Origin of the sequence: Streptomyces sp. NPDC017993 (assembly GCF_044328065.1) — a bacterium.
Lineage (GTDB): Bacteria > Actinomycetota > Actinomycetes > Streptomycetales > Streptomycetaceae > Streptomyces.
This window is the reverse complement of the sequence record NZ_JBIRGO010000013.1, coordinates 112,943-169,672: the sequence shown is the minus strand read 5'-3', so window position 1 is coordinate 169,672 and position 56,730 is coordinate 112,943. Positions and strand designations below refer to the sequence as shown.

Annotated in this window: 50 protein-coding genes (2 of these 50 only partly in view); 26 read left to right on the top strand and 24 right to left on the bottom strand. The window is 72.3% G+C overall.

Annotation, left to right across the window (positions count from 1 at the left end):
* On the bottom strand, window positions 1–366 hold the 5' portion of the coding sequence (locus ACH4FH_RS24335; RefSeq protein WP_398557992.1) for an N-acetylmuramoyl-L-alanine amidase. Its footprint begins 225 nt before the window's first position; 366 of the gene's 591 nt are visible here — the first part of the coding sequence; it begins with the start codon at window positions 364–366; its stop codon lies off the left edge, out of view.
* 199 nt (window positions 367–565) lie between these two features.
* On the bottom strand, window positions 566–802 hold the full coding sequence (locus tag ACH4FH_RS24330; RefSeq protein ID WP_398557991.1) for a hypothetical protein: 237 nt from the start codon (window positions 800–802) through the stop codon (window positions 566–568).
* A 173-nt stretch (window positions 803–975) separates the two neighbouring features.
* On the opposite strand from ACH4FH_RS24330, the gene ACH4FH_RS24325 reads away from it, so the two are divergent.
* From ACH4FH_RS24325 to ACH4FH_RS24315, 3 genes are all read left to right on the top strand, one after another.
* Complete coding sequence (locus ACH4FH_RS24325; RefSeq protein WP_398558058.1) at window positions 976–1,713, top strand: helix-turn-helix domain-containing protein; 738 nt, start codon at window positions 976–978, stop codon at window positions 1,711–1,713.
* Between the two features lie 10 nt (window positions 1,714–1,723).
* Window positions 1,724–2,641, top strand: coding sequence for a glutaminase (locus tag ACH4FH_RS24320; RefSeq protein WP_398557990.1), 918 nt, complete (start codon window positions 1,724–1,726; stop codon window positions 2,639–2,641).
* A gap of 77 nt (window positions 2,642–2,718) precedes the next feature.
* Complete coding sequence (locus tag ACH4FH_RS24315) at window positions 2,719–2,940, top strand: hypothetical protein (protein WP_398557989.1); 222 nt, start codon at window positions 2,719–2,721, stop codon at window positions 2,938–2,940.
* A gap of 129 nt (window positions 2,941–3,069) precedes the next feature.
* Here ACH4FH_RS24315 and ACH4FH_RS24310 read toward each other — a convergent pair whose 3' ends face one another.
* The 4 genes from ACH4FH_RS24310 to ACH4FH_RS24295 form a co-directional block, all read right to left on the bottom strand.
* The gene (locus ACH4FH_RS24310; RefSeq protein ID WP_398557988.1) at window positions 3,070–3,474 is read right to left on the bottom strand and encodes a VOC family protein; all 405 of its coding nucleotides are present in this window, start codon (window positions 3,472–3,474) and stop codon (window positions 3,070–3,072) included.
* 86 nt (window positions 3,475–3,560) lie between these two features.
* Window positions 3,561–4,499: a beta-ketoacyl-ACP synthase III gene (locus ACH4FH_RS24305; protein ID WP_398557987.1), complete on the bottom strand. Its 939-nt coding sequence runs from the start codon at window positions 4,497–4,499 to the stop codon at window positions 3,561–3,563.
* Between the two features lie 250 nt (window positions 4,500–4,749).
* Window positions 4,750–7,071, bottom strand: a complete 2,322-nt coding sequence (locus ACH4FH_RS24300; protein WP_398557986.1) for a heavy metal translocating P-type ATPase — start codon at window positions 7,069–7,071, stop codon at window positions 4,750–4,752.
* The gene (locus tag ACH4FH_RS24295; RefSeq protein ID WP_398557985.1) at window positions 7,068–7,268 is read right to left on the bottom strand and encodes a hypothetical protein; all 201 of its coding nucleotides are present in this window, start codon (window positions 7,266–7,268) and stop codon (window positions 7,068–7,070) included. The genes ACH4FH_RS24300 and ACH4FH_RS24295 overlap by 4 nt, the downstream gene beginning before the upstream one ends.
* A 298-nt stretch (window positions 7,269–7,566) precedes the next feature.
* Between ACH4FH_RS24295 and ACH4FH_RS24290 the strand changes: the two genes are divergently transcribed.
* Together ACH4FH_RS24290 and ACH4FH_RS24285 are read left to right on the top strand one after the other, a co-directional pair.
* Window positions 7,567–8,652, top strand: coding sequence for a magnesium and cobalt transport protein CorA (locus tag ACH4FH_RS24290; RefSeq protein WP_398558057.1), 1,086 nt, complete (start codon window positions 7,567–7,569; stop codon window positions 8,650–8,652).
* A gap of 155 nt (window positions 8,653–8,807) precedes the next feature.
* The gene (locus tag ACH4FH_RS24285; protein ID WP_398557984.1) at window positions 8,808–9,347 is read left to right on the top strand and encodes a hypothetical protein; all 540 of its coding nucleotides are present in this window, start codon (window positions 8,808–8,810) and stop codon (window positions 9,345–9,347) included.
* Between the two features lie 192 nt (window positions 9,348–9,539).
* Here the strand turns inward: ACH4FH_RS24285 and snpA are convergent, their stop codons facing one another.
* Window positions 9,540–10,205 (bottom strand): snapalysin, encoded by a 666-nt coding sequence (snpA, locus tag ACH4FH_RS24280; protein WP_398557983.1) that lies wholly within the window; start codon window positions 10,203–10,205, stop codon window positions 9,540–9,542.
* Window positions 10,206–10,435: 230 nt separating this feature from the next.
* On the opposite strand from snpA, the gene ACH4FH_RS24275 reads away from it, so the two are divergent.
* Complete coding sequence (locus ACH4FH_RS24275) at window positions 10,436–11,383, top strand: LysR substrate-binding domain-containing protein (RefSeq protein WP_398557982.1); 948 nt, start codon at window positions 10,436–10,438, stop codon at window positions 11,381–11,383.
* Between the two features lie 219 nt (window positions 11,384–11,602).
* Here the strand turns inward: ACH4FH_RS24275 and ACH4FH_RS24270 are convergent, their stop codons facing one another.
* Window positions 11,603–12,661, bottom strand: a complete 1,059-nt coding sequence (locus ACH4FH_RS24270; protein ID WP_398557981.1) for a glycosyltransferase family 2 protein — start codon at window positions 12,659–12,661, stop codon at window positions 11,603–11,605.
* 99 nt (window positions 12,662–12,760) lie between these two features.
* Between ACH4FH_RS24270 and ACH4FH_RS24265 the strand changes: the two genes are divergently transcribed.
* Window positions 12,761–13,228: a GtrA family protein gene (locus ACH4FH_RS24265; RefSeq protein WP_398557980.1), complete on the top strand. Its 468-nt coding sequence runs from the start codon at window positions 12,761–12,763 to the stop codon at window positions 13,226–13,228.
* A 57-nt stretch (window positions 13,229–13,285) separates the two neighbouring features.
* A complete protein-coding gene (locus ACH4FH_RS24260; protein ID WP_398557979.1) occupies window positions 13,286–14,704 on the top strand; it encodes a hypothetical protein in 1,419 nt (472 codons plus the stop codon).
* Between the two features lie 157 nt (window positions 14,705–14,861).
* On the opposite strand, the gene sodN is transcribed toward ACH4FH_RS24260, so the two are convergent.
* Window positions 14,862–15,257, bottom strand: coding sequence for a superoxide dismutase, Ni (gene sodN / locus ACH4FH_RS24255; protein ID WP_398557978.1), 396 nt, complete (start codon window positions 15,255–15,257; stop codon window positions 14,862–14,864).
* A gap of 156 nt (window positions 15,258–15,413) precedes the next feature.
* Between sodN and sodX the strand changes: the two genes are divergently transcribed.
* Complete coding sequence (sodX, locus tag ACH4FH_RS24250) at window positions 15,414–15,890, top strand: nickel-type superoxide dismutase maturation protease (protein ID WP_398558056.1); 477 nt, start codon at window positions 15,414–15,416, stop codon at window positions 15,888–15,890.
* On the opposite strand, the gene ACH4FH_RS24245 is transcribed toward sodX, so the two are convergent.
* Window positions 15,794–16,423 (bottom strand): CGNR zinc finger domain-containing protein, encoded by a 630-nt coding sequence (locus ACH4FH_RS24245; protein ID WP_398557977.1) that lies wholly within the window; start codon window positions 16,421–16,423, stop codon window positions 15,794–15,796. The genes sodX and ACH4FH_RS24245 overlap by 97 nt on opposite strands.
* 93 nt (window positions 16,424–16,516) lie before the next feature.
* On the opposite strand from ACH4FH_RS24245, the gene ACH4FH_RS24240 reads away from it, so the two are divergent.
* Window positions 16,517–17,278: a class I SAM-dependent methyltransferase gene (locus tag ACH4FH_RS24240; protein ID WP_398557976.1), complete on the top strand. Its 762-nt coding sequence runs from the start codon at window positions 16,517–16,519 to the stop codon at window positions 17,276–17,278.
* Between the two features lie 117 nt (window positions 17,279–17,395).
* Here ACH4FH_RS24240 and ACH4FH_RS24235 read toward each other — a convergent pair whose 3' ends face one another.
* The 3 genes from ACH4FH_RS24235 to ACH4FH_RS24225 form a co-directional block, all read right to left on the bottom strand.
* Entirely contained in the window at window positions 17,396–18,148 is a 753-nt protein-coding gene (locus ACH4FH_RS24235) for an amino acid ABC transporter ATP-binding protein (protein WP_398558055.1), read from the bottom strand.
* Window positions 18,149–18,195: 47 nt separating this feature from the next.
* Window positions 18,196–19,140, bottom strand: a complete 945-nt coding sequence (locus tag ACH4FH_RS24230; RefSeq protein WP_398557975.1) for an amino acid ABC transporter permease — start codon at window positions 19,138–19,140, stop codon at window positions 18,196–18,198.
* 64 nt (window positions 19,141–19,204) lie between these two features.
* Entirely contained in the window at window positions 19,205–20,179 is a 975-nt protein-coding gene (locus ACH4FH_RS24225) for an ABC transporter substrate-binding protein (RefSeq protein ID WP_398557974.1), read from the bottom strand.
* Between the two features lie 526 nt (window positions 20,180–20,705).
* Here ACH4FH_RS24225 and ACH4FH_RS24220 point away from each other — a divergent pair.
* The 3 genes from ACH4FH_RS24220 (at window position 20,706) to ACH4FH_RS24210 (ending at window position 23,759) form a co-directional block, all read left to right on the top strand.
* On the top strand, window positions 20,706–21,929 hold the full coding sequence (locus ACH4FH_RS24220; protein WP_398557973.1) for an NADP-dependent malic enzyme: 1,224 nt from the start codon (window positions 20,706–20,708) through the stop codon (window positions 21,927–21,929).
* 144 nt (window positions 21,930–22,073) lie between these two features.
* Complete coding sequence (locus tag ACH4FH_RS24215) at window positions 22,074–23,036, top strand: zinc-binding dehydrogenase (RefSeq protein WP_398557972.1); 963 nt, start codon at window positions 22,074–22,076, stop codon at window positions 23,034–23,036.
* 63 nt (window positions 23,037–23,099) lie between these two features.
* Window positions 23,100–23,759 carry a HutD family protein gene (locus tag ACH4FH_RS24210; RefSeq protein WP_398557971.1) on the top strand — a complete coding sequence of 220 codons (660 nt, stop codon included), beginning with the start codon at window positions 23,100–23,102 and terminating at the stop codon, window positions 23,757–23,759.
* A 147-nt stretch (window positions 23,760–23,906) separates the two neighbouring features.
* Here the strand turns inward: ACH4FH_RS24210 and ACH4FH_RS24205 are convergent, their stop codons facing one another.
* The 4 genes from ACH4FH_RS24205 to ACH4FH_RS24190 all read right to left on the bottom strand — a co-directional run bounded on the left by ACH4FH_RS24205 (window position 23,907) and on the right by ACH4FH_RS24190 (window position 28,042).
* The gene (locus ACH4FH_RS24205; RefSeq protein WP_398557970.1) at window positions 23,907–24,788 is read right to left on the bottom strand and encodes a hypothetical protein; all 882 of its coding nucleotides are present in this window, start codon (window positions 24,786–24,788) and stop codon (window positions 23,907–23,909) included.
* 903 nt (window positions 24,789–25,691) lie between these two features.
* Window positions 25,692–26,777: a helix-turn-helix transcriptional regulator gene (locus ACH4FH_RS24200; RefSeq protein WP_398557969.1), complete on the bottom strand. Its 1,086-nt coding sequence runs from the start codon at window positions 26,775–26,777 to the stop codon at window positions 25,692–25,694.
* Window positions 26,778–26,779: 2 nt separating this feature from the next.
* On the bottom strand, window positions 26,780–27,697 hold the full coding sequence (locus tag ACH4FH_RS24195) for a DUF4097 family beta strand repeat-containing protein (protein ID WP_398557968.1): 918 nt from the start codon (window positions 27,695–27,697) through the stop codon (window positions 26,780–26,782).
* Between the two features lie 165 nt (window positions 27,698–27,862).
* Complete coding sequence (locus ACH4FH_RS24190; RefSeq protein WP_398557967.1) at window positions 27,863–28,042, bottom strand: DUF6104 family protein; 180 nt, start codon at window positions 28,040–28,042, stop codon at window positions 27,863–27,865.
* A gap of 130 nt (window positions 28,043–28,172) precedes the next feature.
* On the opposite strand from ACH4FH_RS24190, the gene ACH4FH_RS24185 reads away from it, so the two are divergent.
* From ACH4FH_RS24185 to ACH4FH_RS24150, 8 genes are all read left to right on the top strand, one after another.
* Window positions 28,173–28,610: a CU044_2847 family protein gene (locus tag ACH4FH_RS24185; protein ID WP_398557966.1), complete on the top strand. Its 438-nt coding sequence runs from the start codon at window positions 28,173–28,175 to the stop codon at window positions 28,608–28,610.
* Window positions 28,610–30,772: a trypsin-like peptidase domain-containing protein gene (locus ACH4FH_RS24180; protein WP_398557965.1), complete on the top strand. Its 2,163-nt coding sequence runs from the start codon at window positions 28,610–28,612 to the stop codon at window positions 30,770–30,772. Before ACH4FH_RS24185 ends, ACH4FH_RS24180 begins: the two co-directional genes overlap by 1 nt.
* Before the next feature lie 559 nt (window positions 30,773–31,331).
* The gene (locus ACH4FH_RS24175) at window positions 31,332–32,399 is read left to right on the top strand and encodes an AAA family ATPase (protein ID WP_398557964.1); all 1,068 of its coding nucleotides are present in this window, start codon (window positions 31,332–31,334) and stop codon (window positions 32,397–32,399) included.
* Entirely contained in the window at window positions 32,396–35,857 is a 3,462-nt protein-coding gene (locus ACH4FH_RS24170; RefSeq protein WP_398557963.1) for an SAV_2336 N-terminal domain-related protein, read from the top strand. Before ACH4FH_RS24175 ends, ACH4FH_RS24170 begins: the two co-directional genes overlap by 4 nt.
* A gap of 106 nt (window positions 35,858–35,963) precedes the next feature.
* On the top strand, window positions 35,964–36,173 hold the full coding sequence (locus ACH4FH_RS24165; protein ID WP_398557962.1) for a YxD-tail cyclophane-containing RiPP peptide: 210 nt from the start codon (window positions 35,964–35,966) through the stop codon (window positions 36,171–36,173).
* A gap of 150 nt (window positions 36,174–36,323) precedes the next feature.
* The gene (locus ACH4FH_RS24160) at window positions 36,324–37,478 is read left to right on the top strand and encodes an FxsB family cyclophane-forming radical SAM/SPASM peptide maturase (protein ID WP_398557961.1); all 1,155 of its coding nucleotides are present in this window, start codon (window positions 36,324–36,326) and stop codon (window positions 37,476–37,478) included.
* Window positions 37,479–37,611: 133 nt separating this feature from the next.
* Window positions 37,612–40,620 carry an FxSxx-COOH system tetratricopeptide repeat protein gene (gene fxsT, locus ACH4FH_RS24155; protein ID WP_398557960.1) on the top strand — a complete coding sequence of 1,003 codons (3,009 nt, stop codon included), beginning with the start codon at window positions 37,612–37,614 and terminating at the stop codon, window positions 40,618–40,620.
* Between the two features lie 35 nt (window positions 40,621–40,655).
* Window positions 40,656–40,874 carry a YxD-tail cyclophane-containing RiPP peptide gene (locus tag ACH4FH_RS24150; protein WP_398557959.1) on the top strand — a complete coding sequence of 73 codons (219 nt, stop codon included), beginning with the start codon at window positions 40,656–40,658 and terminating at the stop codon, window positions 40,872–40,874.
* Window positions 40,875–40,990: 116 nt separating this feature from the next.
* Here the strand turns inward: ACH4FH_RS24150 and ACH4FH_RS24145 are convergent, their stop codons facing one another.
* The 4 genes from ACH4FH_RS24145 to ACH4FH_RS24130 form a co-directional block, all read right to left on the bottom strand.
* The gene (locus ACH4FH_RS24145) at window positions 40,991–44,812 is read right to left on the bottom strand and encodes a multifunctional oxoglutarate decarboxylase/oxoglutarate dehydrogenase thiamine pyrophosphate-binding subunit/dihydrolipoyllysine-residue succinyltransferase subunit (RefSeq protein WP_398557958.1); all 3,822 of its coding nucleotides are present in this window, start codon (window positions 44,810–44,812) and stop codon (window positions 40,991–40,993) included.
* 237 nt (window positions 44,813–45,049) lie between these two features.
* A complete protein-coding gene (locus ACH4FH_RS24140; protein WP_398557957.1) occupies window positions 45,050–46,183 on the bottom strand; it encodes a sensor histidine kinase in 1,134 nt (377 codons plus the stop codon).
* The gene (locus tag ACH4FH_RS24135) at window positions 46,180–46,920 is read right to left on the bottom strand and encodes a response regulator transcription factor (RefSeq protein ID WP_393896589.1); all 741 of its coding nucleotides are present in this window, start codon (window positions 46,918–46,920) and stop codon (window positions 46,180–46,182) included. The genes ACH4FH_RS24140 and ACH4FH_RS24135 overlap by 4 nt, the downstream gene beginning before the upstream one ends.
* 74 nt (window positions 46,921–46,994) lie before the next feature.
* Window positions 46,995–47,741, bottom strand: coding sequence for a spermidine synthase (locus ACH4FH_RS24130; protein WP_398557956.1), 747 nt, complete (start codon window positions 47,739–47,741; stop codon window positions 46,995–46,997).
* A gap of 334 nt (window positions 47,742–48,075) precedes the next feature.
* Here ACH4FH_RS24130 and ACH4FH_RS24125 point away from each other — a divergent pair, with 334 nt between their 5' ends.
* A complete protein-coding gene (locus ACH4FH_RS24125; protein ID WP_398558054.1) occupies window positions 48,076–48,996 on the top strand; it encodes a rhomboid-like protein in 921 nt (306 codons plus the stop codon).
* Between the two features lie 18 nt (window positions 48,997–49,014).
* Here the strand turns inward: ACH4FH_RS24125 and ACH4FH_RS24120 are convergent, their stop codons facing one another.
* Window positions 49,015–49,518, bottom strand: coding sequence for a YfbM family protein (locus tag ACH4FH_RS24120; protein ID WP_398557955.1), 504 nt, complete (start codon window positions 49,516–49,518; stop codon window positions 49,015–49,017).
* 208 nt (window positions 49,519–49,726) lie between these two features.
* Between ACH4FH_RS24120 and ACH4FH_RS24115 the strand changes: the two genes are divergently transcribed.
* Window positions 49,727–50,560: a pentapeptide repeat-containing protein gene (locus tag ACH4FH_RS24115; RefSeq protein WP_398557954.1), complete on the top strand. Its 834-nt coding sequence runs from the start codon at window positions 49,727–49,729 to the stop codon at window positions 50,558–50,560.
* A gap of 270 nt (window positions 50,561–50,830) precedes the next feature.
* Window positions 50,831–53,239, top strand: coding sequence for an endopeptidase La (gene lon, locus ACH4FH_RS24110; RefSeq protein ID WP_398557953.1), 2,409 nt, complete (start codon window positions 50,831–50,833; stop codon window positions 53,237–53,239).
* Between the two features lie 96 nt (window positions 53,240–53,335).
* Here lon and ACH4FH_RS24105 read toward each other — a convergent pair whose 3' ends face one another.
* Window positions 53,336–54,205 (bottom strand): lysozyme, encoded by an 870-nt coding sequence (locus ACH4FH_RS24105; protein WP_398557952.1) that lies wholly within the window; start codon window positions 54,203–54,205, stop codon window positions 53,336–53,338.
* Between the two features lie 314 nt (window positions 54,206–54,519).
* On the opposite strand from ACH4FH_RS24105, the gene ACH4FH_RS24100 reads away from it, so the two are divergent.
* Window positions 54,520–55,014 (top strand): MarR family winged helix-turn-helix transcriptional regulator, encoded by a 495-nt coding sequence (locus ACH4FH_RS24100; protein ID WP_398557951.1) that lies wholly within the window; start codon window positions 54,520–54,522, stop codon window positions 55,012–55,014.
* 57 nt (window positions 55,015–55,071) lie between these two features.
* Here ACH4FH_RS24100 and ACH4FH_RS24095 read toward each other — a convergent pair whose 3' ends face one another.
* Window positions 55,072–55,917 carry a hypothetical protein gene (locus tag ACH4FH_RS24095; RefSeq protein ID WP_398557950.1) on the bottom strand — a complete coding sequence of 282 codons (846 nt, stop codon included), beginning with the start codon at window positions 55,915–55,917 and terminating at the stop codon, window positions 55,072–55,074.
* A 483-nt stretch (window positions 55,918–56,400) separates the two neighbouring features.
* Between ACH4FH_RS24095 and ACH4FH_RS24090 the strand changes: the two genes are divergently transcribed.
* A protein-coding gene (locus ACH4FH_RS24090) for a nitrate- and nitrite sensing domain-containing protein (RefSeq protein ID WP_398558053.1) crosses the window boundary here: on the top strand, window positions 56,401–56,730 show its 5' end (the start). Its footprint extends 2,748 nt past the window's final position; only the first 330 of its 3,078 coding nucleotides appear in the window; the start codon lies at window positions 56,401–56,403; its stop codon lies off the right edge, out of view.

Sequence of the window (56,730 nt, the reverse complement as noted above, 5' to 3'; positions counted from 1 at the left end):
GTTGCCGTCGGTGTCGGCCTCGTTGTCCGGGGGCAGTCGCTTCTCGGCGATCACCGCGCGCAGGACGTCGCCGTCGCCGAGGCCCGCGTGGTTGGCGCGGCCGCCGCCGACGAGATGCACCGTGCCGTCCTTGGTGATCACGCCGTGGCACAGCGGACCGGGCAGGTCGGGACGGCCGTCGTAACAGAGCCGGACGGTGCTTTCTGCGCCGGATGTGGCGGTGTGATGCACCATCACGCCGTGCACCGTGCCCCAGGGGCCTTTGTGGTTGCGGTGGTGTGTCTGCCAGTCGTCGACCTCGACGACCCGCAATCCCTCTTCCTTGAGGACGTCGAGGAAGCGCGCGGCGGACAGGGGTGCGGGCATGCCGACTCCGATCGGTGCGCGGCGGCCGCGGACCGCGCACCGCCTCATGCCTCGCTTGTACGGGACGGGCCGCTGCCAGGGGAGCGGAACGCCATAAAAAGGACCAGGCGTTCGGCCCCTGTACGAGCGGTTCCGGCCGCCCGGAGCGGCCGGGGTGGCCGGGGTGCGTCCGCCCCGCCGCGGCGGGCCCGTCGCGCTGCTACGAGCCGTGCAGGAACGCGTCCCCATGGGTGGCGATGTGGGCCTCCACGGCCCGCAGCGCGTTCTGGGTCGCGTCCGGCGTGCCGCTGCCGTTGCGCTCGGCGTAATACGCGGCGCCCAGCTTCTTCAGCAGATCGCTGCCGGCCCTCTGCTGCTGTACCTCGTCGACCTTCTGCTTGCCCTGCGCCAGCCCGCGCTGTGCCTGCTCCTTGGCGCGGTCGAGAAACCCTGCCATGTGCTGCCTCCGTGAAGGTCGGTGTCGTAAGGGATCAACGGCGCGGACGGCCGAAGGGTTCCCGTGCCAGGCTGGAGTACGTGAGCGACAAGCGCGACACGGGTGAGCCGCACGGCGCAGTGGGCGCACCGGGCAGGAACGACGCGACGGGCGCGAGGGACGCCGCCGGGCCGGTGCCCGACCCCGGCGCGGAGCTGTCCGGCGGGTACCGCGAGCGGGCGTCCCGGCTGCCGGGTGCGGTGCTGTGGACGGCCACCACACCGCCCTCACCCGGCCCCGTGCTCCCCGACGGCTGCACGGACCTGATCTGGGGCGAGGGACGCCTGCTGGTGGCCGGTCCTGACACCGGCCCGCACCTCCTGGACGACGTGGCGCCCGGCGCCCGCTACGTGGGGCTGCGCTTCGCCCCGGGCCAGGGCCCGGCGATCTTCGGCGTACCGGCGCATGAACTGCGCGACCAGCGGTTGCCGTTGGCTGACCTCTGGCCGGCGGACCGGGTGCGCGAGCTGGCCGAGCGGGTGGGCGCGGCGGCCGCGCCGGGCCGTGTCCTGGAGGAGGCCGCCGCGGCCCGGCTGCGGGAGCCGGCCGGTCCGGTCGTCCGGTCCTTGCGCCCCGCCCGGACCGCCGCGATCGCCGCGGGGCTGGCCCGGGGCCTGCCGGTTGCCGAGGTCGCCCGCTCCGTGGCCCTGAGCGAGCGCCAGCTCCACCGCAGGAGTCTGGACGCGTTCGGGTATGGCCCGCAGACGCTGGCGCGGGTGCTGCGGCTGGTGCGCGCCCTCGGCCTGGCGCGCTCCGGGGTGCCGTACGCGCAGGTCGCGGCCCGTGCCGGATACGCGGATCAGGCGCACCTCGCGCGCGAGGTGAAGTCCCTGGCGGGGGCTCCGTTGGGGGTGCTCCTCGGGCCGGGTTAGCGTGTCCGGCATGGACTACCAGGCCGTTCTCGAGGAGGTGGCCGCCTTCGCCCGGCCGTTCGTGGGGAAGGGCCAGGTCGCCGATTACATTCCGGCGCTGGAGCGGGTGGATCCCGGCCGGTTCGGGATCGCGGTGGCGGACATCAACGGCGAGGTGTACGGCGTCGGCGACTGGGAGGTCCCGTTCTCCGTGCAGTCCATTTCCAAGACCTTCTCGCTGGCGCTGGTGATGGCCGGCTCCCAGGACACCGAGGACATCTGGAAGCGGGTCGGGCGGGAGCCGTCCGGTACGCCGTTCAACTCGCTGGTCCAGCTGGAGTGGGAGAACGGCATCCCGCGCAACCCGTTCATCAACGCGGGCGCGCTCGTGGTCACCGACCAGCTGCAGACCCTCACCGGCGACGCCAGCACCACGATGCTGCACTTCCTGCGGGAGGAGAGCGGCAACCAGGATCTCGCCTTCGACCAGGGCGTCGCCGACTCCGAGGCCGACCACGGCGACCGCAACGCGGCGCTGGCCCACTTCATGGCGTCCTTCGGCAATCTGGAGAATCCGGTCCCCAGCGTCATAGAGCACTACTTCTGGCAGTGCTCGATCGAGATGAGCTGCCGCGATCTGGCCGTCGCCGGCGGTTTCCTGGCCCGCCACGGGCTGCGCGCCGACGGCAGCAGGCTGCTGGGGGCGCGCCAGGCCAAGCGGATCAACGCGGTGATGCTGACCTGCGGGACGTACGACGCGGCGGGGGAGTTCGCCTACCGCGTGGGGCTGCCCGCCAAGAGCGGCGTGGGCGGCGGCATCGTCGCCGTGGTCCCCGGCCGCTGCACGCTGTGCGTATGGAGCCCGGGGCTGGACGCCCGCGGCAACTCCGTCGCGGGCGCCGCGGCCCTGGACCAGTTCACGACGCTGACCGGCTGGTCGGTGTTCTGACCGGCCCGCGGCCGTCCCGTTGCCGTTGTGGGCACCCGCCGGTCGGCGCATCGTGGGGCGTAGGGAGGTGCACCGCCATGGAGCACGAGATGCGCGCGGAGTACGAGGAAGGCGTCCTGCCCCGGGCGGACGTCCCGGTCAAGATCTGGCACATGGTCCGGCTGGAGGGGACATCGGCGATGTGCGGACGCGAGCTGGCACCGGCCTCCGCCACCCAAACGGCCGACGCCTGGGGCACGCCCGAGGCGGAGCCGTTCTGCCACACCTGCGGGGCCATGTATCTGCGTGAGGTGCCTTAGCGGGCTCCGAAAGGCTCCGAAGGGCTCCGAAGGGCTCTGGAGGGCCGGAAGGCTGCAGGGCCTTGGGGGACGGCACCGTCCACAGGGCACCGTCCCGTGGTCACCGCCCTGTGGTCACCGGTCCTGTGATCACTGTTCCTGTGGTGCGAAGAGGTCCACGCCGTGGCCGTCCGGGTCGCGTACGACGGCGTAGCGCTGTCCCCAGAACGCGTCCCAGGGGGCCTTGTCGCCCTGGTAGCCGGCGTCGGTGAGTGCGGCGTAGACCTTGTCGACCTCGGCGGGGTCGGCGCAGGCGAAGGCGAGCCCGGTGGGCGCGCCGGCCTCTGGCGGAGTCCAGTCCGGGTCGATGGCACGGGCGGTCTCGTGGGTGTCCCACATCAGCCGCAGACCGCCGGGGAGCGGGGCCTCGGCGTGCGGGGCGGTGTCCGCGTCGGCGGGGATGTCCAGGCCGAGGCGGCGGTAGAAGGCGAGGGAGGCGGCCATGTCGGCGACGGTCATGCCGATGGTCGCGAAACGCGGAGTCGACGTATTCATGCGGCGAGCGTAGAGCGCGGCGCCGGCTGTGGTCTTGAACGCATCGGACATGGCGCCGGGCGGTGCGTGCCGCGGCCTGCCGGGGCTCACGGGCAGCGGATGACCTGGCCCGCGTAGGAGAGGTTGCCGCCGAAGGCGAACAGCAGCACCGGGTCGCCGGAGGCGATCTCGCGTCGCTCGACCATCTTGGACAGGGCGAGCGGCACGGAGGCGGCCGAGGTGTTCCCGGAGTCGACGACGTCCCGGGCGACGACTGCGTTGACCGCGCCGATGCGCTCCGCGACCGGCTCGATGATGCGCAGATTGGCCTGGTGCAGCACGACTCCCGCCAGGTCCTCGGGCCGGACGCCGGAGCGTTCGCACACCTTGCGGGCGATGGCGGGCAGCTGGGTGGTGGCCCAGCGGTAGACGGTCTGGCCCTCCTGGGAGAACCGCGAGGGGTCGCCCTCGATGCGCACCGCGCCGCCCATCTGCGGGACGGAGCCCCACAGCACCGGCCCGATCTGCGGATCCTGCGCGGTGGTGACCACCGCGGCGCCCGCTCCGTCGCCGACCAGGACGCAGGTCGAACGGTCCGTCCAGTCGACCACGGAGGTGAACTTCTCCGCGCCGATGACCAGGGCGTTCCTGGCGGCGCCGGCCTGGATGGCGTGGTCGGCGGTGGCCAGCGCGTGGGTGAAGCCGGAGCAGACGACGTTGATGTCCATCGTGGCCGGGGCCGGCAGGCCGAGCGTGGCCGCGACGCGGGCGGCGGTGTTGGGGCTGCGGTCGACGGCGGTGCAGGTGGCGACCAGGACCAGGTCGATGTCGTCCGGGGCCAGGCCGCTCGTGGCGAGCGCCTTGGCGGCCGCGGCGGACGCCATCGCGTCGACGGTCTCGTCCGCCGCCGCGACATGGCGGGTGCGGATACCGACCCGGCTGCGGATCCAGGCGTCATCCGTCTCGACGATCTTGGCGAGATCGTCGTTGGTGAGCACGGCGGAGGGCTGGTAATGGCCGAGAGCCAGGATGCGTGACCCCGTCATGAGTTCCCCCTGAGCGTGGGCGGGCGGTATTCGACCAGTCTCGCCGGTCCGGGCCGCCCGGCGGTTGCGTGATCCGCCAAGGTTCCGCCGTCAGAACTGGAGACATCCGACCGGCGTACGGCCCTGATGGGCGCCGCGCAGCGTGTATGGGGCACGGCGGCCCAGCCGCCCCGGGGAAGGGGCGGCGGAAGCGGGCGGGCCCCGGCGGTGATCACCGCCGGGGCCCGCCCGTTTTCCCTTTCGTCCCTGGTCAGGACCGGGTGCGGGCTGCGGCCGGGGCCGGCGCCAGGGCCCGGAAGCGGCGCAGTCGCAGGCTGTTGCCGACGACGAAGACCGAGGAGAAGGCCATCGCGGCACCGGCGATCATCGGGTTGAGGAGTCCGGCGGCGGCAAGGGGGATGGCCGCGACGTTGTAGCCGAACGCCCAGAAGAGGTTGGCGCGGATGGTGTTGAGGGTGGCGCGGGCGAGGCGGATGGCGTCGGCCGCGGTGCGGAGGTCGCCGCGGACGAGGGTGAGGTCGCCGGCTTCGATGGCGGCGTCGGTCCCGGTGCCCATGGCGAGGCCGAGATCGGCGGTGGCGAGGGCGGCGGCGTCGTTGACGCCGTCGCCGACCATGGCGACGGTGCGGCCCTCCTCCCGGAGGCGGGTGATGACGGCGACCTTGTCCTCGGGGAGGACATCGGCGATGACGTCGTCGATGCCGACCTCGGCTGCGACGGCGCGGGCGACGGCCTCGTTGTCGCCGGTGAGCAGCACGGGGGTCAGGCCCAGGGCGCGCAGGCTACGGACGGCCTCGGCGCTGGTCGGCTTGACCGCGTCCGAGACCACCAGCACCGCACGGGCCCGGCCGTCCCATCCGACGGCGACCGCGGTGCGGCCGGCCGCGGCCGCCTCGGACGTGGCGGCCGCCAGCTCGGGCGGCAGCTCCGGACCCCACTCCCGGAGCAGCCGCTCGCGGCCGACCAGGACGGTGTGCCCGTCGACGACGCCCCGTACCCCGAGGCCGGGGAGGTTCGCGAAGTCCTCGGGGACCGGCAGCGCGCCGCCCTTGGCCGTCTCGGTCTCCGCCGCCGTGGCGATGGCACGGGCGATCGGGTGCTCCGAGGCGTGCTCCAGCGCGCCCGCCAGGCGCAGTGTCTCCTGCCGGGTCTCGCCGTCGGCGAGGTGCACGCCGGTCAGGGTCATCACTCCGGTGGTGACCGTGCCGGTCTTGTCCAGCACGATCGTGTCCACCCGCCGCGTCGACTCCAGGACCTCGGGGCCCTTGAGCAGGATGCCCAGCTGCGCGCCCCGGCCGGCGCCGACCATCAGCGCGGTGGGTGTGGCGAGGCCGAGGGCGCACGGGCAGGCGATGATCAGGACCGCCACGGCCGCGGTGAAGGCGGCCACCGCACCGGCGCCGCTGCCGAGCCAGAAGCCCAGAGTGCCGACGGCGAGTGCGATGACGACGGGGACGAAGACCGCGGAGATCCGGTCGGCGAGGCGCTGGGCCGCCGCCTTGCCGTTCTGCGCGTCCTCCACCAGGCGCGCCATCCGGGCGAGCTGGGTGTCGGAGCCGACGCGGGTGGCCTCGACGACGAGCCGGCCGCCCGCGTTGACGGTGGCGCCGGTGACGGTGTCGCCGGGGGAGACCTCGACGGGGACGGATTCACCGGTGAGCATCGAGGCGTCCACGGCGGAGGCGCCGTCCACGACCCGGCCGTCGGTGGCGATGGTCTCCCCGGGGCGTACGACGATGTGGTCGCCGACGGACAGTTCGGCCACCGGGACGCGCACCTCGCGGCCGTCCCGCAGGACGGCGGCGTCCTTGGCGCCCAGCTCCATCAGTGCCCGCAGGGCCGCGCCGGCCTTCCGCTTCGAGCGGGCCTCGAAGTACCGGCCCGCCAGGATGAAGGTGGTGACGCCGGCCGCCGCCTCCAGATAGATGCTGCCGCTGCCGTCGGTACGGGCGATGGTCAGCTCGAAGGGGTGGGTCATGCCCGGCATCCCCGCGGTGCCGAAGAACAGCGCCCACAGCGACCAGCCGAGCGCCGCGAGGGTGCCCATCGAGATGAGGGTGTCCATGGTGGCCGCGCCGTGCCGCAGGTTCGTCCAGGCGGCCCGGTGGAACGGCAGCGCACCGTAGGCGACGACCGGGGCGGCCAGGGTCAGCGAGAGCCACTGCCAGTTGGTGAACTGCAAGGCCGGCACCATCGCCATCAAGATCACCGGAAGGGTGAGGGTGAGGGAGACGAGGAGGCGTTGACGCAGTCCGGCGAGGGAGTCGGCCTCCTGGGGTGCGGCCTGCGGGCCGGACGCGTCGCCGGATTCGTCCACCGGGGGCCGGGCGGGGGCCGGCGGTGCGGGCAGCTCGGCGGTGTAGCCGGTCTTCTCGACGGTGGCGATCAGGTCCGCGGTCTCGATGCCGCTGCCCGCGGCCACGGCCACCTTCGCCTTCTCGGTGGCGTAGTTGACACTGGCGGTGACGCCCTCCATGCGGTTGAGCTTCTTCTCGACACGGGCCGCGCACGACGCGCAGGTCATCCCGCCGATCGCCAGCTCGACGCGCTGCTCGCCGATCGCGGTGGTCATGACTGCTCCTCCGTCTGCTGCGGGTGCCGCCCGTGCTCGGTGGCCGGGGCCGGCGTGGCCGGCTGGTGCCGTGCGGGGACCTGCCGGTCGTCCCCATCGTCGCCGATCGCGCGGCCGAGGCCGAAACCGCCGGCGAGGACGACGAGCAGGATCAGTGCGTAGCCGCCGAGCTTGGCCGGGGTGGTCAGGGCCCTCATGGCGTACTCCTCATCGCGAGCCTCCCGAATACCGAGGACGACGGCGGCGGCCGGCGTCCACTGTGGAGAACGATATACCCCCTAGGGGTATTCCGCGAGCGACCGGCCACCGGTCGGACATGCCGCCCCGTGAGGGAGTGGTGGGTCTCGCGCTCGGCCCGCGGGGCGCCGTCACGTGGGCCGGCGGGAGGCCGTTCTTCGATCTCTATATCCGCTCATGTCGGGATTCCCGGGCGCAAAAACCGGGGCTCCGCCGTACCGCGGACGAGCCCCGGCGCGCCATACTGGCGGGGTGTCGATGATCAGCAACCTCCGCAAGGCCGTCCGGCTGCCGCAGCCGCGCAGCCATGGAGTCGACCTCAGCCACCCGGCCCGCTCGCCGTTGGGTACCGCCGTCGTGAACTGCGCGGTCTACGTCTCCGGCATACGGCAGAGCGGCGACCACCCGGCCGACGACGCGATCCGCCGGGTCCGCAAGTCCGGCGACGGATTCGTGTGGATCGGCCTGCACGAGCCCACCGAGAAGGAGTTCGCCGGGATCGTCGAGCTGTTCGGGCTGCACCCGCTCGCCGTCGAGGACGCGGTCGACGCCCACCAGCGGCCCAAGCTGGAGCGCTACGACCAGTCGCTGTTCACGGTCTTCAAGACCGTCCGCTATGTGGAACACGACCAGCTCACCGACACCAGCGAAGTGGTGGACACTGGCGAGATCATGGTCTTCACCGGTGCCGACTTCGTGATCACGGTGCGGCATGGCGGGCACGGCTCGCTCGGCCCGCTCCGTGAGCAACTGGAGAGCGTCCCCGAGCAGTTGGCCCTCGGCCCGTCCGCCGTCCTGCATGCCATCGCCGACCTGGTCGTGGACGACTATCTGGATGTCACGGCCGCCGTGCAGGACGACATCGACGACGTCGAGAGCGAGGTCTTCTCGGTCCGGGGCGGCGGCGGAGCCGGCCGGATCTACCAGCTCAAGCGCGAACTGCTCGAACTGAAGCGGGCGGTGGCCCCGCTGGACCGGCCGATGCAGACGCTGGCCACCCAGCCGATGTCGCCGGTCGACCCGCGGATCCAGACCTACTTCCGGGATGTCGCCGACCACCTCGACCGGGTCACCGAACAGATCACCGCCTTCGACGAGCTGCTCAACTCCATACTCCAGGCGCATCTCGCCCAGGTCACCGTCGCCCAGAACGAGGACATGCGCCGGATCAGTGCCTGGGTGGCCATCCTGGCCGTACCGACCATGGTCTGCGGCGTCTACGGCATGAATTTCGACCATATGCCGGAAAAGCACTGGACGTTCGGCTATCCGCTGGTGATGACGGTGATCGTGACCGCGTGCTGGGTGATCCACCGCGGCTTCAAGCGCAACGGCTGGCTGTAGGCAGGTCGTTACCGGGGGTGCCGCTCGGACCGGCGCCGGCAACGACCGGCCCGGAGATCACCCGGCCGCGTAAGCTTCGACACGTCTCCGGCACGGCCGCGCCACGGGTTGCGCGGCACGGACGGAGGATGCTGACCGGTAGAACGGGAGGGCCCATGGCAGAGGTGTTCCTACGGCGGCTGACCAGGTGGCAGGCGGAGACCCAACGGGAGTCCGTCGCCGATCTGTACGCCGCGGCCCACCCCGATCCGGTGTCCGGCGAGAGCCCCGGGCGCGAGGAGTTCCTGCGCCGGTTCGCCGAGCACGACGTCCAGCGCCCCGGCTTCGAGATGGTCATCGGCAGCGACCCCGCGCTCGCCGGATGCTGCTACGGCTATCCCCTCGACCGCGCGGACGACTGGTGCCGCGACCTCGCCGGCGACGTGCCGGACGCGCTGCGCGAACAGGGCGCGGCGGGACGGCTGTTCCTCGTCGCCGAACTGCTGGTGCTGCCCGCTCACCGGCGCACCCGCGTGGCCACCCGCCTCCAGGAGACGCTGCTGATGCGCAGCAGCGCCGCGCGTGCGGTCGCCTTCCTCGCCTCGGACAACGCCCCGGCCGGGGCCGCGTTCCGTTCGTGGGGCTGGGAGCCGGTGGACCGGCCGGGGCGGCCCGCCGAGGCCGCCCGTGAGGTGTGGAGCCGGGCCCTGCGGTAGCGCCTCGGTGCCGCCCGGCCCGCCGGGCGGCACGGCGCGCGGACACACGCGAGCGGCGGGGCCCGGGAAGGGCCCCGCCGCATGCGGGTTGGAGAGGGCCGGCCGCCAGGTACCGGCCCTCGTCAGCCACCGGCCGTCAGCGTGTCCTGACCGTGGTCGCTAGGTCAGGGCGGCGCGGGCGGTCGCCGTTTCTCAGGCGGCCTTGCCGAAGCGCAGGCCCGCCAGTCCGTTGGCCCACAGCTGGTTCACCTGGGCGCGCTCGTTGGCGTCCGGCTGGGCGTTCTGGCACGAGGTGCCGGGGCCGCCACCGGACATCAGCTCGCTGCAGGGGCCCTCGTAGTGGTCCGGCAGACCCAGCACGTGCCCGGTCTCGTGGGCGGTCACGCGGGTGGAGTTGTACTCCTGGTTCTGCTGGTAGTCCAGGAACACGTAGCCCCGGCCGTGGCCGTCGGTGCTGGCGTAGGAACCGCGCGGGTCGTTGCCCTCGCGGTACTGGAAGTCGCCGCCGCTGCCTGCCTGCAGCTTCACGTTCGACACGGCGCTGTTCCAGATCGACGCGCTCTGCGATATCTGGTTGGCGAAGGTCGGGGCGGCGCTTGCGTCGTAGGTCACGGTCACCGAGGCCGCGTCCGGGTGCGCCTTCATCTTGGCCTTGGCCGACTTCATCACGGCCTCGAAGAACGCCCTGGTGTCGGCCTTCTCGGCGGCCGAGCCGGTGTACGCGGCGATCGAGGCCCGCGTGCTGTGGGAGGAGGAGGGGGAGGAGGGGGAGGCTGCCGAAACCGGTGCCGCTGCTGCGAGCGCGGCAACGAGGCCCAGGCCGAGCGCCGCCGACAGCGCCGTCTTGGGAGATCTCATGTGGGGGCTCCTTTGTTTCCGAGAGCCGTACGGTCGCCGTGTGGGGCGGCGACCGGGGCCCTGCGGATTCCTTGGTGCCCCGAGTCTGGGGGGAGTTCACCCGTCAGGCGGAGATACCAGATGGTGATAGGACGAGCCAATACCCCTGAGGGAAAATGACACTTGGCGCAGGTGGAAGAGTCTGGTGTGACGTATGCCCACGTCGTTATGCTCCCGATGTGGAGCTTGAGGTGAGGCATCTTCGCGCAGTGTGCGCCATCGCCGACTCCGGCAGCGTACGCAAGGCGGCCCGGCAGCTGGGCATGACCCAGCCCTCCTTGACGACCCAGCTCCACCGCATCGAGAAGGCCCTCGGCGGCCAGCTGTTCTTCCGCGAGTCGAGCGGTAGCCGCCCCACCCCGCTGGGGTACTCGGTGCTCTGCCGGGCCCGGCCGATAGTGGCGGAGATGCGGGCGCTGGTCGAGGAGATCGCCACGGTCTCGGTGCGCGAGAAGGGGGCGCGGCTGCACATCGGCAGCACCAACAGCCGCGCTGTCGCGGGCTGGTTGCGCAGGCTGCGGGTGCGGCTCCCGGAGACCGACACCACGATAAGGACCGATGTATCCGCCAATGCGCTGCTCCAGATGGTGGCGATGGGACAGCTCGATGTGGCGTTCGTGCACGAGGTCGAGGGGGCGCCGCTACGGGTCCCCGAGGGACTGGTGGAGCATGAACTCATCGCCAGGGAACCGCAGTTCATCGCGATGTCCGACAGCCACCCCGCGGCGGCGCGGACCGTGGTGCGGGTCGATGACCTGGCCGACGACCAGTGGATGGTCGACCCGACGGTGGACGGCGAGTGGGCCGGGCTGCGCCGCGTCTGGGCCGCCGCGGGCGTCAAGCCGCGGGTGGTGCACGGCGATTACCTCACCGCCGTGGATCTCGTCACCGCCGGCGAGGTGATCACCCCCTGCCAGCCGACCGCGCGGCCCCGGCAGGGCATGGCCATCCGCCCGCTGCACGGCGACCCGCTGGCGGTGCGGCTCTTCATGGCCTGCCGTCCCGACGGCAGCCCGGCCGCTCCCGCCGATGCCCTCTTCGCCGACCTGACCTCGTCCTACATGGAGATCGCCTGGTCGAGCGCGGCGTACCGCGACTGGCTCGTCCGGCATGACGGGCCGCTGCCGGTCGGCACCTAGGTTGTGTCCGCAGAGTCCCTTCTGGCTCGCGGCGCCTGGCACGCACCCTCGCTGCGTTGTCGGGATCTTCCCGGTACGCCCAGTACCGGGAAGACCCTCCGCCTTGCGAGGGCACGCACCAGACACCGCGAGCCCCGCCCTCCGGGCGGACGGAGGGACTTTGCGGACACAACCTAGGGCGTGTCCCGGGGCGCCTTCCTCCGGCCGCGGGCGGCACGGTCATGACGTGCCGGAGATCTCCGGGGTCGGGACGGGGCCGCCGTCGGCGTCGGGGCCGGGGGCGGCAGCGGGGGCGGGGGCAGGGGAGACGGGCGCGGGAGAGACGGGCGCGGGGCCCGGTTCGGTGCGGCGCGGTGAACGCTCCGGTGCCGGATAGGCGAGATGCACCAGCCGCGACTGCTCCTGACGCATGTACATAACCGATTCGAGGATGTACCCGACGAGCAGGACCAGCGCCGCGGTGCTCATGATCGCGGCCGCGAGGATCGCGGTGGGGAAGCGCGGCACGGTGCCCGTGCCGATGTAGTCGAGGATCACCGGGATGCCGAGAATGATCGCCAGCAGGGCGAGCAGACCCGCGACCGCGGTGTGCACCAGCGAAGGCCGCTCGCGCCGCGCCAGGTTGAGGATGACGCGCAGGATGCGCCAGCCGTCCCGGTAGGTGCGCAGTTTGCTCTCGCTGCCGGCCGGCCGGTCCTTGAAGTCGACGGGGATCTCGGCCGTGGGGAGCCGCAGGATGAGCGCGTGGACCGTCATCTCGGTCTCGGTCTCGAACTGGCGGGAGAGTGCCGGGAAGGACTTGACGAAGCGTCGGGAGAAGACCCGGTATCCGCTCAGCATGTCGGTCACGTCATTGCCGAAGAGGGACCGTACCGCCCCGGTGAGCAGCTTGTTTCCGACGGCGTGGCCCGTCCGGTAGGCACCGTCGACCGTCTCGCGGCGGACGCCGAGGACCTGGTCGTAGGGCCCCTCGAACAGCAGGTCCACCATCTCGCGTGCCCGGGACGCGTCGTAGGTGTCGTCCCCGTCGATGATGAGCAGGGCGTCGGCGTCGACATCGGCGAAGGCGCGCCGGATGACGTTGCCTTTCCCCTTGCGGCGCTCCTCGCGGATGATGGCGCCCGCCGCACGGGCGACCTCCACCGTCCGGTCGGTGGAGGCGTTGTCGTAGACGTAGATCTCCGCCTCGGGGAGCGCGGCCCGCAGATCGCGCACCACCTTGCCGATGGCCGCCTCTTCGTTGTGGCACGGCACGACGCAGGCGATCGTGGGGCTCACAGTCTCTCCTCGGATGAATCGACACCGGCCGTAATGGTCAAAATATGGCATAGCGCCGCATAGTCGGCGAGGGGAGCGTGTGCTGTTACCGTCTGTTCCGTGTCGTTTCCCGGGTCCTTGACGCTGCGTATGGGGGACGCCCTCCGGGGCATCTGGCGCGAGGCCGCCAAGTTCGGGGTCGTCGGAGCGCTCGCCTTCGTGCTGGACAACGGGGGTTACAACCTGCTGGTCTTCGGCCTTCCCGGGGGCGGTGGCGGGCCGATGGCGTCAGGGCCCGTCCAGGCGTCCGTTCTTGCGACGGGTGCCGCGACGATTTTCAGCTGGGTCGGCAACCGCTACTGGACCTACCGCCGACAGCGTCGGGAAAAGATCTCCCAGGAGCTGACGCTGTTTCTCATCGTGAACATCATCGGCCTCGTCATCACCGCGGGCACCGTCTTCCTGTCCCGGCACCTGCTCGGGCTCGACTCGGCCCTCGCCGACAACGTCGCCCGTGTCTTCGGCTGGGTCCTCGCCACGCTGTTCCGCTTCGTCACCTACCGGCGCTACGTCTTCGTCGCGCCCTGATCCGGCCGGGCGGGCACGCCGGGCGCGGTCCGGCAGCCGCTGTTAGCATCCCGGCATATGGGACATCTGCGATGGATTCGGCGTGAACGGCGCTGGTCCTGGGCTCTGGCGCTCATCGCCACGGCCTGTTGCCTGGTCACCACCGCCACGTTCTCCCCCGGGTTCGTGAGCGCGGACACCCTTTCCCAGCTCCGGCAGGCCCTGGGCCGGGAGCCGCTGAGCGACTGGCATCCGCCCGTCATGAGCCTGGTGTGGCAGGGGCTCATCGCGGTGACGGGCCTCCCCGCGGCCTTGGCCATCGTGCAGTCCGTCCTCTTCTGGGCGGCACTCGGGACGATCGCCTGGTGCGTCTGGGAGGCGACCGCGAGCCGGCCGAAGTCCCTCGCCGTGCTCGGCCTCGGGCTGACTCCCCAGGTCCTGACGTTCGTCGGTGTGGTGTGGAAGGACGTCCACATGGCGATCGCGCTCCTCGCCACCTGCGCGGTCGCGTTGGTCGGGCGGCGTCTGCCGGCCGGCCGCCCCGCCCTGCGGTGGACCCTGCTGGGGCTCGGCGTGCTCTTCCTCGTCTACGCGATCCTGGTGCGCAAGAACGCCGTCTTCGCGGCGATTCCGGTCTTCCTGCTGCTCGTCCTCGCGCTGTGGGGCCGCCCCGGACGCCGGACGTGGCTGGTGTCCACGGCGGCCCTCGTCGTCGCCCTCGTGGTGCCCAGCGTGGCCGTCTCGGCCTTCGCGCGGCCGGTGCAGTTGAGCCAGGGCTCGCAGATCCTGCTGGACGATCTCATCCACGTCGTGCCCGTGCGCGAGCTGCGGACGGCGGATGTGTCGCCGGAGCTCCGGGGCCGTCTGGTGGCCGCGGCGGAGGAGTGCCACCGCATCAAGTCCCTCTCCAACTCCTACTTCACCTGCTACGACCCCGGCCCGAACGGGCTCGCCGCGGACGCGGACCAGCTGATGTCCTTGTGGGTCAGCAAGATGACCGGCGACGTGCCCCTGTATGTCCAGTACCGCCTGCAGGTCTTCTCGGAGCTGCTCTTCAAGGGCCGCTACGAGTACCAGAACGGGGTCATGCCGAACGAGCTGGGGCTGCGGGTGACGAACCCCCGGCTGGAGGCCACACTCCAGAACTACATCGACGCCGCGGTCCGGGACCTGTCGTTCCTGTTCGCGGGGTGGTTCTGGCTCGGCGTCGGATTGGTGCTCGTGTTCCGTCCGGGCCGGGGGAAGTTCTCGATGCCCGTCCGGGCGCTGGCATTCAGCTCGGTGGCCTATGTGGTCGGATACCTGCCGATCATGCCGGCGACGGACTTCCGCTACGTCTACTGGCCGGCGATCGCGGGCACGCTCGGCCTGCTGCTCGTCTGGGCCGGTCGCGGCACGCCACCGCCCGCGTCCCACGCCGACTCGCGGGCCGGCAGCGACCGGCAGGCGCAGCCGGCCCGGCCGGCGGACCCCGAGAACGAGCCGCTGCCCAACTGACCCGCCCACGGGTGCGGCCGTAAAACGGCCGTAAAACGGCCGCACCCGGACCGTCACGGACTCCCTGTGGGGCGTCCGGCGGGCCGGGTGCGGACAGTCCGAACCCTGCGAAACCCTGCGAAGAAGGTAACCGCAGGTCAGATCGCCTGATGAAGGATCAGGCCTTCTTGGTCTCCCAGAAGATCTTGTCGAGCTGGGCGATGTAGTCCAGCGCCTTCTGGCCGGTGGCCGGGTCGTTCGAGCCCTTGGCGGCGCTGAGCGCCTTGAGGGTGTCGTTGACCAGCTGGTGCAGCTCCGGGTACTTCTCGAAGTGCGGCGGCTTGAAGTAGTCGCTCCACAGCACCGAGACGTGGTGCTTGGCCAGCTCGGCGCGCTGCTCCTTGATCAGGACGGCGCGGGTGCGGAAGTCCGCATCCTCGTTGCCCTGGTACTTCTCCTGGACGGCCTTGACCGACTCGGCCTCGATACGGGCCTGGGCGGGGTCGTACACGCCGCAGGGAAGGTCGCAGTGGGCGCTGACCTTGACCTTGGGGGCGAACAGGCGGGAGAGCATGTTCAGTCCTTCCTCGTGATCGTCTTCTCAGGTGCGAGATTACTCGGTGGGGGAAGCCTTTTCGCGGGTGCCCCGTAGGTCTTAGGGCAAAAGTCCAGTGCCAAGGTGGGGCGGATGGAGGATGGACCGGTGAGCGGGTCGGACCGGAGGGACGGGATGCCGGAGCGGGTGGAAGAGCGCGGACCGGAGCGGGAGCGCGGCGAGGATGCGGGGCCGGCCGGCGGACGGGGCGGGCCGCTGAGCGCGTTCGGGCTGGCCGAGGTCTACAACCCCTCGATGGTGCCGACGCTCCAGCCGGGCGATCAGCTGGTGGTGCAGTACGGGGCGCCGGTGCGGCCCGGCGACGTGGTGGTGCTGCGGCATCCGTTCCGTCAGGACCTGCTGATCGTCAAGCGCGCCGTCCGGCGGCAGGACGGCGGCTGGTGGGTGCAGGGCGACAATCCGTACGTCCGGAACGACAGCCGGGAATTCGGTGCCGTTCCGGACGATCTGGTCATCGCCCGCGCCTGGGTCCGGGTCCGGCCGCCGCGCGGGATTCAGCGGTCGCCGAGGGCGCTGCTCTCCTGGGCCCTCTCGGCGGTCCGGCCGGTGCGGGCGGACCGGTCGCTCTCCAGGCGCTTGCGGGCCCGGTAGGCGGCGACGTTGGCGCGGGTCGCGCAGCGGTCGGAGCAGTAGCGCCGGGAGCGGTTGGTGGAGGTGTCGAGGTAGGCGTTGCGGCACGGCCGCGCCTCGCAGATGCCCAGCCGGTCGACGCCCAGCTCGGTGAGGTGGAAGGCCAGGCCCATGCAGGCGGTCGCGGTGTAGCCGGCGGTGGCGTTGGCGGCGTGGTCGGCGATGTGCAGGTGCCACTTGGGGCGGCCGTTGTCGTCGCGGAACTCGTGGCCGGAGATCTGCGGGCTGACCGGGAACTCCATCATCAGCGCGTTGAGCAGATCGACGGCGAGCACCTCGTCGCCCTCGTCGGCGGCCTCGAAGACGGCGCGCAGCCGGGCGCGGACCGCCCGAAGCCGGGTGACGTCGCTGTCCGTCGCGCGCCTGGCGGCCTGCTGTGCCGGGCCGAAGAGTTCGCGTACGGCCTCGACCGAGGTGAGGCTGTCGCCACCGCGCTCGGGCTGCTCGGTGTTGACCAGCCGCACGGCAAAGTCCGAGTAATAGGCCAGTTCCACTTGTAGTCCTTACCAGGGGCGGTCTATGGTGCGGAGTGCGTGTTCGTAATGGGTGGTTTAGCTACGAGGGTATTACGGGCTGAAGGGGATGCGATGACCGAGACCATTGTCGGCGCCGACTGGCAGGCGTGGCAGAACAGTTGGGACCGGCAGCAGGAGTGGTACATGCCCGACCGCGAGGAGCGGTTCCGGGTGATGCTCGACATGGTCGAGGCGCTGGTGGGCCCCGAGCCCCGGATTCTGGATCTCGCGTGCGGTACGGGCAGTATCTCCGACCGCCTCCTCAAGCGGTTCCCGAAGGCGGAAAGTGTGGGCGTCGATCTGGATCCGGCGCTGCTGGCCATCGCGGAAGGCTACTTCGAGGGCGAGCCGCGGGTCCGTTTCGTACGGGCCGACCTGAAGGACCCGGAGTGGACGTCCCGGCTGCCGCACGACTCCTACGACGCGGTGCTCACCGCCACCGCACTGCACTGGCTGCACACCGAGGACCTGCGCGCGCTGTACGGGCAGCTCGGCGGACTGGTGCGGGACGGCGGCGTCTTCATGAACGCCGACCACATGCCGGAGGAGGCAACCCCGCGGATCAACGCCGCCGACCGGGCCCTGCGGCACGCGCGGATGGACCGGGCCAAGGAGGCCGGCGCGGTCGACTGGGCCGCGTGGTGGCAGCTCGCCGCCGCCGACCCGAGGCTGGCGGGCCCGACCGCGGAACGCTTCGAGATCTACGGCGAGCACGCCGACGGCGACACCCCCTCCGCGCAGTGGCACGCCCAGGTGCTGCGGGACTCCGGTTTCGCCGAGGCGCGGGCGGTGTGGCGCTCCCCGTCGGACGCGCTGGTGCTGGGCCTGAAGTGACGTCGGGCCGCCCGGGCACGGCGTCAGCCGGCCGGGCGGCGAAGGACAGAAGGCGGTACGCGGACCCTTCCGGGGCGCGTACCGCCTTCGTCTTGTCGTGCGCCGGGCGCCCGGCGCTCAGAGCACCTTGGACAGGAACGACTTGGTGCGTTCGTGCTGGGGGTTGCCGAGCACGTCGCGCGGGTGGCCGGACTCCACGACCACGCCGTCGTCCATGAAGACCAGCGAATCGCCGACCTCGCGGGCGAAGCCCATCTCATGGGTGACGACGATCATCGTCATGCCGTCCGCGGCCAGGTCCTTCATGACGTCCAGGACGTCACCGACCAGCTCCGGGTCGAGCGCCGAGGTCGGCTCGTCGAAGAGCATCAGCTTCGGCTCCATCGCCAGCGCACGGGCGATGGCGACCCGCTGCTGCTGACCGCCGGAGAGCTGCGAGGGGTAGTTGCCGGCCTTGTCGGCGAGGCCGACGCGGTCCAGGAGCTTGGTCGCACGCTGCCGGGCCGCGGACCGGGACTCGCCCTTGACCTGGACCGGAGCCTCCATGATGTTCTCCACCGCGGTCATGTGCGGGAAGAGGTTGAAGCGCTGGAAGACCATGCCGATGTCGCGGCGGCGCGCGGCGACCTCGCGGTCGCGCAGCTCGTGGAGCTTGCCGTTGTGCTCGCGGTAGCCCACCAGCTCGCCGTCGACGGACAGCCGGCCGGCGTTGACCTTCTCCAGGTGGTTGATGCAGCGCAGGAACGTCGACTTGCCGGAGCCGGACGGACCGATCAGGCAGAAGACCTCCTTGGGCGCCACTTCGAGGTCGATGCCCTTGAGGATGTGGGCCGCGCCGAAGGACTTGTGGACGCCCTCGGCCCTGACCATCGGGACGCCGGGCTTGCCGGCCGTCTTGCTGAGGCTGTTCTTGCTGGTCATCCGGCACCTCCGGCGGAGCGGTTGAAGCCGCCGGACAGCTGCGCCCTGGCGCGCTGGAGCGGGGTGAGGGGGAGCTGGCGGCTGGAGCCGCGGGCGTAGTAGCGCTCCAGGTAGTACTGGCCGATGCTCAGGACGGTGGTGGCGATGAGGTACCAGGCGGCGGCGAGGATCAGCATCTCGACGACGACGCCGGAGTCACGCCCGACATTCTGCGCGGCCTGCAGCAAATCGTAGTACTGGACGGCGATGACCAGTGAGGAGGTCTTCAGCATGTTGATGACCTCGTTGCCGGTGGGCGGCACGATCACCCGCATCGCCTGGGGCACGATGATCCGGCGCAGCGTCTTGCCCTGGCTCATGCCCAGCGCGTGTGCCGCCTCGGTCTGGCCCTCGTCGACGGCGTTCAGGCCGGCCCGGCAGATCTCCGCCATGTACGCCGCCTCGTTGAGCCCGAGGCCCAGCAGCGCGCACAGGAACGGGGTCATGAAGTCCGACCACTCGTCCTTGTAGATCGGCATGACGTCGATGTACCGGAAGACCAGGCCGAGGTTGAACCACAGGAACAGCTGGACGTAGACCGGCGTGCCGCGGAAGAACCAGACGTAGAACCACGCGACCGTCGAGGTCACCGGGTTCTTGGACTGGCGCATCACGGCCAGGATCACACCCCCGACGATGCCTATGATCATCGAGAGCACGGTGATCAGCAGGGTGTTGCGCAGGCCCTTGAGGATGTCCCCGTTGAACAGGTACTGGGGAATGGCATCCCAGTTGACGTTCCCGGAGGCGAAGGCCCGGCCCAGCAGCGCGAGCACCGCGAGCACGGCGACCGCGGCCACCCAGCGCCCGTAGTGGCGGACGGGTATCGCTTTGATGGGCTCGGGCTGGGGCGGCGGAGCGTCCGCCGGCGGCTGTGCCGACTTGTCGACGTCAACTGACACGGGTGTTGCCTTTCAGCGTTCGGCGGGAGTTGCGCGGTGAGCGGGGAGCGGGACTCGTGACGGCTCAGGAGCCGCCGTTGAGCTTCACTTCCTTGACCCCGGCGTCCTTGACGTCCCACTTCTTGAGGACCTTGGCGTACGAGCCGTTCTTGATCGCGTTCTCCAGGGCCGCGCTGAGCGCGTCGCGCAGCTGGTCCTTGCCCTTGGGCACCGCGATGCCGTACGGCGCCGCCTTGAGCGGTGCGCCGCCGACCATCTGGAAGTCGTTGCCGTTGCCGGAGACCTTCACCGCGTACGCGGCGACCGGGTAGTCACTGGAGACGGCGTCCACGCCGCCGGTCCGCAGCCGGGTCTGGGCCTCGGAGTCGTTGTCGAAGGCCTCGATGCCGATGGCCGGCTCGCCGTTCGACCCGCACTTCTTCGACTTGTCCTTGGCCAGGTCGTGCGAGACGGTGCCGCGCTGCACCGCGAGCTTCTTGCCGCAGAGGGCTTCCCAGCTGTCGATGCCCTGGGTCTTGCCCTTCTGCGTGTAGAGGGAGACGCCGACGTTGAGGTAGTCGACGAAGTCGACGCCCTCGCCGATCTTGTTGCCGGTGCTGCTGTCCACGCCTTGCTGGCGTTCCTTGGTGTCCGTCATCGCGGACATGGCTATGTCGTAGCGCTTGGACTTCAGGCCGCCCATGAGGGTGTCGAAGGTGGCGTTGTTGAAGTTGAGCTTGATGCCCAGCTCCTTGCTCATCGCCTCCGCCAGATCCGGGTCGATGCCCACGACCGCGCCGTTCCTGCGGAACTCCACCGGCTTGTACGTGATGTCCGAACCGACCTGGAGCATGGCCTTCTCCTGGACGTCCTTGGGGAGCATCTTGAAGAGCGGCGCATGCGTGTTGCGGTTCTTGTGCGCCTCGCGTTTGGCGATGGCCGCATCCGTCTGGTCGCCGCAGGCGCTGAGCAGCATCAGCGAGGCGGCGACCGCGGTCGCCGCGGCCACGGCTGAACGAGACCTGCCGGCGGCCGAGCGACGGGTGGAGCGTGCGGTCATGCTGATCCTCCAGCGGATGGGAGTAGCCGACGGGCAGGGGCCGGGCACACCCCATTGAGCGTCGCGACCTCGGTTGGTTACGGAATCTTGCCATCCGTCATCCGGAATGCGGACTGGTCAAGAGGTCAAAATCGGATAACGGACGCGCAGGGTCCTGTCTGGGCCATATGGCGCAAGGGTCCGGGCCCCGCGGAGGGGGCCGATAGGGCGCCAGGAGCGCCTCTGGTGTCTCGGAATCCGGACAACGGAGGGCGACTCCTCTGCGTTTTTGTGCATTTCGCCGTTATTGTCAGAGCTCTGAACCGGAGGGTAATGAATCTGACTCGTCGAGCCCCGCGCCCGTCCGGTAGAAAGGTTCGTTACACCCCTCATCCGGGGCTCAGGGCGCGTGTGCGGCGCGCCCGGCGTCCGTACCTCCCCCCGCGCGGCGGCTATCCGCCTCGCAGGGCGCGGACGCGGTGCCCGCCCACCCCTTAACCAGGGAGTGGTCACCCTCAACTGATTTACGATTAAAGGGGTTGGACAAGTGGCAGCGGAGATCGTCAATCCTCGCAGCGACAGCAATACGGGCGCGGGCTCGGTCAGTGCTCCCGACGAGTACTTCGACCCGGCCTTCGCGCTGCATCGCGGCGGCAAGATGGCCATCCAGGCGACCGTTCCGGTGCGCGACAAGGACGACCTGTCCCTCGCGTACACACCGGGCGTCGCCAAGGTGTGCAGTGCCATCGCCGACCAGCCGGACCTCGTGCACGACTACACCTGGAAGTCTCAGGTCGTCGCCGTGGTCACGGACGGCACAGCGGTGCTGGGCCTGGGCGACATCGGCCCGGAAGCCTCCCTCCCGGTGATGGAGGGCAAGGCCATTCTCTTCAAGCAGTTCGGCGGCGTGGACGCGGTGCCGATCGCGCTCGGTACGACCGACGCCGACGAGATCGTCGAGACCGTCGTGCGGATGGCGCCGTCCTTCGGCGGCATCAACCTGGAGGACATCTCCGCTCCCCGGTGCTTCGAGATCGAGCGCAAGCTCAAGGAGCGGCTGGACATTCCGGTCTTCCACGACGACCAGCACGGCACCGCCGTGGTCACCCTGGCCGCCCTGCGCAACGCCGCCAAGCTCACCAACCGTTCGCTCGGCCAGCTGCGCGCGGTCATCTCGGGTGCCGGCGCGGCCGGCGTCGCCATCGCCAAGATCCTCGTCGAGGCGGGCATCGGCGACGTCGCGGTCTGCGACCGCAAGGGCGTCGTCTCCGCGGACCGCAATGACCTCACGGACGTCAAGCGCGAGGTGACCGGCTTCACAAACAAGGCGAATCTGACCGGTTCGCTGGAGGTCGCGCTGGACGGCGCCGATGTGTTCATCGGGGTCTCCGGTGGCACGGTCCCGGAGTCCGCGGTGGCCACCATGGCGAAGGACTCGATGATCTTCGCGATGGCCAACCCGAACCCGGAGATCCACCCGGACGTCGCGCACAAGTACGCGGCCGTGGTCGCCACCGGGCGCAGCGACTACCCGAACCAGATCAACAACGTGCTCGCCTTCCCCGGCATCTTCGCCGGTGCGCTCCAGGTGCGGGCCTCGCAGATCTCGGAGGGCATGAAGCTCGCCGCGGCCGAGGCGCTGGCCGCCGTCGTCGCCGACGAGCTCAGCGCCGAGTGCGTCATCCCCTCGCCGTTCGACGAGCGCGTCGCGCCGGCGGTGACCGCCGCCGTGGCGGCTGCCGCCCGCGCCGAGGGCATCGCCCGCCGCTGACCGCGGCACAGCACCAACGGGCCGGGCCCGCACCTCTCACAGGTGCGGGCCCGGCCCGCTGTGTGCCAAGGGCCCGCCGGGGCGCGGCGCGTGTCACACCCGTGCGTGGTACCGCAGCACGCGGCCGCGGCCTACTTTGGGATCATGTTTGCTGCCTACGCCGCCCGCATCGATCGCGACCAGCCGCTCAGCGGCCTCGAACTGGGGGAGCGCCCCGCCCCCGAGGAGCGCCCCGGCTGGACGACCGTCAACGTCAAAGCCGCCTCCCTGAACCACCACGACCTGTGGTCGCTGCGCGGGGTGGGGATCGGCGAGGAGTCGCTGCCGATGATCCTCGGTTGCGACGCCGCCGGAACCGACGCGGACGGCAACGAGGTCGTCCTGCACTCCGTCATCGGGCAGACCGGCCACGGCGTCGGCCCCAAGGAGAAGCCCTCCATCCTCACCGAGCGCTACCAGGGCACCTTCGCCGAGCAGGTCACCGTCCCCACCTGGAACGTGCTGCCCAAGCCCAAGGAACTGTCCTTCGCCGAGGCGGCCTGTCTGCCCACTGCCTGGCTGACGGCGTACCGGATGCTGTTCACCAACGCCGGGGTACGGCCGGGCGACAGCGTGCTGGTGCAGGGCGCGGGCGGCGGCGTGGCCACCGCCGCCATCGTGCTGGGCGCCGCGGCCGGACTGCGGGTCTTCGCCACCAGCCGGGACGAGGCCAAGCGCAAGCGCGCCGAAGAGCTGGGCGCGGAAGCCGCCTTCCCGAGCGGCGAGCGGCTGCCGCAGCGGGTGGACGCGGTGATCGAGACGGTGGGCGCGGCCACCTGGTCACACTCCGTCAAGTCGCTGCGCCCCGGCGGCAGCCTCGTCATCTCGGGCGCCACCAGCGGCTACCACCCCGAGCGCACCGAACTCAACCGGATCTTCTTCCTGGAGCTGAAGGTCGTGGGCTCCACGATGGGCAGCAAGGAGGAGCTGGCGTCGCTGCTCAGCTTCTGCGCGGCCAAGGGCATCCGGCCGGTCATCGACTCGACGCTGCCGCTGGACCGGGCGCGCGAGGGCTTCGAGAAAATGGCCGAGGGCGATCTGTTCGGCAAGATCGTGCTGACGGTCTGAGTCCGACGGTCGGACGGTCGGACGGGTCGCGGCGACGAAGGGGACGGATGGCGGGTGGTGGGCATGGGTGAGACGCGGACGGGTCCGCCGCGGATCCTGCGGGCGGCCGAGCGGACCGCCGCGCCGTGGAGCAACGGCGGCGGGGTGACCCGCGAGGTCGCCGTCCACCCGCCGGGGTCCGGCTGGGACGCCTTCGACTGGCGGGTCAGTCTCGCCGAGGTGACCCGGGACGGGCCCTACTCGCCGCTGTCCGGTGTCCAGCGGATCCTCACCGTCGTCGAAGGCGCCGGCACGGAGCTGACGGTGGACGGCCGTACCCACCTGCTCACCGGCCGCTTCCGCCCCTTCACCCTTCCCGGCGACGCGGTCACCGAGGGCCGACTTCCGGCCGGCCCGATCGTCAACCTCAATGTAATGCTCCGGGACGGGCGTGCGGCGGCGACGGTGGAGATGGTGCGAGGGAGGCGGTCGGTGCCGGCCGTGCCAGGGAACGGACCGGATGTCGGAGGCGGCCTCGTCGGTCTCGTCATCCTCGTTGTCGCGCTGGAGGGCGGCACGCGGCTCGTCGGCGCCGCGGAGCCGGTCCGACTGGAGCGGTTCGACGCGGCCCTGCTCACCGGCGAGGGCGCGGACGGCAGCGGTCCGCATCCGGCCCCGCAGTGGGAACTCCACACGGACGGGGTCGCGGCGCTGATCACGATGGCTCCGGCCGGACAGCTCTGACGCGGCGTCGGCAGCGCTGACGGTTTGGAGACGGGCGCGTGACCCGGTCTCTCCCGGTGCGGTGGCGTGGCCGGTTCGTGTCCCGCCCAGGCCCGCCCCTCACCGGACCGCAGCCCGAACCCTCCCGCCCCGCCGGTACGGCGCTCCCTACGGATAGCCGACCTTCACCGCCCCGATCCCCAGCGTGCTGTGCCGCGGCAGATAACCGGCCTCGAAGACCGCGCCCAGGACGGGCTGGAGCAACTGCGCCAGACGCTCGGCGCGGGAGTGGCCCAGGGCCCGCCAGGGCCCTGCCGCCAGACGGTCCGTCATGCGCTCGATCTCCTCGCGTTCCTTGTGGGCGCGTTCGGTCGCGCTGCCGTCCGGGGCGATCCAGCCGCGGGCGGCCAGGCGGTGCCGGGCGTCGCTCCACTCCTGCGCGCTCCAGCCGCGCCCGGCGAAGCCGGCGCCCGGGGCGGCGCCGATCGCGGCGAACGACACCAGCGCCTCGCACGGATCCAGACCGCAGGTCAGGAGCGCCGCCAGATGGCCGTCGCCGCGGTGCTCGCGCAGGACCGTCGCCGCCTGCCAGAGCACCAGGTGGGGCGAGTCCGACCAGGGCAGATCGCGGTTGGCGGCCGCCAACGGCCGGGCCGCGGTCCCGGCGTTCTCGGCGGCCTGGCGTGCCAGCCGGGCCGCCTCGGTCAGCTGCGCGGTGGTCAGCCGGTCACCTATGAGGGTGGTCAGGGTGCGGTCCACCGCCAGCAGCCGTGCGTCGAGCACCTTGGCCGGTTCTGCGGTGGTCCAGATCCGCGGCACGTACCGGGCGATCATCCGCGGGCTGAAGCTGTAGAACGTCGCGGCCACCAGCTCGGGCCCGGCGGCGCCCAGCGGCGCGGTACGCCAGGCGAAATAGCTCGGCCACCGGGAGGACACGTCGAAGCCGAGGTCCGACGCGACCTGCCGGGCCTCGGGGGCGAAGTAGAGAGCGGCGTGCAGGGGTTCGAGCTGGTGCCACATCCGACGGGCGACCGGCGGGTAATCCGACATCGCTGCTACCTCATGGCCTTCACGATGTGTGCAGACAGGGAGAGTTGACCGTAGACCGGAACGCGGCCGTCGGTGGGCGGAATCGGGTGGCCGAGGGCCCCGGCTCCCGGTCCCGGACGAAGAACCGTGCGAAGAACTGAATTCCCCGATTACGGGCGGTGAATCTCGGACCGCTATGCGTAACTCTGGGTAAGGGAAACCGGGTTGGGGGTTCCGCCTCCGGGGGGCTGCTGCGCGGGAGTGGGGGTGGCTGCCGGGCGCGGGCCCCCGAAAGTCGCGCGAGCGGTGCCCATCGGCGCGCGATCCTGCGCCACCGACGGCTCGGGGGTGCCGTTGTGCGTGCGGGCGTCACCTCGTGAACTCAGCCGGTGCCCCGCTGGCCGAACGCGCCCTGCGCTGAGCGGAGTTGGCCGCCGGTGGTGAGCCGGTAGTGGGCCGGTGATCCGGCCCCGGAGGAGCGGCGCCCGCTCCGGTGACCCGGTGCGGCGTACGAGGTCACGCGCACGCCTTCGGCTCCCTCGTGGCGAAGCGATCCGGGGTGGCCCCGGCCATGCCCCGCGCGCACCCCCGCGACCGTGCGAAGCTTCGCCAGTGGTGGCGGTGCGGACAGTCAACTGCCTGTTGGCGAGGGTGAGTTCGTATCGGTTTCGGCGGGCCGGCCAACGGCCCGGCCGTCGCCCGGAAGCGGTCCAGCAGCCGGTCGAAGTCGCGGGCCGGGTCGCCGCTCGCCGGCTCGCCCGCCCACTCCGGGGCCGGTGGTGCCGCTGCCCGCGTCCGTCTCCTTCGTCGGGCCGGGAGGTCCGGCTGCGCCCCGTCGGCGCTGCCCTGTGCCTGTGCGGACCCGTCCTGCTCGGCGCCACGGGCCGGACCGCGACCGGCCAACTGCCCGGCCGTCGCCGCTTCCTACGGGGTGCCGTCCGGGTCCGTCAGGGACGTGTGCCGCTCCGGGTCGCGCAGCAGGGCGCCGATGTGCGCGGCGGTGGTCGACAGTCGTCGCCGGGACTCCTTGAGCTGCTCCGCCGTGACGCCGTGGTCGCGCGCCGCGTCCCGCAGGTCGTCGCGGAAGCGGTCCAGCAGCCGGTCGAAGTCGCGGGCCGGGTCGTCGCTCGGCGGCTCACCCGCCCACTCCGGGGCCGGTGGCGCCGCTGCCCGCGCCGTCTCCTCCGCCGGGCCGGGAGGTCCGGCCTGCGCCCCGCCGACGCCGCCCTGTGCGGCCCCGTCCTGCTCGGCGCCACGGGCCGGACCGGCACCCGCGGCGAAGCGGCCCACCTCGCGGGAGACCTCGGACAGCGCTTCGCGCACCGCCCCCGACCAGTCGCCGGACCGCACGTGCCCCTGGGTCTGCTCCTGGACGCGCTGGATGACCCGCTGGACCTCCTCGCGGGCGGACGTCTGCGCGTCCTTGGCCTGCTTACGGGCCCGCTGGGCGTCCTGCCGTGCGCGGCGGCTCTCCTCCTTCGCCCGCCGAGCCTGTTCCTTCCACTCGTCCTTCGCGCGCCGGAACTCCTCCTTGGCCTGCCACCAGGACTCCTTGTCGCCGAGCGAGCCGTCGAAGGGGCCCGCGGCGTCCGGGCCCTGCCGCCGCGCGCCACCGGCCTCCGTGCGGGCCTGCTGCGCGGCCTCCCGGATCTCCCGGCGCAGCTCGCTCGCGGAGCCGCTGACGTCCGCCCGGATGTCCGAGGCCAGTGCGGCGACCGACTCGCGGATCTCCAGCTCCAGGTCCGCCAACTCCCCGCTGCGGTCGGCCAGTTCGCGCCGCCCTGCCTCGGTGAGGGAGTAGACCTTGCGGCCGCCCTCGGTGGCGTGCGTGACCAGGCCCTCGGCCTCCAGCTTGGCCAGTCGCGGATAGACCGTGCCGGCGGAGGGGGCGTAGAGCCCCTGGAAGCGCTCCTCCAGGAGGCGGATGACCTCGTAGCCGTGACGCGGGGCCTCGTCCAGCAGCTTGAGGAGGTAGAGACGGAGGCGGCCGTGGGCGAAGACGGGGGGCATGCTCAGAGCACCTTCTTCTCTGCGGGGGTGTCGGCGGGGGCGGCGCCCCGGGGGGTGGAGTCCGGGCGGGCGCCGCCGTCCGAGGCGCCCCTGGCGCCTTCGAAGGACGGGCGGCGCAGCAGCGTCAGTCCGCCCGAGACGGTGGTGACCTTGAGGGTGCCGGTGCCCGCGCCGAGCGCGCCGGTGATCCTCTTGGCGCCCCACTGGCCGCTGACGCGCAGGTCGTCGAAGGCGTTGGCGACCGCGCCACTGGTGGTGTTGGCGTCGACCCTGGCGTCGGCCGGGTCGGGGAGCCGGATGGCGACCTCCCCGGAGACCGTCGTCAGGCGGACGTCCGCGCCCTTGGCGGTGTGGTCCAGGTCGAGCACCATGTCGCCGCTGACCGATTCGGCGTGCACCGCGCCGCCGGCGCCGTCGATGACCGTGAGGTCCCCCGAGACGGAGTGGAACCGCAGGTCGCCGGTGACGGCCTGGGCCTCGACCTTGCCCGAGACGGTGTCGGCCCGTACCGCGCCGGTCAGCCCGACCAGCGTGCTGTCGCCGCTCACACCGCGCAGGTCCGTACGCCCGGAGATGCCGGAGATCACCGCGTGCGCGCCGACGACGCCCACCTCGACGCGGGTGGTGGCCGGCACGGTCACCGAGACCACCGCGCTGCGATGCCACCGCTTGCGTTCGCGGAACGCCAGCAGGCCCTTCCAGGGAAGGTCCTGGTAGGCGAGGGAGAGGGTGCCGTCGTGGCACTCGACGGTGAGCGGCGGGCCGTGCACCTCGCTGATCTCCAGTCGGGCCGGGCTTCCGTCGGAGGTGCCGACGACGTTGACGGTGCCGCCGACAAGGCGGACGTTCAGCGTGCTGATGGGCTCTTCGATCTCCAGCGTGCGCGGTGCGGAGATCGACCACTCGGTCCGGGCTGACATCGCCGGCCTCCCTGGATCGGCGCCACCCCGGACAGGCAGGCAACGCAACATATCGTGTCTTCGAGAACACGATATATCGCGGATTGGAGAAGTCAAGATGGAGCCGGGCGCCACGCCCGGACGGTGCCGGACGGCGCGCCCGCTCATGGCCCCTTCCGGGCGCCCCTACTCGTCCTCCTCGTCGTCCAGCCGGGCCAGCCAGGTGGCCAGCCGCTCCACCGGGACCTCGAAGTCCGGGTTGAGGTCGACGAACGTCCGCAGCTGCTCGGCCACCCACCCGAGGGTGACGTCCTCCTCGCCGCGCCGGTTCTCCAGCTCCTCGATACCTCGGTCAGTGAAATACACGCGCTCTCCACCAGGGGTCATGGGTCATTCCCGGCCAGGATAGGCAGGCTCACGGACCTCTCGCGCCACAGGCACCCGAGGGCTAACCTGATCACCTGTCAACGGTCCTGCGGCGATGCATGGTTGCCGCATGGGGGAGCAGGAGGCCGTGATGCAAGATCGCGCGCAGCGCATCGCACTGCCCGACGGCACGGAGGTCTGGGCCCGGGTCTCCCGGCTGGACGTCGCCGACCCCGACGACCCCGCCGACCCGGACGCCGGGGACTTCGAGGACGTCGGCGCCTGGGACGCGCTCGGCGCCCGGGTCGAAGGGCTCCGCGAGGTGATCGGCGGGGTCGCCGCCAGCGTCCGCCAGGCCACCGAGCGGGTGGCACCGCACGAGACCAGCGTGACCTTCGGCGTGGAGGTGTCGGCCAAGCCCGGCAAGGCGGTCGCGCTGCTCGCGGACGGCGAGGCGAAGGCGAACCTCTCGGTGACCCTCACCTGGCGGCGCGAGGACGGGCCGCCCGCACCGGAGGTGCCCCCTCGGCCGGCCGACGGCCGGGAGCCTGCTGACGCGGGCCGCTGATGGCGACCCCCGCGGGACCGGCCCAGGGGCGCGGTGACCGGGCCACCGCCGCACAGCTCCTCGACCACGCCGGGCGCACCACCGTCGGCTTGCGCGCCGCGCCCGGCGCGGCGGACACCCGGCTGTGGGGGAGCGGTGTGCTGATCGCCCCCGGCTGGGTGCTGACCTGCGCCCATGTGCTCGCCGCGAGCGACGGGCGGCGCCGCGATCTCGGGCCGGACGGCGTCCTCGGAGTCGTCATCGACGGGCGGGTGGCGGCCGCCCGGCCGGCGTACGACCTGAGCAGGCCCGACCCGGCGGCGGGATCGGGCGCCGCCCGCGTGGACCTGGCGCTGTGCCGGCTCCTCGACCCGGAGACCCCACATCACTGCGCCTGGCTCAGCGATCAGCCGGCGACGCTCCTGGAGGACGCGTACATCTTCCGCGGGCACGACCGGCCCGCCGCGCCCGCGGAACGCGTAGTACGCGACATCGGCGAGCCGGGTGCCGTGCGCGCCGCGCGCGCGCCGAGCGGATCGGACGGCCGTCCGGAGGCGGACGGGGCGCGCGCCGCGCGCGCCGCCGCGGTGGACCCCTTCATCGCGGTCCGCTTCGGGGCCCGGGACGCCAGGGGCCTGCAGTTCGGCAGCGACGTCCGGGTCACGCCCGGCGCGTCCGGCGGTCCGCTGCTCGACTGCGACCGCGGCGAAGTGGTGGGCATCGTCAAGGGACGCCATCAGCAGGACCACGTCGGGCTCGCGGTGCCGGTCACGGCGCTGCGCGGCCTGGGGCCCGAGCACCTCGTGGCGGGCGCCCAGGGCCTGGGCCCCGACCCGTACCACGCGTTGATGAGCCTGCACGACCGCTGGCACTGGAGCGGGCAGGACCTCGGCAGGACCGGCGGCCCCACCTGGTTCGACGCGCAGCACGCGATCATGGCGGGGCGCGGCCGGCTGTGGGGCGTGCAGGAGCGGTTGCAGGCGCTCGATCTGCTCGCCCGGCTGCCCGCACCACGTGACCCCCTGGTCGTGGAGGCGGCGGTCGGCGAGGTGCTGGACCGCGGCGATCGCCCCGCGGTCTGGTCACTGCGCACCTGGCGGGACGGCCACGGCGCGCTCTACCAGGGCAGCGACCCGTACACCGAACTGTGTGCCTTTGTGCACTACCTGCGGATCGTGGCCCAGGTGACCGCCGACGAGGCACGCGACGCCCCCGGCGAGGACGCCGCGCAGGTCCGCGAAGAGATCGCGAGGCTGGCGGAGTTCGTGCAGGCCAAGGCCGTGGTGCTGCAGCCGCAGGACCGCCGCAGGATCGGGCCCGTACGGCGCAGGCCACGCTCCGTGCTCGTCGAGTTCGAGCCGCTGTTCTACGACGAGGGCGGCCACGAGCTGTTCAACTGGTCGGTCAGCGAGGGGTACGGCCAGGGGCGCTGGCTGCGCGTCGACGTCCAGGAGTCGGACGGCGGGGTGCCCTTCGCGCAGGCGCGGGCGCAGGTGCTGCGGCGGCTCGGCGCGCGCCTGCTGCGCGCCGACAGCAATGCCGGGCCGGGTGCCCGGGTGCGGCTGGAGGTAGCCGTCCCCGAAGGCCACTGGCACACACCGGCCGATCGCTGGGAGGTCGCGGCCTCCACCCGGCGCACCTCCCGGACGCGGCCGGTCGGCCCGGGGCGCCCGGTGATCCTGCGCGACCAGGGGCGACGCGAGGAGATCGACCCGGCCTGGCTGCGCCGCTGGCACGCCCTCACCGCCGCGCCCGAGCTGCACGCGCTGCGCGTCGCGCCGCACGGGCACCAGGACTCGGGCGCGGCCGACGCGGTCTGGCGGCTGCTGGAGTCGGCGGATGCGGGCGCGCTGCCCGCGCTCTGCCACTCGGTCGCCGACGGGTCCGGACGGGACGCGGTCGGCGCCGCCCTGGATGTCGGCTTCCCCGCCGGGCTCTGGCCGGCCGGCGGCCACGGCGAGCGGTCGTGTGACGCCGAGTGCGAGGAATTCCACCGGGGGGTGCGGGAGTTGCTGCGTGGATCCGGCGGCCCGGCCCGGCTCCCGGAGCTGGTCAGGGAGGTCCGCGCGAAGGCGGCGGAGGAGGGCACCCACTGGGCCCGGGATCTGGTGCTCCTCTACGACGACCCCGAGGACCCGATCCCACGGCTCTTCGCGGACCGGCCGCAGGTCTCACCCCGGTGAGGCGGTACGGGCCGCGCGGCCCCGGAGCGCGGAGACCGACCCGGCGGCTACGGCGCTCGGGGCCCGCCGGAGTTCCGTCCGGTTGGCTGGGCCGGCCGCGCGGAGCGCTGCTGCGCAGAGACCGCCCGCGCGGAGTCCGGCTGTGGAGAGACCGCCCGTGCGCAGACCCCGCGCGCCGCGCCTTCGCGGCGTTCTCCGCGTCAGCTCCTGGGCCACGCCCGGCCGCGCCTGCGCGCGCCGTCGTCCGCGCCCGGCGTGGGCCGGTTCCACTGGCGGGTATCCGGCACGCGCCCGGCGCCCGCCCCTGGGCCCTGCGCCCCGTGTGCGGCAAGTCACGCCCGGACCACGGCACTTGGCGCCCCGACATGCACCGGGGGAGACCGGAAACCACCCCCGTTACCTTCCGTACGAATGGGTACTGTCATAGCGTCGTGGGAGATACTTCGTGGGGGTTCGTGGCGGACGCGGTGGAGACCGGGGCGGAAGCCGACGGCCTCCGGGCGGCCCTCCGCGGCCTTCGCTCCTGCCCGATGCCTGTCCGGCGACGAGGAGTTCCGACGTGAGCGACTGGCTCATCTACCGTGGCGCGGGGGCACCGCACGACGGAATTGAGCACCTTCCGCCACCGCCACCCTGGCGCGATTTCGACGGCGAACCGCTCGTGGCGCCGCCGGCCGCCCTCGACCCCGCCTCCGAGCGCAGGCTCGGCGTGCTGCGCAGGGAGGCCAGCCACCACCGGCCCGGCGAGACCGAGCGCGAACTGGTCAACGCCGCCCTCTACCTGCGCAGGCCGCTGCTGGTGACGGGCGCACCGGGGAGCGGCAAGAGCACCCTCGCGCACTCCGTCGCGTACGAACTCGGGCTCGGCCGGGTGCTCGGCTGGCCGGTCGTCAGCCGCAGCACCCTCCGCGACGGGCTCTACGCCTACGACGCCATCGGCCGCCTCCAGGACCTCCAGATCGCCCGCGCCGCCCCTCAGCACCGGGCAGCCGGACAGGACGCCGCGCCGGAGGCCGGCGCGGACGCCACCGACGAGCCCGGCGGCGGCATCGGACGCTACATCCGCCTCGGCCCGCTCGGCACGGCACTGTTGCCCGCCGCCAAGCCCCGTGTGCTGCTCGTCGACGAGCTGGACAAGAGCGACATCGACCTGCCCAACGATCTCCTCAACGTCCTGGAGGAGGGCGAGTTCCGGATCCCGGAACTGGAGCGGCTGGCCGGTTCCGCCTCCGAGGTGCAGGTGCTCAGCGACGACGGTGCGCGGGTGACGGTGCGCGACGGCCGGGTGCGCTGCCGTGCCTTCCCCTTCATCGTGCTGACCAGCAACGGCGAGCGGGACTTCCCGGCGCCCCTGCTGCGGCGCTGCATCCATCTGCACATCCCCGTCCCGGACAAGGAGCGGCTCGCCGCCATGGTGCGGGCGCACTTCGGTGAGGGCGCGGCCGAGCGCTACGAACCGGTGATCGACCGGTTCCTGGACCGCGAGCCCGGCGATGTGCGCGCGGTCGACCAGCTGTTCAACGCCATCCACCTCACCCAGAAGGCCGGATGGACGGACGAGGACGAGGAGGAGACCCGACGGCGCCTGACGGCCGAGCTCATGCGGCCTCTTGATCGGACGAGGTGAGCGCGGTGCCCCTCGGGGAGCCGTCCCCCGGTCCCCTCGACGAACTCGTCGCCCGGCTGACCGCGGCGGGACTGCCCGCCGATGCCCGGGGGATGGCCGACGCCCTCTGGCTCGCCCAGTGGATCACCCCCGACGCGTCGCGCACGTCCGCATCCGACGCCGCCGGCGGCGATCCGGACGGCCCGGACCGCAGCGATCCGGCCACTTTCTCCATCGGGCCGGCCGGGCCGGCGGACACGGCGGAGGCCGGCAGCGCGGAGCCGTCGGCCTCCGCCGTGTCCGGCGGGCCGGGAGCCCTCCAGGAGCGGGACGCGGAACTGCTGCCGTCCCTGGAGACAGGGGGCACCGGGGACATGGGAGAGACTCCTGCCTCCGGGCAGGCGGGGCGGGTGCCCGACCCGGACCGGCACCGCCTCGGTGAGATCGCCGTTCCGATCGCCTCCGCCTTCCCCGGGCTGCTGCCGCTCCAACGCGCCCTGCGCCCCATCCAGCGCTATCACCCACCGGTCGCCCCGGTCCGCCGGGAGCTGGACGAGCCGGCCACCGCCGAACTGTCCGCCCACGCCGAATTGATCATCCCGGTGCTGCGGGGCGTGCACCGCCGCGAGGCCGGTCTGCGGCTGCTGATGGACGGGTCGTCGTCGATGGCGGTCTGGGAGCAGATGCTGCACGACCTGCGCCAGGTCTGCGAGCGGGTGGGCGCCTTCCGCGACGTCACGGTGCACTACCTCCACCCGCAGGGCGCGGACATCGGCGTCGCCGCGGCCCCCGGCCCCGACCGGCCGCTGCGCCCCGCCGACCAGCTGCACGACCCCACGGGGCACCACCTCACCCTGGTCGTCAGCGACTGCGCCGGCCCGCTCTGGCGGGACGGCCGGATGCAGCGGCTGCTCTACCGCTGGGCCGCCGACGCGCCGCTCGCCGTCGTCCAGCCGTTACCGCAGCGGATGTGGGCCCGCACCCTCCTGCCCGCCGCCGCAGGCACCCTCGTCCGCCGCCAGGGCCCCTACCAGGCCCTCGACTTCCGGCCGGCCAGACGCCGCCGCCGGGCATCGGCACCGCCCGGCCGGTCCACCGAAACCGCCCGCGAACGCGCCATACCGGTGCTCTCCGCGACCCCCTCCGCCCTCGGCGCCTGGGCGCGGCTGGCCGCCGCCGACGCCGGGCTCTCGCTGCGCGGCGCGGCCTCCGTCGTCCGCGCCGACCACGGCGCCGAGCCCGCCGAGCGCGGCCGGGAGCGGCCTACTCGGGCCGAACCGTCGCGCATGGTGCGGGAGTTCGACCAGCTCGCCTCGCCGGCCGCCCGGTTGCTCGCCGTCCATCTGTCGGCCGTCCCCCTGGCCCTGCCCGTCATCCAGCTCGTCCAGCGGGCCATGCTGCCGCACACCGGCCCGGCGGAGCTCGCCGAGGTGCTGCTCAGCGGACTGGTCACCCAACTCCCGCCGGAGGAGCTGCCGTCGGGGCCCGCGGGGGCTACGAGCGGCCCGTGGTACGACTTCCTCCCCGGGGTGCGCGACGAACTGCTCGGCCGGCTCAGCGCGGGTGAGGCCGCGCTGGTCCTCAAGCACTGCTCGCTCTACATCGAGCGCACCTTCGGCCGCAGCGCGCGCAACTTCCCGGCCGTCGCCGTCGCGATGCTCTCCGGCAGCAGCCGGGAGCCGGAGACCGGCCAGCGGGCGGTCCCCGAGCCCTTCGCACGGGTCTCCGAACGGGTCCTGCGCCGCTTCGAGCCGGCGCTGCGCCCGCCCGACCGGCCACCGTACGTCTCCGACGGCCCGGCCGCGGAAGGCGCCGCCCTCCTGGAGCGCTACGAGCAACACCGCGCGGTCCGTGACCTGATCGAGGCGGTGCGCCTGCTGCGCGCGGCGGCCAGGCGACTGCCCCCGGCGGGCACCGACCTCGCCCGCGCCCTGCTGCACGCCTGGGCGAAGTGGCGGCAGCCGGACGCGCTGGACGAGGCCGAACGCGCGGTGCGCGCAGCCGAAGCCGAGGAGCGGCTGGACGACGCCGACGTGGAGGGCGATGAGCCCGGTGAGGCGGCCCGGGGGAGCGCCGGAGGCGACGCCGAGCGGACCCGGGCGCTGATCGTGCTGGGCCGGGTGCGGCACGCCCGCGCGCAGGAGCGCCGCGCCGCCGGCGCCCCGGCCGAGGAGCGCGACGCCCTGGAGGACGCCGCCCGCCATCTGCACGCCGCCTGTGGGCTGATGAGCCTGCTCGACCCCCGTGTCCTGGAGAGCATGGTGTTACGCACCCAGGTACTGCGCCGGCTTGCCGCGCTGCCCACCCCCGCGCGCCCGCCCTCCGCAGGCGCCACCGCGAGCGAGGGCCCGGCTCGTCCCGACGCGCTCACCCCCGCGCCCGACCCCCTCGACGAGGCGGAACGCTCCCTGACCACCCTGCTCGACCAGTGGCCGAGCGGCGAGCAGGTCCCCGGCGAGGTCTACGCCGCGCGCGGCGGGGTCCTGCTCGACCAGGCCCGCCGCGCCGCCGAAGGCCCCACCGCGAGGCCGCAGCCCGCCGACGCGTTGGCCGTCCGCGCCGCGGACGATCTCGACACCGCCACCGTCCTGCTGCGCCGCCGCGGCAGCGCGGCGGACCGGCTGGTCTGCGAGACGCTGCTGGACCTGGCCGCCGCGCGCTCGCTGAGCGGCGGCGCGGGCCTGCCTTCGGTGCTGCCCACCCTCGAACGCGCCCGCGCCATCGCCCATGAGCTGGCGGTGCCGGAGCTGGAGGCCGACAGCCTGCGCCGGATCGCGGCCGCGCAGCGTGCCGCACACACCCGCACCGGCGCCCTGGCCGCGCTGGACGACGCCATCGCCGCCCTGGCGGCCGCGCTCCGCCTGACCACCCCGGATTCCCCCGAGCACAGCTCCCTGCTCGCCGAACGCGGCGCCGCCCTGCTGGTACGGGCCCGTCTGGAGCCCGCCGCCGAGCCCGGCAAGCGGCTCGCCAACGAGGCGGTACACGTGCTGCGTGAGGCCCTGGCCCGGGTCGCGCCGCAGGATCCCGACCTCGCCGGCCACCGTCTGCTGTTCGGCCGCGCCCTGCGGCTGCGCCACGAACGCCAGCCCTCGCTCGCCGATCTGCACGAGGCGGACTGGATCCTGGAACTCGCCGCACGCGGCTCCGACGTCCCGGTCGTGTCCGCCGAGGCGTGGCTGGAAGTGGGCGATGTCCAGCTGCTCCTGGACCGGCGCTTCGACTCCAGGGAACGGCACGACCGCGCCGCTGCCTGCTACCGCCGCGCCGCCGCCGACGCCCGCCGGGCCGGCAGCGCCCTGCTGGCCGCCCGTGCCCACCACCGGCGCGCCGAGGTGCTGGAGGACACCGCCGGCCCGCTGTCCGCGCTGCACGCCTACCGCGAGAGCTGGGAGCAGTGGCAGCGGGCGGGCGAGGACTCCGGCCCGGAAGCCCAGCGCACCCGCGCCCGTATGCGCGCCCTCGAATCCACCGCCTGACCGCCCCCCGAGCACCCGGCCGGCTGCCTGGCCGTCCACCACGGAACGTGTTTTCGTGGACGGGAGTTCGGGAACACCCCGTCCAGCCGGCCCAGAGGAGAGCAGCGTGGCGTCCATTCCCCCCACCGAACCGGCCGCGTCCGGCCCGTCGGCCGAACCGCTGCCGGACTTCCGGGGCGTCGACGTGGCCGTTCTGGCGGCGCGGACGGACCACACGGTCCTCGGCGAGGTCGCGGCCCTGCTGCTGCGCAACTGGCCCTCCGCCCAGGACGCGGTGGCGTACTACGAGGACGGGCCGGGGAAGCTGCTGCGCTGACGGTCGGGAACGTTGGTTTTTGGGCAAACGCCCCACGGAACCGGCCAGTTATCGGGGATATTCGGTTCCCCGTTCGATGGTGGAGTCATGTATCAGACAGCGGGCCGGAGCTGTCGATCCCGGACGCCGACGAGAGCAGGGGGCGGCGCAGTGGGGGGCGAACAGACGAGCCGGGCCACCGCCGTACCCTTCCGGCAGTTCGTCCTGAAGATCCACAGCCGCTGCAACCTCGCCTGCACCTACTGCTACATCTACGCCGGGCCGGACCGCAGTTGGCGCGACCGGCCGCAGCTCGTCCCGGCCGCCACCGTCCGGCAGACCGCGCTGCGCATCGCCGAACACGCCCGCGCCCACCACCTGCGCGACCTGCGCATCGATCTGCACGGCGGCGAGCCGCTGCTCACCGGCCCCGGCCCGCTCCTCGAACAGGCCGCCGCCATCCGCGCCGCGCTGCCCGCCGACTGCGCCGCCGAATTCGGTGTCCAGACCAACGGCACGCTGCTCACCCAGGACACCCTCGACACCCTCGGCGCCGCCGGCTTCCGGCTCGGCCTCAGCCTCGACGGCGGCACCCCCGGCCTCAACCGCCGACGCCTCGACCACGCCGGACGCCCCTCGTGGCCGGCGGTCTCCCGCGCCGTACGCCTGCTCGGTGCCCGCCCCGACGTCTTCGCCGGCATCCTGTGCACCATCGACATCACCGCCGACCCCGCGGAGGTCTACGGCTCGCTGCGCGCGCTCGACCCCCCGATGCTCGACTTCCTCCTGCCGCACGCCAACTGGTCCAGCCCGCCACCGCTCCCGCCGGGTCCCGCGGGCCCCACCCCGTACGGCGACTGGCTCTGCACCGTCTTCGACCTCTGGTGGGACGGCGGCCCCGGCCCGCGGGTGCGGGTGTTCACCGAGATTCTCGGCCTCCTCCTGGGCCGCCCCAGCTCCAGCGAGGCGGTCGGACTCTCCCCGGTCGTCGCCCTGGTGGTCGACACCGACGGCGCCATCGAACAGGTGGACTCGCTCAAATCCACCTACGACGGCGCCGCCGCCACCGGCCTTGACGTCTTCCGCAACACCTTCGACGAGGCACTGGACCACCCCGGGATGGCCGCCCGCCGGCGCGGCCGGGACGGGCTCGGCGCGCAGTGCCGCCGCTGCGCCCTGATGGAGGTGTGCGGCGGTGGCAATTACGCGCACCGCTACCGCGCCGGCGCCGGCGGATTCGGTAACCCGTCCGTGTACTGCGCCGACCTGGAACGCCTGATCCGGCACATCGCCGCCCGCCTCGACGCCACCGTCGCCCTCAACTGACGCACCCACAACATGACCTGACGCACTGTCGTCATATGGGAGGACACTTGGGCTATCGTGCCGAAGAGCCAGGTCGGGTCTTTCGCATCAGCCTCTGCACGCGCGCACCACCGCATCCCAGGGAGACGGTCGCATGGTCGATCAGTCCATCGTTTCTGGTCCCGGCTCCAACGAGCACATCACGATCAGCTACGCGGGATTCAACCGGCCCTGGGCGGCCTGGATCTCGCACCAGCTGGAGCAGCTGGGCCACGGCACCACCCTGCTGCGCTGGGACCCCGCCGCGGACAGCCCGCTCGCCGACGAGCTGGCCGGCCTGCTGGCCGCCGAGGGCCGCCTGCTGATGGTGCTGGACGACTGGTACTTCCGGCTGGGGCCCAAGAGCCCCGAGGAGTGGACCGCCGCTCTCCAGGATGTCGTGCCGCCGCACGCCGACCGCTTCGCGGCCGTGAGCGTGGCCAGCCAGAAGCTGCCCGCCACCGCCGCCATGCTGCGCCCCGCAGACCTGCGCGACCTCGACGCGATCGAGGCCAACCGCCGTGTGCTGCAGCGCCTCGGCGTCACCCCGGCCCGAGGCACCCGCGCCGCGCCGTCCCCCGACGCCCCGCGCTTCCCCAACGACCCGCCCGAGGTCTGGAACATCCCGCGCCGCAACAACCGCTTCACCGGCCGCGACGACGTCCTCGAGGAACTGCACGGCAAGCTCGCCGGCGGCACGGTCGGATCGGGCCTTCCGCTGGAGACCCGTATCGCGCTCTACGGCATCTCCGGCGTCGGCAAGAGCCAGATCGCCGCCGAGTACGCGCACCGCTTCGGCAACGACTACGACGTGGTGTGGTGGATCAGCGCCACCAACCGCGGCGCCGCCCGCGAACAGCTCGCCGAGCTGGCCACCCGCCTGGGCCTGCCGGTGGGCCAGGAGCTGGGCGATCGCATCCGGGCGGTCCACGAAGCGCTGCGGGTCGGCCGCCCCTACCGCCGCTGGCTGCTGATCTTCGACAGCGCCGACGACATGGAGCAGATCGAGGACCTCGTCCCCGACGGCCGCGGCCATGTCCTGATCACCACCCTCACCCGCGACTGGTCGGGCTCCGGCAGCGCCCAGGAGATCGAGGTGCGGCCCTTCACCCGCGTCGAGAGCGTCGCCTACGCCAGGCGGCGCGCCCACCGGCTGACGCCCATGGAAGCCGACCTGCTCTCCGACGCCGTCCAGGACCTGCCGCTGCTGCTCGCCCAGACCGCCGCCTGGCTCGACGCCAACCCGATGTCCCCCAAGGAGTACATCGAGCTGATCCGCCGGGGCGAGCCGAGCCTCGTCGGCATCCGCATCTCCTCCGACTACCCGATGGCCTTCCAGACCAGCTGGGCCATAACTCTCAACACGCTGCGCGAACGCAGCCCCGCGGCCGTCGAACTCCTCAAGCTGTTCGCCTTCTTCACCCCCGACGCCATCCCCGTCCCGATGCTCGCCAAGGCCCGCCGCGGCGACCTCCCCGAACACCTCGCGGACCTCGCCGCCGAGCCGATCAGCTGGAACACCGCGCTGCGCCGGCTGACCGAGTCCACCGCCGTACGGCTCGACTACCAGCTCTCCCAGGACTCCGACCCGGCCGTCGAGACCGCGCAGATGCACCGGCTCTACCACCGGTTCCTGCGCAGCGACATGACCGAGGACGAACGTGACCACATGTCGGCCACGGCCTGCCGGGTGCTGGTCACCGCCGACCCGCAGAACCCCTCGGACACGCGCTGCTGGGAGCGCTACGCCGAGCTCATCCCGCATCTGGAGTGGGCCGGCGTCCTCGACAGCCCCGACCCGGCCGTCCAGCAACTGCTGCTGAACTGCATCGAATACCTCCGGGTCCGCGGCGAGTACCGCATGGGCCTGCGGCTGTGCGAGCAGTTCATCTCCCGCTGGCGCACCCGCATGGAGCCCACCCGCCGCACCATGCTCGTGCTCACCCACCAGCACGCCAACATGCTGCGCCGACTGGGCCGGTACCGCGAGGCCGAGGCGGTCGGCAGCGCCGTCGTCGACCAGCTCGCCGCGGAACGCGACGCCTCCGACGCCGACCTGCTGCGCGCACAGGACGGCCTGGCCGGCACCCTGATGGCGCTCGGCGCGTACGACGAGGCGTACACCCTCTTCGACGCCGTCTGGCGGGCGTACACCGCGCTGCTCGGCCCCGAGGCCCCGCGCACCCTCTCCTCGCGTCACAACCTCGGCTCGGTGTTCGCGCTGCTCGGCAGGTACGAGGAGGCGCTGGTCACGCACCGCGACGTGCTGGCCTTCCGGGAGCGCGAACTGCGCGCCCGCCACCACCTCACGCTCAACGCCGGCACCTCCTACGCCCGGATGCTGCGGCTGCTCGGCCGCTACCGCGACGCCACGTCGAGCCAGGAGCTCAACGCCCGGCTCCACCTCCAGGTGATGGGCGCGCACACCCCGCAGACACTGCGCGCCGAGCACAACCTCGCGCTCTGCCTGCGCCGCTCCGGCGAGGTGGCACGGGCCGACGCGCTGATGGCCGACCTCGTCGACCGCTCCCGCCGGGTGCAGGGGCCGAGGCACCCCGAGACGCTGATGGTCCGCGCCGACTACGCCACCTTCCTCCGCGAACACGGCGACCTCGGGCACGCCCGTGACCTCGCCGAGGAGGTCGCCGAGCGCTATCGGGCCCTCGCCGGCGAACATCACCCCTACACCGTCGGCACCCTGGGCAACACCGGTCTGGTCCGGGGGGAGTTCGGGGACCTCACGGAGGCGCTGGACATCGCCGAACGCGCGCTGAGCGGGATGACCCGCGCCATGGGCCCCGATCATCCGTGGACGCTGGGCTGCGCGCTGAATGCCGCAGCCGCCCGCAACCGGGCCGATGACGAGGAAGGCGCCCTTGAGCTGGGCCGCGACACACTGGAGCGGGCCAAGGTGACGCTCGGCGACACCCACCCGCTGACCCTCTCCGCCAAGTCGGCGCTGGCCGAGGATCTGCGGGCCCTGCGCCGCGGGCAGGAGGCGGCGAAGCTGGAGCAGGAAGCCGTCCAGCAGCTCACCGACACGCTGGGCGCAGAACACCCGCACACCCTGTCCGCCCGGCGCCGCCGGCGCCCGTACTGGGATTTCGAACCGCAGCCCGTATAGCCGGGCGGTGCGAGGGGTCCCCCGGAGGGAGAACCGTGTTGGATCACCATGCCGGCGGCACGCCGGCGACGCCCGCGCCGCGCAGCGAGGAGCTGCCCGACTTCGGACGCCCCGATCTGGCCGCGCTGCGCGGCCGTACCGACCATCCGGTGCTGTCCGACGTGGTCGCCGTCCTGCAGCGGCGGGCAGAGCGCGGCCCCGAAGCGGTCGCCTACTACGACGACGCTCCGGCGGGGCTCACGAGCGGCGACTGACCGGCGACCGACCGGCCCGGCCCACGGAGAGACCGCGACAGCCCGAAGGGCCCGTCCCCCGCAGAAGCGGGGAGCGGGCCCTTCGGTGCGTTCGGTGCCAACGGTGGCGTCGACGCCTACGCGTCGAACACCTCCGCGACCAGCTGTGCCTGCTCCGCCTGGTGGCGCTTGGCGGAGCCGACGGCCGGCGAGGAACCGTGCGGCCGCGAGATGCGGCGCAGGCGCTCGCCGTGCGGGATGTCCGCGCCGACGGCCAGGTCGAGGTGGTCGATCAGGTTGAGGCCGAGGAACGGCCAGGCACCCTGGTTCGCCGGCTCTTCCTGAGCCCACAGGTACTTCTCGGCGTTCGGGAACTTGGCGATCTCCGCCTGCAGTTCCTTGCCGGGCAGCGGGTAGAGCCGCTCGATGCGGATGATCGCGGTGTCGTTCGCGCCGCGCTTCTCGCGCTCCGCCTCGATGTCGTAGTAGACCTTGCCGGAGCAGAAGACGACCTTGCGGACGTCCTCGGCCTTGACCGTGGAGTCGCCGATGACGGGGCGGAAGCCGCCCGTCGTGAACTCTTCCGTCTTCGACGCCGCCGCCTTCAGACGCAGCATCGACTTCGGGGTGAAGACGACCAGCGGCTTGTGGTGCGGGTTGTGGACCTGCCAGCGCAGCAGGTGGAAGTAGTTCGACGGCAGGGTCGGCATGGCGACCGTCATGTTGTTCTGCGCGCAGAGCTGGAGGAAGCGCTCGATCCGGGCCGAGGAGTGGTCCGGGCCCTGGCCCTCGTAGCCGTGCGGCAGCAGCAGGGTGACGCCGGAGGTCTGGCCCCACTTCTGCTCGGCGGAGGAGATGAACTCGTCGACGATCGTCTGGGCGCCGTTGACGAAGTCACCGAACTGCGCCTCCCACATGACCAGCGACTCCGGGCGGGCCAGGGAGTAGCCGTACTCGAAGCCCATCGCCGCGTACTCGCTCAGCAGCGAGTCGTAGACGTTGAAGCGGGCCTGGTCCTCGGAGAGGTAGAGCAGCGGGGTGTAGTCCTCGCCGGTCTCCCGGTCGATCAGCACCGCGTGGCGCTGGCCGAAGGTGCCGCGGCGGGAGTCCTGGCCGGCGAGCCGGACCGGGGTGCCCTCCATCAGCAGCGAGCCGATGGCGAGGGTCTCGCCCATGCCCCAGTCGATGGTGTTGTCCTCGACCTGGGCCGCCCGGCGCTGCAGCTGCGGCAGCAGACGCGGGTGGACGGTGACCCGGTCGGGGATGTTGACCTGCGACTCGGCGATCCGCTTGACGACCTCCTGGGAGATCGCGGTGTCGACGAAGACCGGGAACTCGGCCTGCGGCTGCGGCACCTCGGGGGAGGCCGGAGTCGTGGTCGCGTCGCGGACCTCGGTGAAGACCTTCTCCAGCTGTCCCTGGAAGTCCTGCAGCGCCTGCTCGGCCTCTTCCAGCGTGATGTCGCCGCGACCGATGAGCGACTCGGTGTAGAGCTTGCGCACCGAGCGCTTCTTGTCGATCAGGTCGTACATCAGCGGCTGCGTGAAGGCCGGGTTGTCGGACTCGTTGTGGCCGCGACGGCGGTAGCAGATCAGGTCGATGACGACGTCCTTGTTGAACGCCTGGCGGAACTCGAAGGCGAGGCGCGCGACACGCACCACGGCCTCCGGGTCGTCACCGTTCACGTGGAAGATCGGCGCCTCGATCATGCGGGCCACGTCGGTGGCGTACATGGAGGAGCGGGCCGACTCCGGCGCGGCGGTGAAGCCGACCTGGTTGTTGATGACGATGTGCACCGTGCCGCCGGTGCGGTATCCGCGCAGCTGCGACATGTTCAGCGTCTCGGCGACCACACCCTGGCCGGCGAAGGCCGCGTCACCGTGCAGCTGGACGGGCAGGACGGTGAAGTCCGTGCCGCCCTTGTTGATGATGTCCTGCTTGGCGCGCGAGATGCCCTCGACGATCGGGTCGACGGCCTCCAGGTGCGAGGGGTTCGCGGCCAGCGAGACGGTGATCTGCTCGCCGTCCAGACCGGTGAAGGTGCCCTCGGCGCCCAGGTGGTACTTCACGTCGCCGGAGCCGTGCATCGACTTCGGGTCGAGGTTGCCCTCGAACTCCCGGAAGATCTGTGCGTAGGACTTGCCGACGATGTTGGCGAGGACGTTCAGCCGGCCGCGGTGGGCCATGCCGATGACGACCTCGTCCAGCCGCGACTCGGCCGCGGAGTCGATGACCGCGTCCAGCAGCGGGATGACGGACTCGCCGCCCTCCAGCGAGAAGCGCTTCTGGCCGACGTACTTCGTCTGCAGGAAGGTCTCGAACGCCTCGGCGGAGTTCAGCCGCCGCAGGATGCGCAGCTGCTCCTCGCGCTCGGGCGACTTGTGGCTGCGCTCGACCCGGTCCTGGATCCACTTGCGCTGCTTGGGGTCCTGGATGTGCATGAACTCGATGCCGGTGGTGCGGCAGTACGAGTCGCGCAGCACGCCCAGGATGTCGCGCAGCTTCATCATGGACTTGCCGGAGAAGCCGCCGACCGCGAACTCGCGCTCCAGGTCCCACAGGGTGAGGCCGTGCTCGATGATGTCGAGGTCGGGGTGCTTGCGCTGGTGGTACTCCAGCGGGTCGGTGTCGGCCATGACGTGGCCGCGGACCCGGTAGGAGTGGATCAGGTCGAAGACCCGGGCGGCCTTGGTGACGTCGTCGTCGTGCGAGACGTCGATGTCCCGCAGCCACCGGACCGGCTCGTACGGAATCCGCAGCGACTTGAAGATGTCGTCGAAGAAGTCGTTCTCGCCGAGCAGCAGCTGGCTCATGATGCGCAGGAACTCGCCGGAGGCGGCGCCCTGGATCACGCGGTGGTCGTACGTGCTGGTCATCGTCATGACCTTGGCGACGCCGAGCTTGTTCAGCGTGTCCTGGGACGTGCCCTGGAACTCGGCCGGGTAGTCCATCGCGCCGACGCCGAGGATGAGGCCCTGACCGGGCATCAGGCGGGGCACGGAGTGGACGGTGCCGATGCCGCCCGGGTTCGTCAGCGACGCGGTGACTCCAGTGAAGTCGTCCATCGTCAGCTTGTTGTCGCGGGCCCGGCGGACGATGTCCTCGTAGGCCTGCCAGAACTCGAAGAAGGTCAGCGTCTCGGCCTTCTTGATGGCGGCGACGACGAGCTGGCGGTCGCCGTTGGGCTTCACCAGGTCGATGGCCAGACCGAGGTTGACGTGCTCGGGCTTGACCAGTGTCGGCTTACCGTCCTTCTGCGCGAAGGAGTAGTTCATCGACGGCATGGCCTTGAGGGCCTGCACCATCGCGTACCCGATGAGGTGGGTGAAGGAGACCTTCCCACCGCGGGCGCGCTTGAGGTGGTTGTTGATCACGATGCGGTTGTCGAACAGGAGCTTCACCGGCACCGCGCGGACGGACGTGGCCGTCGGCAGCTCCAGCGAGGCGTTCATGTTCTTCGCCACCGCGGCCGAGGGGCCACGCAGGGTGACCAGCTCCGGTCCGGCCGGCGCCTCCGCGGCGTCATCGGCCCCGGCCTTCGCCTTGGCCGGTGCCGCGGACTTGGCCGGGGCGGCCTGCTTCGCGGGCGCCGGAGCGCTCGCGGCAGGCTTCGCCGGGGCCGGCGCGGGCTTCTGCGGGGCCGCGGCGGGAGCCGCGTTCTCCTGCGCCGGGGAGCCTGCGGGAGCACTCGTAGCGGCAGGTGTGGCAGGTGTGGTGGCCGGGGCGGCCGGAGCGGGGGCAGAGCCCTCCGCCGGCTGGCTCGGCGCCGTGGCACCGCCCGGCTTGTAGTCGGCGAAGAAGTCCCACCAGGCTCGGTCTACCGAGTTCGGGTCCTGGAGGTACTGCTGGTAGATCTCGTCGACGAGCCACTCATTGGGACCGAACGCAGCGGCAGGGTTCTTTCCCTGCCCCTCCTGGTCGGTCGAGATGCTCGAGCTGTTGGGGGACTGTAGCGACACGGCGGCAACCGCCCTCTTCCGCTTCCTAAGGTGGTGGACAGCGGGAATAAAGGCTACGCCTCCCTGCACCTCTGGCGCAGTCCGGGAGGGTCAGTCGTCGCGCACGTCACATTCACCGATGGGTTTCAGGGCATGACTTGGCGGGAAACACACGGAGTTTGCCCGCGTGAGGGTAGAACTCATCGCCGTGGCACCCCTGGGTCGGTGCTCCCACCACCGACCCTACGGCACAGGGCGTCAACTTCGAGCTGACTCCTTGCCCGGGAGGGTGACGCGAATGCGGCATCCACGTGCGGATTCGGCCACACCGATGCGTCCGCCGTGCAGATCCACCGCCCACCGGGCGATGGCCAGGCCCAGCCCCGTGCCGCCGTCGGTCTTCGGACCGGACGGGCCGGGCCCGCCGCGGTTGAACCGCTCGAAGACCCGGTAGCGCTCCGACTCGGGGATCCCGGGGCCCTCGTCCTGCACCTCCAGCACCAGGCTCTCCGGTCCCTCGCCGCGCCGGGCGTGGACGGTGACCCGGCCGTGCCGGGGGCTGTGCTTGATGGCGTTGTCGATGAGATTGGCGACGACCTGGTGCAGCCGTTCGGCGTCGGCGTGCGCGGTCAGCTCGGGCGGCGAGACATCGAGATGCAGATGGACGTCCGTACGGGTGTGGGTGCCGGAGCCTGCCATGCCGGCCAGCCCGGAGAGCGTGGTGGCGCCTCGGCTCATGTTGGCCTCCTTGAGCACCCCGGACAGGTACGGCCAGACCTCGAAGCGCCTGGCGTGCAGCGGCACCACGCCGTTGTCCAGCCGGGAGAGGTCCAGGAGGTGCTCGACCAGCCGGCCGAGCCGCTCGGTCTGCTTCAGCGCCGTCCGCATCGTCTCCGGATCGGGGTCCGAGACGCCGTCGACGACGTTCTCCAGCACCGCGCGCAGCGCCGCGATGGGCGTACGCAGCTCGTGCGAGACGTTGGCGACCAGCTCCTTGCGGTGGGTGTCCACCGCTTGCAGGTCGGCCGCCATCCGGTTGAAGGCGGTGGCGAGGTCGCCGAACTCGTCGCGGCGCTCGGAGCGCACCCGGCGGGTGTAGTCACCCTGCGCCATCGACCGGGTGACGTCCGTCATCTCGCCGAGCGGAGCGGTCAGGCTGTTCGCGACGAACTGGGTGATCAGCAGCGACGCGATGATCGAGAAGATGGTGATCACCCGCAGCTCGGTCGCCGAGTGCGTGGCGACGAACACGAGCAGTGTGGTGATGATCACCGAGACGCTGACCAGCGCGCCGAGCGCGGCCTTGACCGAGCGGTAGGGGTCGAGCGGCCGCAGCCCCTCCCAGATCCGCTCCCACAGGCCGTGAGCGGGCGCGCGCCACCCCCGCCTCATGCGGGCGGGGTCTCCAGGGCATAGCCGACGCCGTGGACCGTGCGGATGCGCTCGGCGCCGATCTTGCGGCGGAGGGCCTTGATGTGGCTGTCGACCGTGCGCGTCCCGGAGGCGTCCGCCCAGTCCCAGACCTCGGCCAGCAGCTGCTCCCGGGAGAGCACCGCCCGCGGGGTGTTCGCCAGGCAGACCAGCAGGTCGAACTCGGTGGGGGTGAGGTGGACGTCGTCCGCGCGCACCCGCACCCGGCGCTGTGCGTGGTCGATCTCCAGCTCGCCCAGCCGCAGGATGCCGCTGCGCGGGGTGTGCGCGGCCAGGGTGGCGCGCTCGACCCGGCGCAGCAGGACGTGCACCCGTGCGGCCAGCTCACGCATGGAGAACGGTTTGGTCATGTAGTCGTCGGCGCCGACGCCGAGGCCGACCAGCATGTCGGTCTCGTCGTCCCGGGCGGTGAGCATCATCACCGGCACCGGGCGCTGGGCCTGCACGCGGCGGCAGACCTCCAGGCCGTCGAAGCCCGGCAGCATCACGTCGAGGACGAGCAGATCGGGCTGCCACGCCTCGGCGGTGTCGACGGCGGCAGGGCCGTCGGTGGCCGTCTGCACCTGGAATCCCTCGGCGCGCAGCCGGGCCGCGATGGCGTCGACGATCGTCGGGTCGTCCTCCACGACCAGCACCCGGCGCTGGGCGCCCGGCGTGGCCGCGGCGGTGCCGCCCTGGGTTGTTTGAATCTGGTCCATCGCCCGCCCCTGCATGTCCCCTGCGTGGTCGCGTATTGCTGGGCAGCAGCGTAAGGGCATGGTGTGACTGTCGGCTACGCGCCCTTGCGGGCGAGGTGGACCACGTCAGGGACGCCTCGGACAACGGGGATCTCTTCCGTACGTACATCCTCGAATCCGGCATTTCGCAGGGCCAGTTCGAACGCCGGGGAGGGTTGCGCGGACCAGACGGCGAGGACGCCGCCGGGGGTCAGCCGGTCGCGGCAGGCGGCGAGTCCGGTGGGGGAGTAGAGGCTGTTGTTGTCGTCCGTGACGGTCCAGTCCGGCCCGTTGTCGATGTCCAGGCACAGCGCGTCGAAGGCTTCCCGGCCCGCTTCGGTGCGGATATATCCGACCAGATCGGTATGCAGGATCTCGGTCCGCGGGTCGGCCAGCGCGTCGGCGGAGACGGCCGACAGCGGTCCCTCGCGATGCCAGTCGATGACGGCACGCTCACGCTCCGCGACCGCGATCCGGCCCCAGCGCGGCTCGGCCGCCGCCCGCGCCAGCGAGAAGCCGACGCCGAGACCGCCGATCAGGACGGCGGGCCGCTGCCGGTCGGCGGGCAGCTCGGCCAGTGCGGCGTCGATCAGCAGCCGCTCGGAGCGGCCGTCGGAGGTGTCCATCAGGAAGCAGCCGTTGGCGATGATCTCGTAGACCGCCGGCGCCTCGGTGGCGCCGGGCTCGGCGGTGCCGCCGCGTTGCCGCAACACGACCTCTCCGTACGGCCCTTCGCGGCGGTCGAGGGTGCGCGGGGCCTCCTGGAGGCCGGCCGTCGAGGGCGGGAAGGAAACGGGAGACATGCCGCCATCTTGGCCAACCGCCGGACCCTGGTCCACCGAGTTCGATGCCAGGACCGCCCCGGAGGCGAGAGATCTCGGGAAGGTTGCCCGGCGTGATGGATCTCACGCTCACAGCTCGCTCATGGGTTGAGCGTGCAGGGTGGTCGCGGACGTATGGAACGGCAGACCGAGAGCGTTCGGCGAGCGGTCGGTCCACGGCGCGGCGCACGCCCTCGGACGGCCGGCGACGGACAGTCGGGGACGGGCGGCCGCGGACTGGCGGGGCGGCAAGGGACAGAAGGGGCACGGGACGGTGAGTGGGGTCGGATCCGTCGACAGCAGGGCGGTCGCGGGCATGCCCGCGGGGACCGACCCGGCCGCGAGCACGCCGGCCGCGAGCACGCCGGCCGGCATCGCGCCTGCCGGCACCGCAGGTTGCGGCACCAGAGGGCCGGGCGCCCTCGCCGGGGTCCCTCGGCAGCGCGGTGGCGGGCGGCGCGTCGCGGCCACCGCAGCGGTGGCGGCTCCGCTTCCGGGGGCGGCGACTCCCGCGGGCGAGGAGCCGGCGGCCACCGGACGGACGGGCGGTCGGTGGCGCGTCCGGCGGCTGCTGCCGACCCCGACCGGCACCCCTTTCACCTTCGGCTACGCGGCTCTCCTGGTGGCGACCTCACTCTTCGCCGAGCACGCCGATCCGTCACTGGTGTCCGAGCTGTTGCGCGGCTCCAGCACGGACGTCGTCCACCTCGCGCGCACCCCGTTGCTGGTGCTCGTCGCCAGCGCCCTGTGGGTCGCCGGCGGCCTCACCTCGGCTCACGCCGTCGGCTTCCTCTTCGTGCTGACGGCGCTGGAGCGGCGGATCGGTGGGCTGCGGGCCGCCGCGGTGTTCTTCGGCGGCCATGTGCTGGCCACCCTCGCCACCGAACTGCCCGTCGGGTTCTCCGTCGCCGTCGGACAGCTGCCGGACAGCTCGCTGCACCGTCTCGACTACGGCATCAGCTTCGGCGTGATGACCTGCACCGGAGCCCTCGCGGGGCTGTTGCCCGCCTGGTGCCGGTGGCCGCTGCTGGCCGGCGTCGGCTATGTGGCCGTCACCGACCTGCTCGCCTACGCCGACCCGCTGACCGACTGGGGGCATCTGCTCTCCCTCGCCCTGGGGGTGGCGAGCCTGCCGCTGCTGCGCCGCTGGCGCGACCGGCGCGCCCTCCCCCCGCTCCTCGGCGACCTGGGTCATCCGGCACTGCGGCGCACCCGGACCTTCCTGGCGCAGGAGTAGGCGCCGCCGAGGCGCCACCTAGCCCAACCAGATCAGCATCCCGTCGCCCTCGTCCGCCGCGGCCCGGAAGAACGGCTGCAGTTCGGCGTAGTGCTCGCCGATGCTGTCCAGCGGCTCGCCGCGCTCCCAGACGATGGCCGGGTAGACCTTCGACGAGGCGAGCTCGGCCGGTGTGACCCCGGCGGTCAGACTCGGGGCGGAAGTCCGTGCCATCTCCTCGGCGGCTGCCCGCACCCGCTCCGGGGTGAGGTAGCGGGGCGGTCCGTAGCCCCAGTCCTCGGCGTCCGGTATCGGCTCCTCGCCGTGCACGATGTCCACGGGGAAGGCCCGGCGGCGGAGCAGGAAACCGAGGGCGTCCCACGCCGTGCCGATGTCCAGGCAGCGGGCCTTCGCCGGCTCCGGCTCGGTGTCCGCCTCCTCGTCCAGGCGCTCACCCACCAGCTCCAGCGCCCACTCGGGATCGCTGACGGCGCGCTGGAGTTCGGCCGCCGTGACACGTGCGTACTGTCCGATCATGCTCATGGTCCGGATGCTAGACGCGGGCACTGACAACCCGCCGCGACGGTCCGGATGCCGACCGCCGCGCGCCGGGATCCGGCCACCGCCGCGCCGCGCGCTCGCCCCGGCCGCTCGCCGTCGCGGGGGCCGCACCACCGCCCGGCTCCTGGGAGAATGGCGGCCTTGCGAGCGCGGCGGTGCGCGGCGCTCACCGGTAGCAGGAGTACATGCCGTGTCCCAGGACCCCACCCAGCCGAACCCTGACGCCACCCGCCTCGGCCTGGTGTCCGACTGCGGCAGTTGCTTCGGGCTGTGCTGCGTCGCCCTGCCGTTCGCCGCCTCCGCGGACTTCGCGGTCGACAAGGACGCCGGGCGGCCCTGCGGCAACCTGCAGAGCGACTTCCGCTGCGGCATCCACGCCGAGCTGCGCGAGCGCGGCTTCTCCGGCTGCACCGTCTTCGACTGCTTCGGCGCCGGCCAGAAGGTCTCGCAGGTCACCTTCGGCGGCAAGGACTGGCGGCAGGCCCCGCGCACCGCACGACCGATGTTCGATGTCTTCCCGGTCATGCGGCAGCTTCACGAACTCCTCCGGTACCTCGCCGAGGCCCTCGCGCGACCGGCTGCCCGCCCGATCCGGGCGGAACTGCGGCGCGCCCTGGAGGAGACCGAAGCTCTCACGTACGGCACTCCCGAAGAATTGGCCGGCCTGGATGTCCCGGCCCACAGGGGCGAGGTCAACGCCCTGCTCCTGCGCACCAGCGAACTGGTGCGGGCCGAGGTGCCGGGCCGCAAGAAGGAGCGGCGGGGGGCGGATCTCATGGGCGCCCGGTTGCGGGGCGCCGACCTGCGGGGCGCCAACCTCCGCGGGGCCTACCTCATCGCCGCCGACCTCACGGGCGCCGATCTGCGGGCGGCGGATCTGATCGGTGCCGATCTGCGGGACGCCGACCTGAGCGGCGCCGACCTCACCGGCAGCCTCTTCCTCACCCAGGCCCAGCTCAACGCTGCCAAGGGCGACGGCCGCACCACGCTCCCGCCGGAACTCGGCCGCCCGGCTCACTGGTAGTCACCGACCGCACCGGGCACGGCACATCTGCCGCCGCCGGCCGGCGACCACTGAAGTCGCCCGGCTCCGTACGGCACCTCTTGCCCCACCGAATTGCCCACGGAATTGCCCACGGAATTGCCCACCGACGCGGCACGGCAGAGACCTCCGCCGTGCCGCTGCCGCATGCGCCCTCCCTTGATCGCTCACAGCGAACACTTCCTGGGGAACATCTCCCGGCGGACCTGCATTGAGTGAGTACAGCTCAACTTGCCTGCCGAAGGGGAGATCATGGCTTCGACGTCCACATCGCTCACCCTGCCCGTGCTGCCCCTCGATGACGAGGTCGTACTGCCCGGCATGGTGGTGCCTCTCGACCTGTCCGACACCGACGTGCGGGCAGCGGTGGAGGCCGCACAGGCCGCCGCCCCGTCGGGTAACAAGCCGCAGGTGCTGCTTGTGCCCCGGCTCGACGGCAGCTACGCCGGGATCGGCACGCTCGGGCGCATCGAGCAGGTCGGGCGGCTCTCCGACGGCGATCCCGGGGCCCTGATCAGGGGCCTGGGCCGGGTGCGGATCGGGTCGGGTACGACCGGTCCTGGGGCCGCCCTGTGGGTGGAGGGCACGACCGTCGAGGAGACGGTGCCCGACCCGCTGCCCGGCGCGGTGGCGGAACTCGTCACCGAATACAAGGCGCTGGCCACCAGCTGGCTGCGCAAGCGCGGCGCCTGGCAGGTCGTCGACCGCGTCCAGCAGATCGAGGACGTGCCGACGCTCGCCGACAACTCCGGCTACTCGCCGTTCCTGACGACGGAACAGAAGGTTCGGCTGCTGGAGACCGCCGACCCGGTGGCCCGTCTGAAGTTCGCCACCGAGGCCCTGCGCGAGCACCTCGCCGAGCAGGACGTCGCCGAGTCGATCGCCAAGGATGTCCAGGAGGGTGTCGACAAGCAGCAGCGGGAGTTCCTGCTGCGCCGTCAGCTGGAGGCGGTCCGCAAGGAACTCGCGGGACTCAACGGCGACCCCGGGGACGAGGGCGACGACTACCGCGCCCGCGTCGAGGCCGCCGAACTGCCCGAGGACGTCCGCAAGGCCGCCCTCAAGGAGGTCGACAAGCTGGAGCGGTCCAGCGACCAGAGCCCCGAGGGCTCCTGGATCCGCACCTGGCTGGACACCGTCCTGGAACTGCCGTGGAACGAGCGGACCGAGGACGCGTACGACATCGCCGGCGCCAAGGAGATCCTGGACGCCGACCACGCGGGCCTGGAGGACGTCAAGGAGCGGATCACCGAGTACCTCGCCGTCCGCAAACGCCGGACCGAACGCGGTCTGGGGCTCGTCGGCGGGCGTCGTGGCGGCGCGGTGCTGGCGCTCGTGGGCCCGCCGGGCGTCGGAAAGACCTCGCTCGGCGAATCCGTCGCACGTGCCATGGGGCGCGAGTTCGTCCGGGTCGCGCTCGGCGGCGTCCGGGACGAGGCGGAGATCCGCGGCCACCGGCGTACCTACGTCGGCGCGCTCCCGGGCCGGATCGTGCGGGCGATCAAGGAGGCCGGGTCGATGAACCCGGTGGTGCTGCTCGACGAGATCGACAAGGTGGGCTCGGACTTCCGGGGCGACCCGGCCGCCGCCCTCCTGGAGGTCCTGGACCCGGCGCAGAACCACACCTTCCGCGATCACTACCTGGAGGTCGAACTGGACCTCAGCGACGTGGTCTTCCTGGCCACGGCCAACGTCCTGGAAGCCATCCCCGAGCCGCTGCTGGACCGGATGGAACTGGTCAGGCTGGACGGGTACACCGAGGACGAGAAGGTCGTCATCGCGCGTGAGCACCTGCTGCCCCGGCAGCTGGAGCGGGCCGGTCTGGAACCGGGCGAGGTCGTCCTGGAGGACGAGGCGCTGCGCAAGCTCGCGGGCGAGTACACCCGTGAGGCGGGCGTACGGAATCTGGAGCGGTCGGTGGCCCGGCTGCTGCGCAAGGTCGCGGCCCAGCACGAACTGGGCGAGCGGAAGCTGCCGTTCACGGTCGGTGCGCAGGAGCTGCGTCCGCTGATCGGGCGCCCGCACCACACCCCGGAGTCGGCGCAGGACCCGGCCGAGCGGCGGACCGCGGTGCCCGGTGTCGTCACCGGACTCGCGGTGACCGGCGCCGGCGGCGATGTGCTGTACGTCGAGGCATCCCTGTCCGACCCGGAGACCGGTGCGTCCGGGCTGCAGTTGACCGGTCAGCTGGGCGACGTGATGAAGGAGTCGGCGCACATCGCGCTGTCGTTCCTGCGCTCACACGGAGCGGAACTGGAGCTTCCGGTCGCCGATCTCAAGGAGCGCGGAGTGCACCTGCACGTCCCGGCCGGCGCCGTCCCCAAGGACGGCCCGAGCGCGGGCGTGACGATGACGACCGCGTTGGCCTCGCTGCTGTCGGGCCGGCAGGTCCGGCCGGACGTCGCGATGACGGGTGAGATCTCGCTGACCGGGCGGGTCCTGCCGATCGGCGGCGTCAAGCAGAAGCTGCTCGCCGCGCACCGGGCCGGGATCACCACCGTGATCATCCCCAAGCGCAACGAGCCGGATCTGGACGAGGTGCCGGCCGAGATCCTGGAAGCCCTCCAGGTCCACCCGGTGGCCGACGTCCGCCAGGTGCTCGAACTGGCGCTGACACCGGCCTCGGCCGGCGCCGCACCGGAGGTTCCGGTCGCGGTGTGACGGGCGTGACCGGGCGAGGGCCCCTTCCGCACCAGGTGTGCGGAAGGGGCCCTGCCGTGTGCCCGGCGGCGCGGACGGCGGAGCGAGGGGCGCGGCTCAGCCGTTGGCGAGTGCCTGGAGCCGGTCCATCGCGCCGTTGAAGCGGTTGTGGTCGCCGACCGTCGGCCCGGTCGAGGTGTACTGCCAGATGGTGTGGAAGCCCCAGCCGCCCGGGAGCTCGCCCACCGAGGAGCCGTAGCGCGGGACCCACAGGGGGTTGATGCTGCCGAATCCCGCGTAGTTGCCGGTGCACTGCTTCCACCAGCTGGTGGAGGTGTAGATGACGGCGTCCCGGCCGGTGCGCGCCTTGTAGGTGGCGAACCAGTCCTTCATCCAGTTGACCAGCCCGGTCGCGCTCAGGCCGTAGCAGGTCGCCCCGTAGGGGTTGTACTCCATGTCGAGTGCGCCGGGCAGCGTCTTGCCGTCCCGGGACCAGCCGCCGCCGTGGTCGACGAAGTAGTTGGCCTGGGCGGCGCCGCTGGAGGTGTCGGGGGTGGCGAAGTGGTAGGCGCCGCGGATCATGCCGATGTTGTAGGAGCCGTTGTACTGCTGCGCGAAGTAGGGGTTGGTGTAGCTGGTGGACTCGGTGGCTTTGACGTAGGCGAAGCGGACGCCGCTGTTCCAGAGTGTCGACCAGGCGACGTTGCCCTGGTGGCCGCTGACGTCCACGCCCTCGACGGACGCGGCGACGGCGGATGGCGGCGGCGTGCCGTCCGAGGCGGTCGATGACCGGCCCTCGTGCGCGGCGATCTGCGAACCGGCCCAGTCCTGGCCCGGGTGGGTGGGTTCGGGGGCGTACTTCGTGGCCGCGGCGCCTGCGGTGCCGGGGAGGCCGAGGAGGAGGGAGAGGATCGCCAGAAGGACCCCGGCCGCGGTCACCAGGGAGCGCGAGCGGCGGTGGGGGGAGCCGGATCTGAGCACGGGCATACGTGCCTCCGAAGATCTCGGTGAGGGACCTGAGGGGGGCGAGCGGGCGGCACGGCGCAGGCGTGCGGGCACGGAAGGTACGGGTGGGGGTGTGCGGTGGAACCATTGACGCTTGGTGTGGCCATGCCAGAAAAAACGATACGCGCGTAGATCGGCGGGGCAAAAGAGGGCTACGGGGCTGCCGTTGGTCTAATCCTGCGAAATACTGGCCGAGCTGCGGGTTCGGCCGCTGCTGAAAGAAACTTTCACGGCCGGGAAACCCGGAAAACGCGGGAAACGCAGAAATCGCAGGAGAAGTGGGAAAGGGCGCTGACGTGCACAACACCGGAGCCGACGAGACGACGGCGGACGGCGCGCCGAATGGTGTGGACCACGAATTTCTGGCCCTGGAACGCGAGTTGGCGGTATTCCTCCGCCGCGCCCGCGCCTCGTCCGGCGAATTGGCGCGCGAGGTCCACCCCGACCTGGAGCCGGCCGCCTACGGCCTGCTCGTCCGGCTCGCCGACGCCGGTGCGCAGCGCGCCACCGACCTGGCCGGCTTCTTCGGCGTCGGCAAGGCCACGATGAGCCGCCAGCTGCACGCCCTGGAGGGACTCGGGCTCGTCGCCCGGGAGCCGGACCCGGCCGACGGCCGGGCGGTCCTGGTGCGGATCACCGACGAGGGACGGGAGCGCTTCACCCGCGTCCGTACCGCCCGCCGCGCCCAGTACGCCCGACGCCTCGCCGCGTGGGACCGCACGGAGGTCGCGGAACTGGCCCGCCTGCTCCACCAGCTCAACGCGGGGCAGGAGGGCGACGACGCCCCCTGAGTGCCGCCCCGGTGATCCCGGGCCGTAGGGCGGGGCGCCGCCGGTGCGCCTCGCCGTTCACGGCACGACGTGGATCACCGCCGCGTCGTCCCGCGCCTTGCCGCGTGGATGGGCGGTGCCCTCCGGGTCCGCCGCCTCCGCCGCACGCACCCGGTCGATGAGGGCCTGCGGGCCCTGTTGTGCCACCAGTTCCACACAGTCGGCCCACGAGCCCTGGTGGAAGACCTCGACCCAGCGGCTCGCGCCGTCACTCAGCGCGGTCAGGGAACGGACCTCGGCGCGCGGGGTGGTGCCGGTGACCGCGAGGGCGGCCACGGCGGGGTCGGCGGCCGCGGTGAAGAAGCCTCCCTCGGCGTTGCGCAGCGCCTCGACGACGCGGCCGTACTCCCGGCCCGCGGCGGCGCGTTCGACGGAGCCGCGGGGCAGGGCCCGTACGGCGTCCCGCTGCGCCCGGACCCACGGCGGCAGTTCGTCCAGACGGCGGTCCAGTACCGGTTGCACCGATCCGTCCGTCCGCTCCAACAAGAGGGCGGAATCGGACAGTACGAGGTGTTCGACGGTGTCCTGCGACCAGCGCACGGCGACCACGGTTGCCTGCGGCGTGCGGACGTGAGAAAGGTCACAGCTGTCCTGGTGAATTGCCGCCGTACGGGAGATGGCCGCGGACAGTGCCTCAGGGAGCGTCATATCCGGGTGCGAACCCGACAGTTCGAGCATTGCGCCCCCGAGGTGCGCGGTGAACCACGAGACCGGGTGCACGCAGCCGTAGTCCCCCTCCGGTGGTGTCACGCCGTCCAGAAGGACCAGGGCTCCGCCCTGGCCGGAGGCCGGGAGAGCGACGGACGCGTAGTCCTCGTTTGGGTGTTGGGGGTCACCGGGGTCGGTGGCGAGTGCGCTGTGCATGCCGGCAAGTCTGCCGGAGGCCGCCGTTTCGTTCCGGTGATCGGGTCACTCCGGGGCTGTTGGCGTACGGCCAGGTCAGCGGTGTACGGAAAGCCCGGGCCGAGGGCGCCCGGCCGCTGCGGGCGCGCATCCTGCCAGGACCACGACCGTTCTCCAAACCCGTCCGGGGGCGGGTCGGGGTGGCGGCCCGAGCAGTCGGTGCACGGAAGTTGATGGCCAAACTCTGATTGATGTTCACTCCTTCAGGTGGCCGGGCATGTGATGCCGAGCCACTGCGCGGCGCCGGTGGAATGGTCGCTCCCGGATCACGGGGTGGGGCCAGGACGTTCGTCGCGACGCGCAGAGCCGGGCTGTTCCCCTTCGCGGAAGTGTGCGCTGCTGCGGTCTTCGCGCAGGTCCGCCCCGCGAGCGGAGAGCGAGCCGGGTCCGCGACGCCACACGGCGTGGGCAGGCGAGACAGGATTGCGAGCAGCGGTGCGGAAGATGCGGCTTCGGGGCGGCGCAGGGAAGCCGGGAACACCGGCCGGTTCGGTCTCCCGACCGGCCAAGGGCCCGGGTACGACGGGCGACGAGGACCGTACGGGACGGCGTCCCGCGCGGGTACGCAACCGACTCGTCGGGGCGGTGGCCGTCGTCGCCGTCGCCGTCCTGGGAGCTGGCGCGCCCGCCATCGCCACGGCCGCCGACAACGCGCAGCAGAGCCAGCAGCTCGTCGACCTCGCCGAGTTGGACGCGCACGCCCTCTCCCTCGCGCACTCCCTCGCCGACGAGCGCGACACCATGACCGCCTTCGTCGCCGCCGGGCGCAGTGCC

Coding starts and splice junctions, on each gene's coding strand:
- ACH4FH_RS24330 (WP_398557991.1), bottom strand. CDS start 802: ATGGCAGGGTTTCTCGACCGCGCCAAGGAGCAGGCACAGCGCGGGCTG.
- ACH4FH_RS24320 (WP_398557990.1), top strand. CDS start 1,724: ATGGACTACCAGGCCGTTCTCGAGGAGGTGGCCGCCTTCGCCCGGCCG.
- ACH4FH_RS24315 (WP_398557989.1), top strand. CDS start 2,719: ATGGAGCACGAGATGCGCGCGGAGTACGAGGAAGGCGTCCTGCCCCGG.
- ACH4FH_RS24310 (WP_398557988.1), bottom strand. CDS start 3,474: ATGAATACGTCGACTCCGCGTTTCGCGACCATCGGCATGACCGTCGCC.
- ACH4FH_RS24305 (WP_398557987.1), bottom strand. CDS start 4,499: ATGACGGGGTCACGCATCCTGGCTCTCGGCCATTACCAGCCCTCCGCC.
- ACH4FH_RS24300 (WP_398557986.1), bottom strand. CDS start 7,071: ATGACCACCGCGATCGGCGAGCAGCGCGTCGAGCTGGCGATCGGCGGG.
- ACH4FH_RS24295 (WP_398557985.1), bottom strand. CDS start 7,268: ATGAGGGCCCTGACCACCCCGGCCAAGCTCGGCGGCTACGCACTGATC.
- ACH4FH_RS24290 (WP_398558057.1), top strand. CDS start 7,567: ATGATCAGCAACCTCCGCAAGGCCGTCCGGCTGCCGCAGCCGCGCAGC.
- ACH4FH_RS24285 (WP_398557984.1), top strand. CDS start 8,808: ATGGCAGAGGTGTTCCTACGGCGGCTGACCAGGTGGCAGGCGGAGACC.
- snpA (WP_398557983.1), bottom strand. CDS start 10,205: ATGAGATCTCCCAAGACGGCGCTGTCGGCGGCGCTCGGCCTGGGCCTC.
- ACH4FH_RS24260 (WP_398557979.1), top strand. CDS start 13,286: ATGGGACATCTGCGATGGATTCGGCGTGAACGGCGCTGGTCCTGGGCT.
- sodN (WP_398557978.1), bottom strand. CDS start 15,257: ATGCTCTCCCGCCTGTTCGCCCCCAAGGTCAAGGTCAGCGCCCACTGC.
- sodX (WP_398558056.1), top strand. CDS start 15,414: ATGCCGGAGCGGGTGGAAGAGCGCGGACCGGAGCGGGAGCGCGGCGAG.
- ACH4FH_RS24240 (WP_398557976.1), top strand. CDS start 16,517: ATGACCGAGACCATTGTCGGCGCCGACTGGCAGGCGTGGCAGAACAGT.
- ACH4FH_RS24235 (WP_398558055.1), bottom strand. CDS start 18,148: ATGGTCAGGGCCGAGGGCGTCCACAAGTCCTTCGGCGCGGCCCACATC.
- ACH4FH_RS24225 (WP_398557974.1), bottom strand. CDS start 20,179: ATGACCGCACGCTCCACCCGTCGCTCGGCCGCCGGCAGGTCTCGTTCA.
- ACH4FH_RS24215 (WP_398557972.1), top strand. CDS start 22,074: ATGTTTGCTGCCTACGCCGCCCGCATCGATCGCGACCAGCCGCTCAGC.
- ACH4FH_RS24210 (WP_398557971.1), top strand. CDS start 23,100: ATGGGTGAGACGCGGACGGGTCCGCCGCGGATCCTGCGGGCGGCCGAG.
- ACH4FH_RS24205 (WP_398557970.1), bottom strand. CDS start 24,788: ATGTCGGATTACCCGCCGGTCGCCCGTCGGATGTGGCACCAGCTCGAA.
- ACH4FH_RS24200 (WP_398557969.1), bottom strand. CDS start 26,777: ATGCCCCCCGTCTTCGCCCACGGCCGCCTCCGTCTCTACCTCCTCAAG.
- ACH4FH_RS24195 (WP_398557968.1), bottom strand. CDS start 27,697: ATGTCAGCCCGGACCGAGTGGTCGATCTCCGCACCGCGCACGCTGGAG.
- ACH4FH_RS24185 (WP_398557966.1), top strand. CDS start 28,173: ATGGGGGAGCAGGAGGCCGTGATGCAAGATCGCGCGCAGCGCATCGCA.
- ACH4FH_RS24180 (WP_398557965.1), top strand. CDS start 28,610: ATGGCGACCCCCGCGGGACCGGCCCAGGGGCGCGGTGACCGGGCCACC.
- fxsT (WP_398557960.1), top strand. CDS start 37,612: ATGGTCGATCAGTCCATCGTTTCTGGTCCCGGCTCCAACGAGCACATC.
- ACH4FH_RS24140 (WP_398557957.1), bottom strand. CDS start 46,183: ATGAGGCGGGGGTGGCGCGCGCCCGCTCACGGCCTGTGGGAGCGGATC.
- ACH4FH_RS24135 (WP_393896589.1), bottom strand. CDS start 46,920: ATGGACCAGATTCAAACAACCCAGGGCGGCACCGCCGCGGCCACGCCG.
- ACH4FH_RS24130 (WP_398557956.1), bottom strand. CDS start 47,741: ATGTCTCCCGTTTCCTTCCCGCCCTCGACGGCCGGCCTCCAGGAGGCC.
- ACH4FH_RS24125 (WP_398558054.1), top strand. CDS start 48,076: ATGCCCGCGGGGACCGACCCGGCCGCGAGCACGCCGGCCGCGAGCACG.
- ACH4FH_RS24120 (WP_398557955.1), bottom strand. CDS start 49,518: ATGAGCATGATCGGACAGTACGCACGTGTCACGGCGGCCGAACTCCAG.
- lon (WP_398557953.1), top strand. CDS start 50,831: ATGGCTTCGACGTCCACATCGCTCACCCTGCCCGTGCTGCCCCTCGAT.
- ACH4FH_RS24105 (WP_398557952.1), bottom strand. CDS start 54,205: ATGCCCGTGCTCAGATCCGGCTCCCCCCACCGCCGCTCGCGCTCCCTG.
- ACH4FH_RS24095 (WP_398557950.1), bottom strand. CDS start 55,917: ATGCACAGCGCACTCGCCACCGACCCCGGTGACCCCCAACACCCAAAC.